Source organism: Pirellulales bacterium (assembly GCA_036499395.1).
Classification (GTDB): Bacteria; Planctomycetota; Planctomycetia; order Pirellulales; family JACPPG01; genus JACPPG01.
Genome location: DASYDW010000077.1, coordinates 1 through 57,671 on the forward strand (window position 1 = coordinate 1; position 57,671 = coordinate 57,671).

General features: G+C 60.5%; 46 protein-coding genes and 1 tRNA gene. 25 read left to right on the forward strand and 22 right to left on the reverse strand.

Annotated elements, in window-relative coordinates; translation table 11 throughout:
• Positions 1-413: hypothetical protein (locus VGN12_14330; GenBank protein HEY4310623.1), on the forward strand; the 413-nt coding region annotated here is incomplete at its 5' end.
• A gap of 105 nt (positions 414-518) precedes the next feature.
• Here VGN12_14330 and VGN12_14335 read toward each other — a convergent pair.
• From VGN12_14335 to VGN12_14345, 3 genes are all read right to left on the reverse strand, one after another.
• Positions 519-2,195: a PQQ-dependent sugar dehydrogenase gene (locus tag VGN12_14335; protein HEY4310624.1), complete on the reverse strand. Its 1,677-nt coding sequence runs from the start codon at positions 2,193-2,195 to the stop codon at positions 519-521.
• Between the two features lie 268 nt (positions 2,196-2,463).
• A complete protein-coding gene (locus tag VGN12_14340; GenBank protein ID HEY4310625.1) occupies positions 2,464-6,240 on the reverse strand; it encodes a family 10 glycosylhydrolase in 3,777 nt (1,258 codons plus the stop codon).
• 534 nt (positions 6,241-6,774) lie between these two features.
• On the reverse strand, positions 6,775-8,019 hold the full coding sequence (locus VGN12_14345) for a sulfatase-like hydrolase/transferase (GenBank protein HEY4310626.1): 1,245 nt from the start codon (positions 8,017-8,019) through the stop codon (positions 6,775-6,777).
• Between the two features lie 503 nt (positions 8,020-8,522).
• Between VGN12_14345 and VGN12_14350 the strand changes: the two genes are divergently transcribed.
• Complete coding sequence (locus VGN12_14350) at positions 8,523-10,550, forward strand: ATP-binding protein (GenBank protein ID HEY4310627.1); 2,028 nt, start codon at positions 8,523-8,525, stop codon at positions 10,548-10,550.
• A gap of 246 nt (positions 10,551-10,796) precedes the next feature.
• Entirely contained in the window at positions 10,797-11,333 is a 537-nt protein-coding gene (locus tag VGN12_14355; GenBank protein HEY4310628.1) for a ferritin-like domain-containing protein, read from the forward strand.
• Positions 11,334-11,733: 400 nt separating this feature from the next.
• On the opposite strand, the gene VGN12_14360 is transcribed toward VGN12_14355, so the two are convergent.
• Entirely contained in the window at positions 11,734-11,991 is a 258-nt protein-coding gene (locus VGN12_14360) for a hypothetical protein (protein ID HEY4310629.1), read from the reverse strand.
• 331 nt (positions 11,992-12,322) lie between these two features.
• On the reverse strand, positions 12,323-12,940 hold the full coding sequence (locus tag VGN12_14365; GenBank protein ID HEY4310630.1) for a sigma-70 family RNA polymerase sigma factor: 618 nt from the start codon (positions 12,938-12,940) through the stop codon (positions 12,323-12,325).
• Positions 12,941-13,341: 401 nt separating this feature from the next.
• Between VGN12_14365 and VGN12_14370 the strand changes: the two genes are divergently transcribed.
• On the forward strand, positions 13,342-16,695 hold the full coding sequence (locus tag VGN12_14370) for a WD40 repeat domain-containing serine/threonine-protein kinase (protein HEY4310631.1): 3,354 nt from the start codon (positions 13,342-13,344) through the stop codon (positions 16,693-16,695).
• Positions 16,696-16,772: 77 nt separating this feature from the next.
• Here VGN12_14370 and VGN12_14375 read toward each other — a convergent pair whose 3' ends face one another.
• Entirely contained in the window at positions 16,773-17,303 is a 531-nt protein-coding gene (locus VGN12_14375) for a DinB family protein (GenBank protein ID HEY4310632.1), read from the reverse strand.
• Between the two features lie 137 nt (positions 17,304-17,440).
• Between VGN12_14375 and VGN12_14380 the strand changes: the two genes are divergently transcribed.
• The 5 genes from VGN12_14380 to VGN12_14400 all read left to right on the forward strand — a co-directional run bounded on the left by VGN12_14380 (position 17,441) and on the right by VGN12_14400 (position 22,982).
• A complete protein-coding gene (locus VGN12_14380; GenBank protein ID HEY4310633.1) occupies positions 17,441-19,276 on the forward strand; it encodes a UbiD family decarboxylase in 1,836 nt (611 codons plus the stop codon).
• 2 nt (positions 19,277-19,278) lie between these two features.
• On the forward strand, positions 19,279-20,253 hold the full coding sequence (locus VGN12_14385; protein HEY4310634.1) for a prepilin peptidase: 975 nt from the start codon (positions 19,279-19,281) through the stop codon (positions 20,251-20,253).
• 73 nt (positions 20,254-20,326) lie between these two features.
• Complete coding sequence (locus tag VGN12_14390; protein HEY4310635.1) at positions 20,327-21,100, forward strand: SDR family oxidoreductase; 774 nt, start codon at positions 20,327-20,329, stop codon at positions 21,098-21,100.
• 159 nt (positions 21,101-21,259) lie between these two features.
• On the forward strand, positions 21,260-21,979 hold the full coding sequence (locus VGN12_14395; protein HEY4310636.1) for a hypothetical protein: 720 nt from the start codon (positions 21,260-21,262) through the stop codon (positions 21,977-21,979).
• Positions 21,980-22,037: 58 nt separating this feature from the next.
• Positions 22,038-22,982 carry a CHAD domain-containing protein gene (locus VGN12_14400; GenBank protein HEY4310637.1) on the forward strand — a complete coding sequence of 315 codons (945 nt, stop codon included), beginning with the start codon at positions 22,038-22,040 and terminating at the stop codon, positions 22,980-22,982.
• 79 nt (positions 22,983-23,061) lie between these two features.
• Here the strand turns inward: VGN12_14400 and VGN12_14405 are convergent, their stop codons facing one another.
• Together VGN12_14405 and VGN12_14410 are read right to left on the reverse strand one after the other, a co-directional pair.
• Positions 23,062-23,502 (reverse strand): hypothetical protein, encoded by a 441-nt coding sequence (locus VGN12_14405; GenBank protein HEY4310638.1) that lies wholly within the window; start codon positions 23,500-23,502, stop codon positions 23,062-23,064.
• Between the two features lie 264 nt (positions 23,503-23,766).
• Positions 23,767-24,984, reverse strand: coding sequence for a bifunctional 3,4-dihydroxy-2-butanone-4-phosphate synthase/GTP cyclohydrolase II (locus VGN12_14410; protein ID HEY4310639.1), 1,218 nt, complete (start codon positions 24,982-24,984; stop codon positions 23,767-23,769).
• 184 nt (positions 24,985-25,168) lie between these two features.
• Here VGN12_14410 and VGN12_14415 point away from each other — a divergent pair, with 184 nt between their 5' ends.
• The 10 genes from VGN12_14415 (at position 25,169) to VGN12_14460 (ending at position 35,553) form a co-directional block, all read left to right on the forward strand.
• Positions 25,169-26,032, forward strand: a complete 864-nt coding sequence (locus VGN12_14415) for a hypothetical protein (protein ID HEY4310640.1) — start codon at positions 25,169-25,171, stop codon at positions 26,030-26,032.
• Positions 26,033-26,469: 437 nt separating this feature from the next.
• On the forward strand, positions 26,470-26,934 hold the full coding sequence (locus VGN12_14420) for a CBS domain-containing protein (protein HEY4310641.1): 465 nt from the start codon (positions 26,470-26,472) through the stop codon (positions 26,932-26,934).
• Between the two features lie 155 nt (positions 26,935-27,089).
• On the forward strand, positions 27,090-28,967 hold the full coding sequence (locus tag VGN12_14425; protein ID HEY4310642.1) for a 2-oxoacid:acceptor oxidoreductase subunit alpha: 1,878 nt from the start codon (positions 27,090-27,092) through the stop codon (positions 28,965-28,967).
• Positions 28,968-28,979: 12 nt separating this feature from the next.
• On the forward strand, positions 28,980-30,008 hold the full coding sequence (locus VGN12_14430) for a 2-oxoacid:ferredoxin oxidoreductase subunit beta (GenBank protein HEY4310643.1): 1,029 nt from the start codon (positions 28,980-28,982) through the stop codon (positions 30,006-30,008).
• Positions 30,009-30,029: 21 nt separating this feature from the next.
• A complete protein-coding gene (locus VGN12_14435; protein ID HEY4310644.1) occupies positions 30,030-30,551 on the forward strand; it encodes a CBS domain-containing protein in 522 nt (173 codons plus the stop codon).
• 89 nt (positions 30,552-30,640) lie between these two features.
• Positions 30,641-30,901 (forward strand): hypothetical protein, encoded by a 261-nt coding sequence (locus tag VGN12_14440; GenBank protein HEY4310645.1) that lies wholly within the window; start codon positions 30,641-30,643, stop codon positions 30,899-30,901.
• A gap of 284 nt (positions 30,902-31,185) precedes the next feature.
• Positions 31,186-32,463 (forward strand): WD40 repeat domain-containing protein, encoded by a 1,278-nt coding sequence (locus tag VGN12_14445; GenBank protein ID HEY4310646.1) that lies wholly within the window; start codon positions 31,186-31,188, stop codon positions 32,461-32,463.
• Positions 32,464-32,778: 315 nt separating this feature from the next.
• Positions 32,779-33,375: a hypothetical protein gene (locus VGN12_14450; GenBank protein HEY4310647.1), complete on the forward strand. Its 597-nt coding sequence runs from the start codon at positions 32,779-32,781 to the stop codon at positions 33,373-33,375.
• Between the two features lie 143 nt (positions 33,376-33,518).
• On the forward strand, positions 33,519-34,511 hold the full coding sequence (locus tag VGN12_14455) for a D-glycerate dehydrogenase (protein HEY4310648.1): 993 nt from the start codon (positions 33,519-33,521) through the stop codon (positions 34,509-34,511).
• Between the two features lie 55 nt (positions 34,512-34,566).
• Positions 34,567-35,553, forward strand: a complete 987-nt coding sequence (locus VGN12_14460; GenBank protein HEY4310649.1) for a DMT family transporter — start codon at positions 34,567-34,569, stop codon at positions 35,551-35,553.
• 43 nt (positions 35,554-35,596) lie between these two features.
• On the opposite strand, the gene VGN12_14465 is transcribed toward VGN12_14460, so the two are convergent.
• Complete coding sequence (locus tag VGN12_14465) at positions 35,597-37,072, reverse strand: serine hydrolase (GenBank protein HEY4310650.1); 1,476 nt, start codon at positions 37,070-37,072, stop codon at positions 35,597-35,599.
• A 307-nt stretch (positions 37,073-37,379) separates the two neighbouring features.
• Between VGN12_14465 and VGN12_14470 the strand changes: the two genes are divergently transcribed.
• The 3 genes from VGN12_14470 (at position 37,380) to VGN12_14480 (ending at position 40,001) form a co-directional block, all read left to right on the forward strand.
• Complete coding sequence (locus VGN12_14470; GenBank protein ID HEY4310651.1) at positions 37,380-38,897, forward strand: putative sulfate exporter family transporter; 1,518 nt, start codon at positions 37,380-37,382, stop codon at positions 38,895-38,897.
• Positions 38,872-39,144, forward strand: a complete 273-nt coding sequence (locus VGN12_14475) for a hypothetical protein (GenBank protein HEY4310652.1) — start codon at positions 38,872-38,874, stop codon at positions 39,142-39,144. Before VGN12_14470 ends, VGN12_14475 begins: the two co-directional genes overlap by 26 nt.
• Before the next feature lie 260 nt (positions 39,145-39,404).
• Positions 39,405-40,001: a hypothetical protein gene (locus VGN12_14480; protein HEY4310653.1), complete on the forward strand. Its 597-nt coding sequence runs from the start codon at positions 39,405-39,407 to the stop codon at positions 39,999-40,001.
• Between the two features lie 586 nt (positions 40,002-40,587).
• Here the strand turns inward: VGN12_14480 and VGN12_14485 are convergent.
• Positions 40,588-41,556: a DUF1559 domain-containing protein gene (locus tag VGN12_14485; GenBank protein ID HEY4310654.1), complete on the reverse strand. Its 969-nt coding sequence runs from the start codon at positions 41,554-41,556 to the stop codon at positions 40,588-40,590.
• Positions 41,553-42,785: a dockerin type I domain-containing protein gene (locus tag VGN12_14490; GenBank protein HEY4310655.1), complete on the reverse strand. Its 1,233-nt coding sequence runs from the start codon at positions 42,783-42,785 to the stop codon at positions 41,553-41,555. The genes VGN12_14485 and VGN12_14490 overlap by 4 nt, the downstream gene beginning before the upstream one ends.
• Positions 42,786-42,979: 194 nt before the next feature.
• On the opposite strand from VGN12_14490, the gene VGN12_14495 reads away from it, so the two are divergent.
• Positions 42,980-44,572 carry a sigma 54-interacting transcriptional regulator gene (locus tag VGN12_14495; protein ID HEY4310656.1) on the forward strand — a complete coding sequence of 531 codons (1,593 nt, stop codon included), beginning with the start codon at positions 42,980-42,982 and terminating at the stop codon, positions 44,570-44,572.
• Between the two features lie 117 nt (positions 44,573-44,689).
• Here the strand turns inward: VGN12_14495 and VGN12_14500 are convergent.
• Together VGN12_14500 and VGN12_14505 are read right to left on the reverse strand one after the other, a co-directional pair.
• Positions 44,690-44,763, reverse strand: a tRNA-His gene (locus tag VGN12_14500).
• A gap of 123 nt (positions 44,764-44,886) precedes the next feature.
• Positions 44,887-45,699, reverse strand: coding sequence for a glycerophosphodiester phosphodiesterase family protein (locus tag VGN12_14505; protein HEY4310657.1), 813 nt, complete (start codon positions 45,697-45,699; stop codon positions 44,887-44,889).
• Positions 45,700-45,839: 140 nt separating this feature from the next.
• On the opposite strand from VGN12_14505, the gene VGN12_14510 reads away from it, so the two are divergent.
• Positions 45,840-46,793, forward strand: a complete 954-nt coding sequence (locus tag VGN12_14510) for a cobalamin-binding protein (GenBank protein ID HEY4310658.1) — start codon at positions 45,840-45,842, stop codon at positions 46,791-46,793.
• A gap of 75 nt (positions 46,794-46,868) precedes the next feature.
• Here VGN12_14510 and VGN12_14515 read toward each other — a convergent pair whose 3' ends face one another.
• Positions 46,869-47,597: a metallophosphoesterase family protein gene (locus tag VGN12_14515; protein HEY4310659.1), complete on the reverse strand. Its 729-nt coding sequence runs from the start codon at positions 47,595-47,597 to the stop codon at positions 46,869-46,871.
• A 325-nt stretch (positions 47,598-47,922) separates the two neighbouring features.
• On the opposite strand from VGN12_14515, the gene VGN12_14520 reads away from it, so the two are divergent.
• A complete protein-coding gene (locus VGN12_14520) occupies positions 47,923-50,169 on the forward strand; it encodes a PAS domain S-box protein (protein HEY4310660.1) in 2,247 nt (748 codons plus the stop codon).
• Between the two features lie 61 nt (positions 50,170-50,230).
• Here VGN12_14520 and VGN12_14525 read toward each other — a convergent pair whose 3' ends face one another.
• From VGN12_14525 to VGN12_14560, 8 genes are read right to left on the reverse strand one after another with little or no spacing between them, the layout of a single operon-like run.
• Positions 50,231-51,304 (reverse strand): DUF1559 domain-containing protein, encoded by a 1,074-nt coding sequence (locus VGN12_14525; GenBank protein HEY4310661.1) that lies wholly within the window; start codon positions 51,302-51,304, stop codon positions 50,231-50,233.
• Positions 51,301-51,753 (reverse strand): hypothetical protein, encoded by a 453-nt coding sequence (locus tag VGN12_14530; protein HEY4310662.1) that lies wholly within the window; start codon positions 51,751-51,753, stop codon positions 51,301-51,303. The genes VGN12_14525 and VGN12_14530 overlap by 4 nt, the downstream gene beginning before the upstream one ends.
• Before the next feature lie 4 nt (positions 51,754-51,757).
• Positions 51,758-52,348: a prepilin-type N-terminal cleavage/methylation domain-containing protein gene (locus VGN12_14535; GenBank protein ID HEY4310663.1), complete on the reverse strand. Its 591-nt coding sequence runs from the start codon at positions 52,346-52,348 to the stop codon at positions 51,758-51,760.
• Positions 52,345-52,758, reverse strand: coding sequence for a hypothetical protein (locus VGN12_14540; GenBank protein HEY4310664.1), 414 nt, complete (start codon positions 52,756-52,758; stop codon positions 52,345-52,347). Before VGN12_14540 ends, VGN12_14535 begins: the two co-directional genes overlap by 4 nt.
• The gene (locus VGN12_14545; protein HEY4310665.1) at positions 52,755-53,996 is read right to left on the reverse strand and encodes a type II secretion system F family protein; all 1,242 of its coding nucleotides are present in this window, start codon (positions 53,994-53,996) and stop codon (positions 52,755-52,757) included. Before VGN12_14545 ends, VGN12_14540 begins: the two co-directional genes overlap by 4 nt.
• Positions 53,997-54,007: 11 nt before the next feature.
• Positions 54,008-55,228: a type II secretion system F family protein gene (locus VGN12_14550; GenBank protein ID HEY4310666.1), complete on the reverse strand. Its 1,221-nt coding sequence runs from the start codon at positions 55,226-55,228 to the stop codon at positions 54,008-54,010.
• A gap of 42 nt (positions 55,229-55,270) precedes the next feature.
• Positions 55,271-56,344 carry a type II secretion system F family protein gene (locus VGN12_14555; protein HEY4310667.1) on the reverse strand — a complete coding sequence of 358 codons (1,074 nt, stop codon included), beginning with the start codon at positions 56,342-56,344 and terminating at the stop codon, positions 55,271-55,273.
• Positions 56,345-56,380: 36 nt separating this feature from the next.
• A complete protein-coding gene (locus VGN12_14560) occupies positions 56,381-57,604 on the reverse strand; it encodes a GspE/PulE family protein (GenBank protein ID HEY4310668.1) in 1,224 nt (407 codons plus the stop codon).
• Between the last annotated feature and the right edge of the window lie 67 nt (positions 57,605-57,671).

The window sequence follows — 57,671 nt, forward strand, 5'->3', positions numbered from 1 at the left end:
GGGGTGACGTGAACCTGGTTACCACGTCGGCGAGCGGCGAGCTCCAAAATCATCCCGAGGCGCAGATCAAGCTGCCGTGGGTCAGGCGACTCCAAAACTTCATTCCTTTAACAAGCCAAAGAACTTTCCGGAAGCTCAACCAGACCCACGGCGGCAGCGCCCAAACTCTTTTTCATATTCCCGTGGCCTTTCCGCGCGCGCTCTTCTTCATCGCGTTTGCATTCAGTGATGAATGCAAAATGATGAATCGAAAACAGCCTTCTCTGAAATGTACCCCCTTTCCAAACGCCGTCAGTTTCCAGAAGTTTCGCATTCCCGCCTATTCATCGCGCATCATTCTGCACTCTGCATTTTCCTTCCGTGCCGAAAGAATCTTGCCACAGAGTTCACCGAGGCCGCAGAGAATTTCATAGACTAAAGCTCCTTCTCTTCGTGCCTTTTCGCGTTTTTCGTGGCCACCTCTCCTAGCCTTTCGGCTCATCACTCATCACTTGGCGATCCGCACTTTCCCCTATTTATCATTCGTCACTCTGCTTTTGCATTTGCTTCACCGCCCTCTGCCCATTTCTTCGCCCCGTGACTCCGCGCCTCCGTAGTGAAAATCTTCCCCGCGCTAAACCGATCGTTCCCACGGCGGCCAAACATGCCATCACGATCGCCTCCGGCTCGGGCACCGTCGCCGCACCGTTTCCTTCGGTCGACCTCGCCAGCCAATTCGAAGAGACGAGCGCCAAGTCTTGGGCATTTACAATGCCGTCGTGATTGACGTCGGGCGGCAGATTGCTGCCCGTGGCCAGCCATGACGAGGAAACGAGCGCCAGATCCTGACCATTTACAATTGTGTCGTGGTTCGCGTCACCGGGTGTGGCCGCCTGCACCAGGCGATAGATCGAGCCGTTGCCGTCGATGACGTACATCTCGCCAAATCCGTCCACACCAAATGAGTGAGGGCCACTCAGCGTGAACCCGGTGCCGGTGAAGAGTTGATCGGTGATGTCCGTAAAGTTCGTGGCCGTTGTGCCGTTGTAGTCGAGCGACAGGATTCGCCCCGTGTTGGGTGATCCGGCGGCCGTTCCCGATAGATCGCCAAAAATGTACTTACCGTCGAGGCTAGGCACGCCCGCCCCGTGATAAATGTAGCCACCGATCACGGCCTGTCCGGAAATCGGCTGTTGCGTCGTGGGCGTATGCGGATAGTCGATGATCGGATCGACCACGCCGGCCGGCTTCGCTCCACCTACGCCTGGCGTGGCGATTGTCCCTTCGCGCAATCGCCAGCCGTAGTTCTCGCCGCCACCCGGGTTCGTGGCCTTCTGCACATCGATCTCTTCGCGGGCGCCTTGTCCGACGTCACCGATCATCAGGTTGCCGGTTTGCGAATCGAAACTATCGCGAAACGGATTGCGCAGACCATAGAGCCACACCTCGGGCGCTCCGCCCGTGCCATTGGCAAATGGGTTATTGGCCGGAATTGAATAATTCGGATGCTGCGCTGGCCCCGGCGTATCGACATTGATGCGCAGCATTTTTCCCAGCAGCGAGTTCGTGTCCTGGGCGTTACCCGTCGGCTCGACGTGCCCCGTTCCCTGGTCGTTGGCGTTGCCGCCGTCACCCATCGCGATGTAGAGATTGCCCGTATCGCCGGGCCGATTGCTGAAGCCGATCCAGCCGCCGTTGTGATTTGTCTGCGGCTGGTCGATCGTCAGCACATCCGTGGCGCTGGCAGCATTAGCCACATTAGGATTCGACGAAACCTGGTACCGCTCAATATGCGTAACGCCATTACCGAACGCCCCGCCGGGCGCGGTGTAATCGACGTAGAATCGTCCATTCGTGGCGTAGTTAGGATCAAACGCCAGCCCGAGTAATCCCTGCTCGCCTCCAGTGGCGATGCCCGAGATCTGCAGAAAGGGTGTTGAATTGATCGTGTTGTCGGCCAGGTTCAGGATCTTGATGTCGGCGGTGCCGTTCTCGCCCTGTTCAACGATGAACTCGCGCGAGGTGTCACCGGGGGCGAACGTCGCAAACAGCGGATTATCCAAACCGCTCGCCACGCGCACGACGGTTTGAGCCTGGGCCGTCGTTGCGACAACCAGCGTGGTCGTCGCGAGAGCGGCGGCAAGCGAAATGCGGATCGAAGTTTGCGCAGCGGCAAAACGCGTTCGCGATGCGAACGAAGCGAGAAGGCCGGACATAATCGTGCTCCAAGAGTCTGACGCGCCCCTGCACGCAATCGAAATTACGGTCCCTTCTCTGCTGGACCGCGGCCGTGAACCGCAAATCTTGCGCCGGCTGCTGGTCCGACCCCTGGCACGCCGATCGTACCGCGCGCTTCCGAAAAGTGCTCGCCATCGGCGCGCGGAATCTCACGTAAAAAGTTACGACCGAGCGCAAAGGGTTGGAAAACGTGAAGCGGGCATTCGCGGTAAAACGCGAGAAATAGGCGCGTGACCAGGCGCCTCGTTACCGCAAGATGGACGGCATCGCCTTGCGCATCCGCTCCATTAGACCAGGCTTCATCTCCGCGTCCGGCGGCGGAGGCTCGACGTGCTTCGGCGCGTGGCGCTGGCGGGCTGCAACAGGATCGGAAGTCACCGGCACATTGGCCACCAGGAACCGCGGCCAATAACCCTCCAACAGTCGCAAACAATCGCCCAGTTGCCGGCTCTCGAGCGTATAGCTGGCCACGGTGATCATCTTCTTCATCTCGCGAAACTCTTGATCGTCGAACTCGCGCAGCTCGACGTCGTCGATCCACACCTCGCCAGGACCAGTCAGATCGAAACGCACGCTCAGGTCTGATAACTGCTCGGTCGGTAGATCGCGAACCTCGAACAGAAACTGCGTCCACTCCGAACCGATGGCCTGCGCCGTGCCTGACCCGACCGGGGCATAACGATAATAGTCCTGCCCCTTCCAGCGCGCACTTACGGCCAGTCGCAACGGCGGTTGCTGATTGGGATCGGCAACGCGCAGCCATGCCAGGACAGACAAGTGGCCGCTCGACAACGGCACAAACGGCGCACTGACCAGCGAGGCGGCCGTTTGCCCGCTGGCGAAGTGCAGGCTTTGCTCGCCCGACTTCTTTTGCTCGGCGTCGAACTCGGCCTTTGCGTCTGCTTGCTCACGCAGAATCCAGCCCGGTAGATGATTCTCAACGGTCGGCGGCTGTTCGAAGCCGGGATTCAAAAGCATCTTGCGAGCCGTCGGCTGTTGCAACGCCGAGACGCGCTCGCCTAGCTCGCGAATGCGCAGATACAACTCGTTCTCGACGTCCTGGGCAAATGAGACCTGCGGATTCAATAGATTCACATCCGCCGCCGAGAATCGTCCGGCCAATAGCTCGTACGGCTCCAGATCCACGACCCAATTCTGATGGGCGCCGGCCGCAGTCGGGGCGGGCAGCTTGCGCGTCTTACCGAAGCGCGTCAGCTCGCAGGACGCCGGCGATTCGACCTCGACCACGACACGCGTCTGCCAAGGAGAATCGTTTGTGAAGTAGATGTACGTTCCCTGCTCGCTCGAGTAATGGCGGATCGTTACTGGCTGCTGCACGCCAGGCACCGTCTCGAAGGCTGCGGCCGGCAACTCGCGATAGGTCGCCACCAGGTCCGCCAGAGACTCTTCGGCCCCCATCGGCAACAGCCATCCGCCGTCCACGAGCGCGTCGGCATCGAGCGTCGCGATCGCGTGAATGAATCGTTGCCGATTTGCGGCGCCGGCCGGCGAGGGCTGCGCCACCAGCAACGTTTGCGCTCCCTTGAACGGACTCTTTGCATCGAACGACGGCAACCGAAGTTGTTGCGGCTCGTGGAAGAAGAGGGCCGCCGTGGCACGCCCTGCCGCTGCGCGGTCGAGCTCGACCGATTGATTCAATTCAACCCCCACCCCCTGCTCGGACAGCATGTTCAGCGGCTCGATCCATTGCGGCCGGGCCAGCACGACGTTGTCGCTTTCCTGATACAGCTTCGGGTCGATGCCCAAGGACATGAGCACCCCTTCGACGCTGGTGTGCGATCGCAAGCTGGGGCGCAACGCCTGTTGGATGTCGGGGCGGTCGAATAGATGTGCCCCGGCGAGGTAAAGCCTGCCCGGTGCCTCTTTCCCGCGCACCAGCTCCGCCTGCATGTGCCGGTGCAATTGGTGCAATGCCTGGCAGCGCCATTCCAGCCACTGCACGCGATAATCACTGGCAATCAGCCGCACCCGCGTGGCATGATCCAAGCGAGCAAGCGGCTCGAGCCCTCGCTCGCGTACGAATCGATCGACCGTCTGTTCGTCATAGCACCAGTCGGCGCCCGGCAACTGCGCATAGCCGTCGGCAGCCAGCTGTATTGCCAGGCCCGAGAAGGCCGGGTGATGCTGATAGCGTTCGCACAGTTCGCGAACCACGGCCACCATTTCGTCCTGCACGCGGACGTGCAGCGGATTGTAATAGGGGGCCAATCCCTTGCGCGCACCATGTACGCTCAACCAGTCGTGCCCCTCGGCATCGACCGGCACAATGCCTTCGCCACCAGCGACGCGCGCGCGGCGGGCCTCTTCCAGCGCCGGCAGCGGAGCGGCAAATTGCAGAGAAGGGATGAGTTGCATCCCTTCGCGATCGAACAGGCGAAACAGCAGTTCCAGAACGTCTTTGCGATACGGGTCCTGTCCCGAGACGAAATACGATCCCGTGTCGTAACGGGGCGTAGGCTCGAGCAATCGGCTGGGATAAATCGTGCTGCCGTCGGCCAGTACCGACATGACCAGTCCGTTGTAGCCGACGTATTGCAGATACTCGACCAGGCGTGTGGCCCCCTCGTAATAGGTCACCCAATCATCGAGTCCGCGATCGCTCCACTCGTCGTAGGCTTCGTTGGCCGAGAAGTTCTCGGGAAACAACGGCCGGTCGTAGTAAGCGGCCAACAGCCGGCTGCCGGCAGGTTGGCTTGCCGGGAACGCACTCGGCAAAAACGCAGGCCGACTCACATCGCGCCCCAGGTTCGAAACGCCAGCCCCGCGCGGACCGATCACGCGCACCTTGCCGAAAGTCGAACGCGCGCCCTCGCGCTGATTCGTGACCAACAGCAGGGGCGTCCGGGTCCGCGGCCAAAAAACGATGCGATGCTTTGCCAGCCGCGGCTCGCTGCCAACGGCGTCGTCCGGCACGTAAACGCCCGTATCAAGTCCGATGGGTGTCATCCGCCCGGCGGCATTCGGCTCGACAATGCTGACGCCCATCGTTTGCGGTACGTCGGTCGGATATTCCACCTCGACGACGTGCGGCTGACCAGGCTTAGCGATCGGCAAGGGATACGCTTCCCAACTGACGTTTGGCTCGCGTCCACCCGGCCCCAGTTGAATCAGCGGTCCCAGCGAGTGCTGCCAAGGCGTGGCATCGCCATTGCCCAACGGGCCACGGCGCAAACCAGGAATCAGGGGGACGTTCGCCAACCGCTCCCACCACGGGGGACTGGCCGGATCGAGTTCGAACAGCGTGTCCGCGACAGCCGGCAGCGGTGCAGCGCCGGCCGGAACCGGACGTTCCTTGGCCAGCACGACGACCTGCACCTTGCGCTCGTCGACCGTTTGCTTCCAACCCAGCCGATTCTGCAGCGCGCGGCGATGCATTACGATTCGCAAATCGTACACGCCCTCGGCCTCGGGCATCTTGACCGACAAAATCGTCGGCTCGCTGGCCGAGCCATCCGGGGTCAACGTAATTTCGCGCTCGTTACTCCACAGCGGTTCGCGCGACGTTCGCGCACCGAACAGTTGCGCTACCATCAGGACGCGGCCACCGGCGGCCGGCCCCAGCATATGCGGTCGCACCTCGATCTCGGCGACTTCACCTCCGGCGAAAATTACCGAGTCGCGCGCCAGCTTCACGTGTACGCGATCGCCGGGCACACGCCGAATCAACAGCCGGCTGCCCAACGCATCGAGCGCGTGCGAAAACGATTCTTGCGCGACTTGCGCAAGTGGGACTTCGATGTCCGTGGCTGCCGCATCCGCGGCTCCCGTAAGATTGACGCGCAGTTTTCCCGTCAGGGGCGCAAACACGTCGACGTCGACGCCGTCGTAAGCGCGGCCGCTGCGCGGTTGAATCTGCAGCGTGTGATCCGTAACCCACATCGAAGCCGGTTCATCGGCCTCGATCCCCAACGGGTGCGGCGCGGCGAGTGTTCCTTCGTCGACCGAAACGGTTCCTCGCCAGGCCTGCTCGCGCCCTCCGCCCCATTCCAGCCGCAAGCGCATCGTAGGCTCGTCCGCCAGCGCAGCCACAGGAAGCAACCAAGCCAGAAGGGCGAATGCCCTGAAGAAATGCCGCGCGAGTGTTTGCGGCCTGCGAACAGGCGCAGCGCGATCACTCGGCGAGGGCGCAGCCGCCGCCGCAAACGCTGCCGTCGGACTTCCTTGTCCGATCATTGTGGATCCGAAACAAACTTCGACGCTGCGCCACGGACAGACCGCAAGCGCAAGTAATCGCCGCTGATGTGTGTCGCTTATGTCCCTGACGAGCCCGCACTCCTGGCCGTGCCACCGACCGACGCAGCGCGTCGTAAGTGGCGAGGTGGCAAAGGGTAATCGCGCTCGGAAGGGGACGGCGATTATAGTGACGCCGGTAAACGTCACCTATCCCATCTTGTCGGCACTTTTGCGCGCCAACACAACTTGAGCAATTGCTCGGCCACGACGGGCCGTCACGGGCATGCTAGCGATTCCCGGATCTCGATCGGGCGAGTCCGTGCAAATCCCGATAGTGCATGACCTTCGCCATGCCAGCACGCGTTATTCCATGCCGAGAACCAGCACGTCTGCTAGCGGTCTTTGCGCGACCGATTGGGACGAATCCGATCCACTATCCAAAACTTCGGTGAGCAGTTCCAGAACCTCGGGGCAGCGATCGGCAACATCGTTCACCTCGATATGGTCGTCCGGCTTTACGTACAACTCAGCCTGCAACTCGCGATGGTTCCCGACTACGGGGGGCGCGTAATTCCCGACGCGCAGGTACCAAGCCGGCGTGCGCAAGGCCCGCTCGCCATCGCGCCCAGCGACAAATGCCCGATCGTGTACCGCGGTCGCCTCGCCGCGCAGGATGGGTAGCAAGCTCGCGCCTTCCGACAGCCGTTCGCCGATCGGCAGCCCCAAAGCATCGAGCAAGGTCGGCCTCAGGTCCGCCGGCTGAACCAGCGCCGGACTACGGTCGTTCGCGCCAAAGCTGGCCGGAAGCCGAATCATCCAGGGCACGTGGACCAGCTCGGCATACAGCGCATCGTCGACCGCCCCCACGCGCCGATGCTCCCCCAGCGGGAAGCCGCGTGCCGACAGAAGCGACAGCAATGTTCGGTCGGCCAGCGACGAAGGCTCCAATTCGTCCAGCAATACCCCCAGGCACAAATCCAACAACGAAATCTGCCCCGAGTAGGCCTGCGTCACGGCTAGCAGTTCGTCCGGATCGTAACCCTCGGGCAACCGTCGTGCGGGAACGTCGGCCGCGAGCGGAACGACCGGTTCATCTTCCTCGGCGAACCGCTGCCGCAACGCCAGCGGCGCATCCCAACTGAAACCCAGGCTGCCACAATGGACCCACAAGCAGAATGGCTCAGGTGCATCTTCGAGCCATGACCCCACAACGGCAAACAACTTTGCCAGGTTCGTGTGCTCGATATCCTCGGCCGGCTGCGAGCTGCGCTGCACATCGACCGGAATGACTTCGTCGAACTCGGCTGCCCACGGCCCCGCGGCCACCACGGAATCGTCCGAGATCAGGGCCGTCGACATCCCGCTGGCACGCAGGGCGCCAATCAAAGATGGCCCGGCCGCTGCCGTCGTTGCTCCGCCCGCGGCCACCCCGAGCGCGGTCAGATGGCGGTACTGCTGCGCGAGGTCAGGCGAATGGATGAGCGCCTGATCGAAGACAAAGCTATCCGCGGACAGCCGATCAAAGCTGGAAGTGCCGATCCACGAGTTTCCGTAACATCCCAGGTAGCCAACGTGCAGCCGATCGATCACGAGGCTGATAATATTCATGCGCGCCGGCGGAAATTGGTTCGGAAACAGACGCCGTGATTCTACTGAGAATCCGGGGCTGAACATACCGCCGCCCGGGGCGGAGTCCGGAGAACTGTAAAGTTGAGAAATTGCGCCTCGGCTTCTGTGGCTAGCCTCTTCGAGGCCGGGACCGCATGGTGGCGGTCCGGGGTCGCAGACCCCCGGCTACAGACTTCGCAGTTCTCCTGGTGGCGGAGTCCATCGGCCGCCAAATTGTTACTCGCACCGTTTGCTTCTCCGGTTCATCGTATGCTGCCTGGTGACCGGCGTTGCTTTCGGCCACCTCCCCTTTAATACTTGCAGTCCCTGGCCCAGGCGGATTGGCACTGGCGGTTGGCACAGTCGGTTAACACTGGGGAGCAGCCGGTCGTCTCTTGGTTGCCCCTTTTGCAACGCGATCATGGTTCGGCGGTACTGCGCAATCAGCATTGTGCGATACTTTGCCCAACCCGTCCTTCGAAGTCGGAATATCGGAAACATCTATGTACGAGTTCTTTTTGAAATTGCTCAGCGACGACGGGTTTCCTCCGCGTTGGCACTGTGGCAGTTGGTCTGAGTTTCACGGCTGGCTGTACATCGCCTCGGACCTGGGAGTCTGGTCGGCGTATACGGCAATTCCCGCGGTGCTGATCTATTTTGTTTGGCGCAACAAGTCGATTCCGTTCAATGGCATCTTCCTGCTCTTCGGCGCCTTCATCCTGGCGTGCGGGCTGACGCACCTTTTGGATGCGGTGATGTTCTGGTGGCCGGCCTACCGGCTGCTGGGTCTCGTCGAACTCCTGACGGCGATCGTATCGTGGGCGACGGTCGTGGCCCTGGTCCCCCTGGTGCCGAAGGCGCTGGCCATGCGCAGCCCGCACGAGTTGCAACGAGAAATCGACGCTCGGACCCGGGCCGAAACCGACCTGCAGCGCGTCAATCACGAACTCGAACGCCGCATCGCCGAGCGCACCGCCGAGCTGGTCGGCGCCAATGCCACGCTCAGCGAGCAGCGCGAGCTGTTTCGCACCACTTTGGCCAGCATCGGCGACGCCGTAATCTCGACAGACACCAGCGGCCGTGTCGCGTTCTTCAACCCTGTGGCCGAAAGCCTGACCGGCTGGAGCGCCAGCGAAGCCTCGGGCAAGCCACTGACCGAAGTATTCCGCATCGTCCATGAAACGACGCGAAAAGTCGCCGATAATCCGGCGCTGCGCGCGCTGAAGGAAGGCAAAGTCGTCGGTCTGGCCAATCACACGGTGCTGATCCAAAAATCGGGTCGCGAGCTGCCGATCGACGACAGCGCCGCCCCGATTCGCGACGAACGAGGACGGTTGACCGGCGTCGTGCTGGTGTTCCGTGACGTAACCCAGCGGCGCAGTACGGAACTGGCTCTCCGAAAAAGCGAGGAACAACTGCGCGCGGCCGATCGCAGCAAAGATGAGTTCCTGGCCATGCTGGCGCACGAGCTGCGTAATCCCCTGGCGGCTATTCGCAACGCGCTCGCCCTCTTCAAGGCGGGAGGAGACACCCAAACGCTCGCCTGGTGCCAGGAGGTCATGCAACGGCAGGTCGAGCACATCGTTCGCATGGTCGACGACTTGTTGGATGTCTCGCGCGTCATGCAGGGCAAGATCCAACTCCGCCAGGAACCGGTCGACGCGGCGGCCATTGTGCAACACGCCCTGGAGGAAATCCGCCCCGACTTTGCGGCGCAAAATCAGCAACTTTCATTCTCTGTTCCACCGCAGCCCGTTTGGGTTAACGCCGATCCGGTGCGGCTGGCACAAATCGTGGCGAATCTACTCAGCAACGCCACAAAATATACCGATGCCGGCGGCAGCGTATCCGTGTCCGTGCGAAACGAAAATGATGACGTGATTATCGACGTCGCAGACTCAGGCGTGGGCATTCCTCCCAACATGCTCAGCGAAATATTCACTCCCTTTACACAGATCGGGCACTCGCTCGATCGAACCCGCGGAGGATTGGGAATTGGCCTGGCGCTGGTGCGCGATCTGGTCGCGCTGCATGGCGGCCAGGTCACGGCCACGAGCGAAGGAATCGGCCGTGGAAGTGAGTTCGCCGTCCGCCTGCCAAGGCTCGAAGCGCCCGCACCGGCGCCCACGCCCGAATGGCAACCATCGGGCGTCCCCGTCAAGCGAGTGCTTGTCGTGGACGACAATCACGACGCGGCGCTATCGTTGAAACTGCTGTTATCGAAGCTCTGGAATCATGAGGTCGAGGTCGCGCATGACGGCCCCACGGCAATCGAAAAAGTGCGCGAGTCAAAACCTGACGTCGTGCTGCTGGATATTGGGCTCCCAGGACTCGACGGCTATCAAACGGCGCGGCGCATCCGAGAATTGCCCGACGGGAATGCACCACTATTGGTAGCGCTGACTGGGTACGGCCAGGAAAGCGATCGGCAAAAGTCCGACGCCGCCGGCTTCGACATGCACCTGGTAAAGCCCGCTTCGGTCGAAATGCTGGAACAAGTGTTTAGTTCGCCGAAACGGCGACCTTCATAAAGCAACGCAGTTGCTCTGGTTCTCGTTGGCTCTGCGCGAATGCCGGCCAGATTGCGCAAGAATGAATCAAGCTCGCCAGTCTTCCGCCGGATACGCATGCGCGCCACGTGACGAAATCCGCGAAGGCGCTTTGTCGCCGCCGCGAATGGGAACATGATTTGCAGTTCGACGATCAGCCAACGGCATCACTTTCGTGCCCCCTTACCGAACACATCTGACACCATCACGCTCTTCAAGGAAGTTCCAATGAGTATTTCATCCTGGTTCTCGAAGATGCTCGGCACCGACATGACGCTCGACAACTTACAGAACGTGCTGCTCTTGCAGTTGCGCGATCTAGCAAGCGCCGAAGAGCAATTGATCGATGCCCTGCCGAAGATGGCGGATGCCGCTGCGAATGCGGAACTCCGCAGTGCCTTCCAGACGCACCTCGTCGAGACTCGTCAGCACAAAGCTCGGCTCGACGAAATGTTCCGTTTACTGCATCAGGAGCCCGGGATCGAAAATTGCGAAGCGATGGAAGGGTTGATCGCCGAAGGAGACGAGGTCATCGCATTGGCCGGTGATCCCGACGTGAAAGACGCGGCGCTGATCGCGGCCGCGCAGCGTGTCGAGCATTACGAGATGGCCGGATATGGTTGCGCTCGCGCTTTCGCGCGCCGCCTTGGATTAGCCGACGTCGCCACGTTGTTGCAAGACACCTTGGAAGAGGAAGCAAACGCCGACAAGGTGCTCTCCCACATTGCCGAGACCGCGGTGAATGTTCATGCAGCCCGCGTTTGACGCGATTACGCCGATTCCCCCCTCGATTGATCCTTACGAGGAGAACATGACATGGCTCGCACGATCAACAGGCGTACATCCTTTTATGCGAATAGCTCAGCCCGCTACGTTCATGAGGATCGGCGGAAGTTCAACGAGGGGGATGAGCAGCGGCGCACGAGGTTCAAGGAACCGCGCCGGAACGCAAAGCCGGCACCTCGCGTGCGGTACAGTGATGAGACGGTTCCGAAGCACTGAGCGCTGCCGCAATATATTGTCAGTCACCGGCAAGCTCTTTGCGTTATCGCCCAATAGCCGACAAAGCCATCGTCCCCTTGGATCTCGAGGCGCTTGAATAGTTGCCACGCTTGATGGTATGACGGCGAGGGTCAGGGGGCGCTACGAACGAGTGGCGTTCTCGTTAGTTGGCGCCGTCGCCGCTATCCTCGCTCGTGCTTTCCTGAGATGCTGAGCGGTCGGGATCTTTCGCCAGCGGTTCATCGGAGGGGGCATTGCCGTTCTTGCGGACCGAGGTCACCCAATCGAGATACTCTTCGATTTCGTGCAACGGCATTCCCAGGTAAAGCGCCTTCTTCACGGCCTCTTTACGTTCCCAGAGGGACTCGGCATGTTCGAGGATCAACTTCGCTATCTCATGCACGACGCCCACCTCGGACACGAACTTTTTCTTGAAATTCGGCCTCGCTCTGTCAGGAAGAGGCGGTCGGCCGGAAACGCAGAGATGCAATCCGTATGGTAGCACGAAATCGGGCAAACCAATTTCCGTTGAGGCACGGATTTCTGCAGAGGGGGATGCCCGGCCTCGGCGGCCGATTTACGCCGAAAGGTCGGCACCGGTCCTATGAACGCGGCCAAGAACGGGCGAGCGCTCGGGACGGGCCGTCAAAAAACCTGTGCAATGGCAGGATCGCCACCTGGGCGATCCGCCGCCAGATACGGCTTTTCACAGCAAAGGAGACAGTCGCAGGCAATACCGTCGAGCGCGACCGCTACGACAGCGAGGAATCAACGGGGCTCAAAAACCGATTGAGCTGTTCCAAAGCTCGCAACCACAACTTGCGCGAGGCGTCCTCAGAACGTCCCATGATCTTCGCGACTTCGGCGAAGGGGCGTCGTTCGAGGCTGCGTAACGTAATGACCTTGCGGTAATCGCGGGGCAATTGGGCAATTGCCAGGTGCAGGCGGCGCGATTCCTCATTGGCATGAGCGAGTTGGCTTGGCGATTCAGACATGCCGGTCGAGTATTCGTCGGCATCGAACCGGTTCAGGGGAACTTCTCGCGATACCTGACGCTTCTGACGCGATTGATACTGCCGAACCGCATCGCGCACATTGTTCAACAGGATCTGGCGCAGCCAGGCGATGAGATCGCGCTCGCTGGTGCCGCCGAAGTGCTTGATATGCCGTTGCGCCTCGATATACGTTTGCTGAAAGATGTCCGAGGGCGCGACCTTGGCGCGCATGTCGTCGGGCAAATTCCTGTCGGCCACCAATAACAGATAGTTCTCGAACGACGCGAACAACTCCCCTAACGTCTCCTTCAAATTCTCCGCTGGTTTATTGGAAGACAAGAATTCTGCTGGCAGTTGAGCTCTGGCCTCGCTCATGACAATTCGCTCCGTAGTTGCAACATCATTCAGGGGTGTAGCCCGTTCCCCAGATGGGATCATGCACCAGCATTCCGGATGGTTCAATCCCCCCGTGTTGATTATATTTATCTGAACGGGGGGTAAGAAAAAGCAATCCAGAATAGAAACGCCATCTATGTGCTTCCAATTCGGGCGCACCGGCAGCGGTATCGCTCCATAAACTGCACCGCAGAGGAGATTTCTGCGGTCACTTAGCGTTGCTGGGCGGCGCGTAATTCTTGATTTGAGTGACTTCCTTAGTGCATAGGCCGCTTCCGGTTGAGTAGACTGTCGGTGACCCTTTCTGTTCGCGCTGGGTCAATTTCTGCGGGGCGCCGTGCGAGATTCCAACTTCCGCGGCCGGGGCAAAAGAGGCAGCCATGGGTGAAAATCCCACGGGCGATGAGTTATCGCGTGCCGAGCAGCAACTCTGCGATCAGCTCTTACGGCTGGACGAATCGCTGGCGCTCGACCCGACGCGCGCCGACGCCGAACCTCCGCCCGATCTTTCGCCCGAACTGTGGGAGCGCTGGCGGCGAAGTTATGCGGCGCTACAAGAGTTGAACCGCGCCTTCAACTCAGGCCCACGCAAAACGGTTGAGGGTCAAGCTACCGCTCTAGGCCGTGATCTTACGTCGGTCGTCGGTCGCGATCCGGGCCCCCCGCAGCGTATTGATCGCTTCCAAATTCTGCGCATCATCGGCCGCGGCAGTGTCGGCGTGGTCTACGAAGCGCTTGACCCGAAGGCCGGCCGTATCGTTGCCCTCAAGGTTCCACGCTTGGGCGTATTGGAATCGCCCAGCATCCGGCGCATGTTCTTGCGCGAGGCGGAAACGGCGGTCCGGCTCGGCCACCCCGGCATCGTTGCCTTGCTCGAGGTGGGCGAATTCGACTCGTCTTGCTTCATCGTCAACGAGTACTGTCCCGGGCCAACGCTGTCCGATTGGCTGGAGCACCGCGCGAAACCTGTCTCACCGAGCGAAGCTGCAAAGCTGGTCGAGGCGCTGGCCGAAGCCGTGCAGCACGCTCACAGCCGCGGCGTGCTGCATCGCCATATCAAGCCCGGCAATGTGCTACTCGAGCCGCGCGAAATCGCGCCGCATTCGCAAACGGACGACACTCAGGCCATTCAGTGGCATCCGAAGCTGACCGGTTTTGGCCTGGCCGGATTGATCGAACGCTCCGCCAGCGAAACTCCCTCGGACGCCATTCTCGGGACGCCGGAATACATGTCGCCCGAACAGGTTCAAGGGCGTCTCGGCGATCTCGATGCGACGACCGACGTCTACGGTCTGGGCGGATTGCTGTATCGCATTCTCGCCATGCACGCTCCTTTCCGAGGTCCTACCGTGGCCGCTACTTTGCACCAGGTGGTGTACGAAGAACCACGCCCCTTAAGACGCATTCGCCCTGACGTTCCGCGCGACCTCGAGGCAATTTGCATGAAGTGCCTGGCGAAATTGCCTGAGGATCGCTACGCCACGGCGCACGAGTTGGCCCAGGACCTGCGCCGCTTCTTGCGCGGGCAAGTGACGATAGCCCGACCGTTGCGTCCCTGGGAGCAACTGGCTAAATGGGGACGGCGCAGACCGGCGCTCGCCGCGCTCATCGGCTCGCTGGCGATTTTCGCGATTGTGTTTTCGACCCTCATGGGGTTGTATCATCGACAGCTCAGCGCCGCCTACGAGCGCGAAGCCGCAGCCAACGCAGCCCTGGCACAGCAGGTCGAAATCAACCGTCGCGAACTGTGGGCGGCGGATTATGCCCACGCTTGGGAAGAACTACAAAAGAACCGCGGCGGTGCGCTGCGCAATTTCTTTGTCAATCATTCGGCCGCCAAAGATCAAGCATCGCCGCCCAGCTTTGCCGCAACGATCCTGCGCCGCTACTTCGACGCGGACCAACACGTGCTCTATAAGCACACGGGCGCCGTTTATGCTGCTGAGTTCTCACCCGATGGCTCGTTAGTCGCCAGCACCGGCACCGACGGCACGATCCGGCTTTGGGACCTGAAGGCTGGACGTCCGGCGGACGTAAAGCCAATGACCTGCGGCAGCGAAACCAATACGCTCGCATTTTCCCCGGAAGGCAATTTCCTCGCTTCGGGCAGTGACGATGGACTCGTGCGAATTTGGAACTGCGCAACCGGCGCTACGGCCAATGAATTTGCCACCAACGGCGACCGGGCGACAAGCATTTTGGACGTTTGCTACTCGCCCGACGGTCGAACGCTGGCTGTGTCCACGCGTGACGGCTTCGTGCATCTCTACTCGACACGCGATTGGCAAGAAGCGACAACCTCGCCCTTGAAGCACGGCAATGCCGTCAACGACGCGGCATTTTCCAGCGACGGCGCTTTGCTGGCGACGACGTCCGACGATCATCGCCTGCGGTTCTGGGACGTTTCCTCAGGCGTCGCGCGTCATGACTGGGATGTTGGTGGAGCGAATTGCCTGGCCCTGGCGTTCGCTCACCATTCGCCGCTGCTAGCGTTGGCCGATTTGCAACCGCCGGTGGTTCGCTTTTGGAGCGTGGCCAACAACCGCCCTGCCCAGCGATTCGAATTTGGCAACCGCTGGATTCACTCGCTCGATTTCTCGCGCGATGATCGACGGCTGTCCGTTTCGAATAAGGACGGCGCGCTCGCGATCTACGACATTGCTCGCAGCGACCTCGACGGCACGCTGTTCGTCGACGCCGAATGCATCTGGTCCGTGCGGTTCTCGCGCACCAGCGACGACTTGCTATTGGGGGTCGGAGACGGCACCGTACGGCTCGTGCCATGGGACGCGTTGAATTCCCGACAGTTCACCGCGACGTTCACGACGCCGGTCGCCAATGTCGCCTTCCTGCCGGAATCGAATCGAATCGTGATTCGCGAGCAAACGGGGCAACTCGCGTCGTGGAATCTGCGCATGACCGAAAAACTGGTCGAGCTGCAGACCCAGCCTAAGCTGGGCCCGCAAGACTTGCTCGCGGTTAGCTCTCGATCGGCCGCGGCCTTTGCGCGCGACCGAGCCCGACAACTCGTGCTCGCTGATTTGAAGAGTGGTCGCGACCTGCTACGAATCGATGGGTTTACCGGAAACCTGATGAGCCTCGCATTCGACGGAATGGGCAGTCGACTGGTTTCAGGGCATGAAGGGGGTGAAATGCAGGTCTGGGACGCCGCGTCCGGCCAGCGTGTTGCATCGGCGGCTACCGGCCAACCCTCGCTGTACGCGGTCGGCTATTCTGCGGACAACCGTTACATCGCGTGCGCCGGCAGTAATCGCCTGTCGCTTTGGGATGCTGCATCCTTGACGCGGATTGCCGGCCCCATCGTTCTCGTGGGCGAGGCGTATCATCTCGCCTTTCAGCCAGGCGGTCCTTATGTCGCGTCGCACGATAGCGATACACTATTGATGTGGAACACCGCCACGCACGAATTGCAACGCTTGCCGGCCCACGACGGCGAAATCACGGCGATTGCGTTCTCGCCCGTTGGCCCGGACCAGGTGCTCGTCACCGGGGGCGCCGACGGCGTTCTCTGGATGTGGGACGTACATACCATGCGCAAATTGGCAATGCTGGTCCGCGGGGCCAAAAGCATTTCGAGCATTGCCTTCTCAGACGATGGCCGGTTCCTGGCTGCGGCGATTCTCTCGGACTCGGGCACAGCCGAGGTCAAAATCTGGAACGGCACCGACCCACGCGTGAACGAAACCCCCGACACGCCAGGCACGCTCGATTGAGCGCCGCCGGTTGGCGTCCGACGGGCAACGTATCGTTTCGCCGCATACGCGTTGCGTAAGCGCGATCGCGCAGAACACTATTTCTGTCCCAAGCGCTGCCGGACGATCGTCAAGTGATGCCGGGCATGCCCGACAATAACGTAGACCCAGGCCCGCACGCTCATCGCGATGCCGCTGGCCGTGACACGCCGCAACCACGCCTCGTCATCCAAATGGCGGAACAGATCGATGCTGGCCTGCCGCACATGGGTCAGCTCGGCCATTAATTCCGCGTGCGGAAAAGTGGCATGATGAGCGTGCCGCGCGTAATCGTTCTCGTCAAACCCGGGTAGCGGAGTCGCATCACCGCGGGCAGCGCGCAGTGCGCGATAGGCGAAAACCCGCTCGCCGTCGGTCAAATGCCCGATGACCTCCTTGATGGTCCAGGTATAGGGCGCATGCACCGTGTTAGCTTGGTCTTCCGACAGCGGTTCTAATAGCGAGCACGCTTCCCGCAATTGTTCAGCCAGTGCCTCGACGATCCGTTCTTCCGGCACCAGCGACACGTACTTGGCAAACGGTCCGCTATACTCGTCCGTCGTCGGACGACCCAGGCTGGGCGAAGCCATAAGCGTGGCTCTCCGAAAACTGAAGGAACATATCGCCCGGCACGCCGCCAGGCTCGAAGTAGGATTTTACACGAAACCACAATCATCGACCGCGACACCGTCGCCGTCGCTGCTCGCAGACCGCCAAGATTCGAATCATGGGCTATCGCACGCTTGCCGAATGTATTGCCGACCTGAAGCGCGGCGGGCATTTGGTGCGCATCGAAAACGAGGTCGATCCCTATCTCGAAGCTGCCGAGATCCAACGCCGCGTCTATGCCGCGGGCGGCCCGGCGATCTATTATGCCCGAGTCCGCGGCTCGACGTTTCCGATGGTCAGCAATCTGTTCGGCACGCTTGATCGATTGCGATTCTTGTTTCGCGATACGCTCGACGCAGTCGCTCGGCTGGTGGAGTTGAAGGTCGATCCGGATCGCGCGCTGCGACGTCCCTGGCGCTATCTGCCCGCCGCGCGCACGGCGCTGCATACGCTACCTCGTCACGTAAGAAGCGGGCCGATTCTGGCCCATCAGACCACGATCGATCGCCTGCCGCAGGTCACCAGTTGGCCTGATGACGGCGGACCGTTCGTCACGCTCCCTCAGGTCTATACCGAGGATCCCGCCAACCCTGGCTGGCGACAATCAAACCTGGGGATGTATCGCGTGCAACTGGCTGGCAACCAGTACCGGAAAAACGAAGAGGTCGGCCTGCACTATCAGATTCATCGTGGCATCGGCGTGCATCACGCAGCGGCACTGCGGCGTGGGGAACCACTGAAAGTGAATGTCGTGATCGGTGGGCCGCCGGCATTGGCTGTCGCGGCCGTGATGCCGCTGCCGGAAGGAATGCCCGAGCTGACCTTTGCTGGCGCACTGGGCGGCCGCCGCGTACATTTGGTGCAAGGCACGACGGGCGGATTGCCTATCGTGGCCGAGGCGGATTTCTGCATTTCCGGCTATATCGAACCCGACCACCTGTTGCCCGAAGGACCTTTCGGGGATCACCTGGGTTACTATTCGCTGGCCCACGACTTTCCGGTCTTGCGCGTCGAGCATGTTTATCATCGGCCCGGCGCGATCTGGCCCTTCACGACCGTTGGGCGTCCGCCGCAAGAGGATACTTCGTTCGGCCAGTTCATTCACGAGTTGACCGGACCGGTCGTGCCTACCTTGATACCCGGCGTCCGCGCGGTTCACGCCGTCGATGCGGCCGGAGTCCATCCGCTGCTGCTGGCGATCGGCAGCGAACGATACGTCCCTTATGCCTCGCAACGTCGGCCGCAAGAGTTGCTGACGCAAGCCAACGCGATCCTAGGGCAGGGGCAAATGTCGCTGGCCAAGTACCTGTTGATCGTGGCGGGCGAGGATCAGCCATCGCTCGAGATTCACGAGATCCCTGCGTTTCTGGCGCACTTGCTCGCGCGTGTCGATTGGCGGCGCGATTTGCACTTTCAAACCCGCACGACGATCGACACGCTCGACTATTCCGGCACCGGATTGAACGAAGGATCGAAGGTCGTAATCGCCGCCGCCGGCCCCATCCTGCGCGAACTGCCCACCAGCGTGCCGAACGATCTGCATTTGCCTCCGAACTTTCAGCAGCCCCGCGTGGCTTTGCCAGGCGTTCTAACGATCTCTGGACCGCGCCATCAGGGCGAATCTGACAACGCCATCGAACAGTTCTGCGAAGGTCAAACGGCCGACGCGCTGCTCAGCCGGTTTCCCCTAGTCGTGATTGTCGATGACAGTGAATTCGCGGCCCGGACGCTCAACAATTTCTTGTGGGTCACATTCACCCGGTCGAACCCCGCGGCAGACATCCACGGCGTCGGCGAGTTTGTCGAGGCGAAGCATTGGGGCTGCACAGGATCGTTGGTGATCGACGCCCGCGTGAAACCGCACCACGCTCCCCCGTTAGTCGAGGATCCGCAAGTTACGCGCCGGGTCGACAGTTTGGCTGCACCGGGCGGCCCGTTGCACGGTATTATTTAGTCATGGCAACCGCACCCTTTTTGATCCTGCTCTGGTGCTTTGCCGTCGGGGCGTGCGTCGGCAGCTTTTTGAATGTCGTCGCCTGGCGCATGCCGCTGGGCATCAGTCTGCTCTGGCCCGGCTCGCACTGCCCACGTTGCAAAAAACCAATTGCATTGCGCGATAATGTCCCGGTGCTGGGTTGGTTGCTTTTGCGTGGCCGCTGCCGGGCTTGCGGCGTTAGCATTTCGCCCCGTTATCCGATCGTCGAGTTTTTGACAGGCGCTGCCTGCGCCACCTTGGCCTGGGTCGAGTTGGTCGAGGCCGGAATCAACCTGCCGGAACTGCCACCAGAGACCTCCACGGGGCTATTAGGCATTTGGCTATTTCACTCGCTGCTCATGGCGCTATTGATCGTGCTCGCGCTGTTCGAGATCGACGCCGCACGCGTGCCGACGAGCTTTATCGTCCTAGGAGTCATGGCCGGAATCATACTGCCCCTGATCCGCCCAGAGCTTTCTCCGCAATCGCCGGAGGCAATTATCGGTAAATCTCAAGTGGCCACACTGGAATCCAGTCTTGTCGGTACGGTCGCAGGCCTGTTCTTCGGCGGCTTGATTTCGTGGGCGTCGACGGGCAATCTATTCGACCGGCAGTCCCTGCTTGGATATACGGCGCTAGCCTTGTCGCTGGTCGGCGCATTCCTGGGTCCAGAGGCGGTGTTGACGATCGCGGCCGTGACCGCGGGCTTGCTCGTCGCCGCACGGCTCGCCGAATTGGCAATGGGCCGTTTGCTCGTCCGCGCGACAACCGTGCTGGCAGCCGTCACGTTGGTATTCCTGCTCTATTGGCGACAATTGACCGAGCTCCGCTGGCCCGGCCATTACGACGGAAATGGGGAGATCGGCTTTACCGCGCTCGGCATCGCGATATTGAGTTTAATCGTGTTCGTTCTGACGAGCCGAGGGGCGCACCGGAAGACGCACACGTCGCGCTAAACGACTTCGTTTTGGTTTGAGTTAAACTATGTGTAAACGAACGCTCCTTATTTCGCGTCGAAGGAAATAGTGCTTGAATAGCAGCCACAACTCCCCCCCCGCCGAGCAACCCGTGGCGTTGGTCACTGGCAGCGGCGCGCCGCGCATCGGCAACGTCGTAGCTCAGGCACTGGCCGGGCGTGGCTATCGGTTGATCATTCACGCGAATTCGTCGATCGCCGACGCGCGGAAGCTAGCCGACGAACTTACGGCCGCAGGGAGTGAGTCCATTGCCGTGACGGCCGACGTGCGCGACGAGCATGCGATCGAGCGCGTCGTTCGCGAGGCACACAGCCATTTTGGCCGGATCGACGCACTGGTGAACTGCGCCGCCATCTGGAATGCGAAGCGCCTGGAGGAAGTCACTGCCGAAGACGTGCGGCAGAATTTCGAGATCAATACGCTCGGCACATTTTTGTTCTGTCAGCACGTGGGGCGAATCATGGTCAGCCAGCCCGAGGGCGGGGCGATCGTCAACTTCGGAGATTGGGCCGTCGTCCGGCCGTACCTCGATTACGCGGCTTATTTTCCATCGAAAGGCGCGATCCCCACCCTGACGCGCACGTTCGCGGCCGAACTGGCAAACCGGAATCCGCGGGTTCGCGTGAATGCCATTCTGCCTGGCCCCGTTATGCTGCCCGAGCATCTTTCATCGGACGAGCGTGCCGCGGCCGTTGCCGGAACGCTTTTAAAGCGCGAAGGGAGCCCGCAAAACGTGGCCCAGGCGGTCGTATTCCTGCTCGCGAACGACTACATTACCGGTGTCTGCTTGCCCGTCGACGGGGGGCGCAGCATTTTCGGTCTGTAGCGCCGTTTTTGTCTGTAATGCCGCAGGGGTGAACGTCCAGGCGGGCATGATGATCCTTTCCGATGCGGCTTGCGCATGCCGGCATCGAAGGTTTATCGCCAGGCATCGTTCAATTCTAAGCGACATTCCGGAGCGAGTTTCGTGCGAGCGTCTCGAAACATGATCCACACGACCGCCTTTCTCGCTGCCTTCGCGTGTATCGCGGCGCTTGGAGTGTACGCGGTACGCGCTGACGAAAGTACGCCGGCGCCGGCCGCATCGGAAACGGTCAACTTATACCTGGCCAAGCAAGGTCTTTCGCCCGAGCAGCTGCTGGAATTCATCGATCGCATGAAGGCCAAGCCCGTGAGCCTGCGCAACCGGCCCGGCTTTTCCCTGGCGATCCTCGACGCGGCCGATCGCATTCTGGCGGCCGATGCGACGCCCGCGTTAAAGACGTCGGCCATCCTCGAAAAACTGGCCGAGTTGCAGCACCAGGCCTCGCACGGCGATAAAACGGCCGACGAGCAAATCCGTGACCTACTGCCGGCGCTGCGCGACGATAAGCGCGAGAAGGTCGCTGCCGAGATTCGCTTCCTCGACCTCGAGCAGCGTGTCCTGGCCGCGGATGCCGTGCCGGCGGCCGATCTGCCGCCACTGCTAGACGAGATTCGTGCGTACTTCAATGGCCGCACGCCGCAAGCGCGCGACCTGCGGTTGGCCTCGGGCACGGTGCGGATCATTAACCGCGTACCGGGCGACGAATTGGCGCAGCGTTCGTACCGAGAATTCGGCGCGATCTTTGCTCGCAGCGAAGACCGTGACCTGTCTCGTTACGGTCGCAAGATCGAAAAGTCGACGAAGCCGCCCGAAGAGAGCAAGGCCCCCCGCGAGCCGTGAATCGCTCGCAAAGGCGAAACCAGGTACAACGAAGTTCGGCCGAGAGAGGAAATCGACGGTGCGCAAGGGAAAGTGGTTTCAAGCAACTTCGCCTGACGAGCCGGTTTCGACCGCCGCCCGCGAAGTCCTGCGCGCACGGCTGCGAACGGTCGCCTATTACCTGCCGCTGGCTTCGTTCAAGAGCGATCGAGACGTCGAGTACGTGCATCAGGTGCGCGTGTCGACGCGTCGTGCCGTGGCACTGTTGCGCATTTTTCGCTCGCAACTACCCAAAAAGCGCGCCGACTGGCTGGACCGACAGTTGAAGAAGATCCGCCGCGCGGCGGGCGAGGCCCGCGATCTGGACGTCCTCGGCCGGCGTATCGCCGAATGGGCCGAAGCACATCCATCCACAGCCCGCACGGCACTCTTGCAACGCGTCGAACGCTGCCGCGATCGCGCCCAGGCGCCGATTGGCCGTGTTCAGAAAAAGATGAAGCGGAAGCGTTTCGACGACCGAATCGAAAAGATCGTCCGTCGCGTCGAGTGGCGTGAGGAAATCGCAGAGCCGAGCTTCGCCGCAGCGGCCGCCGGCTGCCTGCGCACCGTGGCCGAACCGTTCTTCGAGGCGGGGGCCGGCGACACGGCCGATTTGGCCGCGCTCCATCGCTTTCGCATCACGGCCAAACATTTGCGCTATTCGATGGAAGTCTTCGCCGCGGCTTTCGGCCCTGAATTTCGCAGCGACCTTTATCCCTGCTTCGAAGAGGTGCAGACCCGGCTCGGCGAGATTCACGATCATGCCGCAGCGTTGGAACGCTTCAACCAATGGCTGATCCAGTGGAGCGACGGACCTGAAACCACGGCGCTGCGCGAGCTAGCCGACGTCGAGCGTGGCAATCTCGCCCGCACGCGCCAGAACTTCATCCGCTGGTGGACGCCCGAGCGGGCCGCCGATCTACGCCAGCAGTTCGACCAGGCGCTTGCCAGCCAAACGGCTGCGCCCGGCGAAAAGTCTGCCTAGCCCGCTCGACGCGGCGAACGCTGCGGCCGGGCACGGGCGGAATATCCACCCGTGCCACCGACGCGGGGCCCACAGGAATCTACGGCTTCACGTTCAACGGCGAGGCGACGGACTGCAGGAACCGGCCCCCGCTCTCGTACCAGCCGTAGCGGGTAAAGCGGCACCAGTGCAAGTCCATCAGGAAGCCGATCCAATTCCCGGGCCCCTGTTCGAGCGAAGCGATCACGCGGCGAAACGGTAGCGGCGCAGGATGATAGAACCCTAAGCCCGTCTCTGAGATTTGCTTGCCAGCCGCAACGACCGGCGGCCCGATCTGCGTGACGCCGTCAGGCATGACCGGTGTCAGCACGATCAGATGGGGAAACGGATAGCGGTGAGCCCGACGGCGTTCCACCATGCGCTCGCTGGGATAACTGTTAGCCAGCAGGGTTCGCACGCTCGTCGCTACGTCGGCGTCGGGTACCGAGACGCGCCCGATTGCACTGACCGACGCCGAAGGAGCCGTTGATACCGTTGCCATCTCTCTGATTCTCCCCAGGGTCTGTTAGTTCGACTTGATCGACGGTACGAGGAAACAACGCCACGACGTGCGCGCGTAGCAGTACCACAAATCGCCCAAGGGGAGAGGCGCGCAGAAACCGCTATACACGCGAAATGTCCAGCGGCGGCCTGAGGTATGACACACAACCGCCAATGGGTATGTACGTCACGGTTCAAGCGCGGTCAAATCGGAGGCTGACAGAATCCTTTCGAATCCGCAACAGACACCGCCGCGTGCCGGCGGCTACGGCGATTCGGGCAGATGATGGCCCAGTTTTTCCCGCTTCGTGGCGAGGTATCCGGCGTTGTGCTCGTTGATCGGCGGCAGAATCGGAACCTGGTCGACCACCTGCAGATCGAAGCCGCCGTAGATAAAGGCGTCGGTCTTCTTGGGGTTGTTCGTCAGCAGGCGGACCTTCGTCAGCCCAAGATCCTTGAGCAGTTGGATGCCCACGCCATAATCGCGCGTGTCAGCCTTGTAGCCCAGCGCCAGGTTGGCCTCGACCGTGTCGAGCCCCTCGTCCTGCAGGCGGTACGCCTTGAGCTTCTCGATCAGTCCGATCCCGCGTCCCTCCTGCGGCAGGTAAACCAGGACGCCGGCCCCTTCGTTACCGATCATCTGCAGCGCCATTTGCAACTGATCGCCGCAGTCGCAGCGCAGCGAGCTGAGCAAGTCGCCGGTAAAGCAAGAAGAGTGCAGCCGCACCAAGGGAGCGCTAACACTCGACAGGTCACCCATCACCAGCACGATCGGTTCCTGGCTCTCGTATCGCACGCCGTAGGCGATGATCTCGAACTGTCCGTAGCGCGTCGGCAGTTTGGCCGATTCGCTCAAACGATACACTAGCTTCTCGCTGCGGCGCCGATAGCGGATCAATTCCTCGATCGAGATAATCTCTAAATGGTGCTGCTGCGCCAGGGCGAACAGCGCCTCGCGATCAGCACGGTTGCCGTATCCGTCGAGGATTTCGCACAGCACTCCCGCCGGCGATAGCCCCGCCAGGCGCGCCAAATCGACCGCGGCCTCGGTATGGCCGGCGCGGCGTAGCACGCCCCCTTCCTTGGCGATCAACGGAAATAGGTGGCCAGGCCGGACAAAATCTGCTGGCGTGCTGTGCGGATCGACCAGGGCGCGAATCGTCGTCGCGCGCTCTTGCGCGGTAATCCCCGTCTTTGCCGTGCGATGATCCACCGGCACCGTAAAGGCCGTGCCCAGCGGCGCCGTGTTGGTCTCGACCATCGGTCCCAGCTTCAGCCGCTCGCACGCCTCGGGCAACAGTGGCATGCATACCTGCCCACGACCGTGCGTTATCATGAAGTTGACGGTTTCGGGGGTCGCCTTCTCGGCAGCGCAGATAAAGTCCCCTTCGTTTTCGCGATCCTCGGCATCGACCACGATGACAATGCGTCCCGCGGCGATGGCGGCGACAGCTTTCTCGATCGACGAAAAACGGGTGGACATGCAAGACTCCCAAACAGGTCGGGGGCGCGATCGGGCGACGCTGCCACGCTACGATCGGCGTCTGCCCCAACGGACTGTAATATTGCATTATAGGCAGGGCCTAGGGCGTCGCCACGGGCTGGGCGAACAAACCGCCGTCGCTTAATTGCCTCCGACGGCCACATAATCTCGGAATAGGACCGAAATGCTGGATCGTGAGGAATACATTGAGCAGGCCTACTTTTTCCGGGTGCTAGGCGAGCGTGCGGAACAAAGCATTGCCACGCAGGACTTATTGAAGTCGGTGCGGGAGGAAATCCTTGCCACCACCAAGCTGCCGATGGCCATCGACTTTCTCGCCAGCGAACTCGTCCTGACCGGTGTCTTCGGCCCGGCCATGGCGCGGCTCGCCCACTACTTCACGCCGTTTCAAACGTTCGTGGTCTCGGCGGCCGAAAATGATCGCGGCAAGTTCGACTTTGCCGTGGCGCTGGCGGTCCTCGAACGCGAGGCCCTGTATCGCGCCGAAGGGGCTACCCGGCAGGGGATGTTTCTCTACCAGTTCGAGTGCCTGTGCCGGAACCGCCTGGGCTATGATCACGGATTGGAGGCGATCGCCGCCGACCCGATCTTCGACGAACCATGGCGCGAGTGGATTCGGACGATACGACGACAAATCGGAATTGTTGATTTCGCGGACCTGGTCTACGTCCGCAGCGAACATTACGTCGATGTCCAGACGCGTCGCGGCCAGCCGGTCGAAACGGATCGGCCCTGGCTGTTTGGCGTCAAAGAAGGGCGCATCGCGCTGGCGAACCGATTAAAGGATCCGCTGCTGCTGTTCGCAGCGCTCGAGCGCCATTTGCACTACCCGACCGTGCCCAGGCCTAAGCGCGTCGATGAAAGTCGCTTGATCCTGCCGACCTTGATGCGCCGCGTCGAACGGCTTGAGACGCGCTTGAAGCTCCTCGAAGAGGAGCAAAAGGGGGGCATCGATCTGGCGAAATTCTATCGCCGCCCGGTCGATCCTCCGGACGACGAAACGCCGCTGCCGGACGAAGTCCTGTAACGACCAGCAGCAACCTGCTCAGAGGGCTCGCCGCTGGGGTTCCCAGTCGGCCTGGGCATCGGGTACTGTCTGTCGATTCCGTAAGGAGTTTCGGCAAACTAGACCTGCGGAAGACATTGGTGCGTAAGGGAGTTGGGAAAACGGCTTCAATTGCCGTTCAACCGCCCGAGGGATCGTGGTACATTCGGTGAGTCGGCCAAGATTTGCGGATTCCCCCGGGTTTTCCATGCTTGGCCGCTTGTTGCCGATTTCGATGGGTGTTAATGTTGGCGCAGACAGCATCGATTGCCCCGCTGGACCGTAGCCCCCGGCATTCTGCTGTTCCTGCCGCATCGCAGCGAGACCCGATGGATGGCCCGCTAATAGAAGCGGGCGTGCCCGCCTGAATCCTTCGCCACTGCCCGGGCGAACGTGGTCTGCTGTTCGAGGTATGGACCGTGGACATCGAGTTCAATTTGATGACGGAATCGGTCGACCAGGCTAGCCCGGTCGAGCCGATCAGCGTCGAGCCTGGAACGCCGATCAAGGACGTTCTGTCGGTGCTCCGGCAACGAAAGCGTCATAGTGCGCTCGTATGTCGTGATGGCATCCTGGTCGGCATCTTCACCGAACGTGATGCGTTACGCGTGATGGCGAGAAATACTGACCTTACCGTACCGGTCGAACAGGTGATGACCCCGCAGCCCGTCACAGTGCATGCAAGCGACAAATTGGGATCGGCCGTGCAGAAGATGGCCACCGGCGGCTACCGCCGCTTGCCGATTGTCGACTCCGCCGGCCATCCGCTCGGTCTGTTGAATGTGGCCGGCATCATCCACTACCTTGTCCAGCACTTTCCCAAAACGATTTACAACCTGCCTCCTGCGCCACAGGGCATGATGCAGCAGCGCGAAGGACCATAGCTGCTCCCTAACGTCAGACCCTCCAAACCGTAATCCTCAAACAGTCATTCTCAAAACGTGCGCGGTTGCTGCTCCTGCCCCCCATGCCTTCCGACCGTTGATGTGCCCGCAGCGATTCATCCGCGTTTGTCTTTAATTTAAGGAACGAAGAGGCGATGCCTACGAGTACCGAAACGGCTCCCGATCAAGCCCAGCACACGCACAAGCCCGTCAAGGAATTGGTTTCCGCGACCGTTCGCTTTTGCGGCGACTCGGGCGACGGCATGCAGTTGGCCGGCACGCAGTTTACGAATACCTCGGCCCTGGCCGGCAACGACATTGCCACGTTCCCCGATTTTCCGGCCGAAATTCGTGCCCCCCGCGGTACGAAGGCCGGCGTGAGCGGTTTCCAGATTCACTTTGCCAGTAAGGAAATCTTCACCCCCGGTGATCGGGTCGATGCCCTGGTGGCCTTCAACCCGGCTGCGCTAGTGACCAATCTGGTCGATCTTGTCGCGGGTGGAATCCTGGTCATCAATAAGGATGCCTTCGACGAAAAGGGCATAAAGCAGGCTGGCTACGAAGAGAGCCCGCTGGAAGATGGTAGCCTATCCGCGTATCAGGTTTTTCCGGTCGAAGTCACCCGTCTCACCCGGTTGGCCGTTGACGGCCTGGGACTGGGCACGAAGGAATCCGATCGCTGCCGTAACTTCTATGCGATGGGCCTGGTCTTCTGGCTCTACGATCGCTCGCTCGAACCGACGCTGCGTTACATCGAAGCCAAGTTCGGCAAGCGTCCCGAAATTGCCGAAGCCAACCGTCGCGCCCTGAAGGCCGGCTACAACTACGGCGAGACAACCGAAGCCTTCGCCAGCCAGTTCCGCGTCAACAAGGCCGAGCTCAGCTCCGGCCTGTACCGCAATATCATGGGCAACGAGGCCACGGCCTACGGCCTGATCACCGCCGCCAAGCGCAGCAATTGCGAGCTGTTCCTCGGCAGTTACCCGATCACCCCGGCCAGCGATATTTTGCACGAGTTGGCCAAGCACAAGAATTTCGGCGTTCGCACGTTCCAGGCGGAGGACGAAATCGCGGCCGTCACGTCGGCTATTGGCGCCAGCTTTGGCGGGGCGATGGCGATCACAACGTCCAGCGGTCCGGGCATAGCGCTGAAGCAAGAAGCGATCGGTCTGGCCGTGATGACCGAACTGCCGCTGTTGATCATCAACGTCCAACGCGGCGGACCGAGCACCGGCTTGCCGACGAAGACCGAACAGGCGGACCTGTTACAGGCCATCTGTGGCCGTAACGGCGAATGCCCCGTCCCGGTAATCGCGGCCCGCAGCCCGGCGGATTGCTTCGACGCCGTGCAAGAGGCGTGGCGCATCGCTGTGCGATTCATGACGCCCGTTTTCCTGCTGACCGACGGGTACATCGCCAACGGTTCCGAGCCGTGGAAGGTGCCCGACGTGAAGTCGCTGGGCACGATCGAAGTGCGTCACCCCGGCCCGACCGCCAATGGCGATGTCTTCCATCCTTATGCCCGCGACGAGCGGTTGGCACGTCCCTGGGCCTTGCCGGGCACGCCCGGTCTGATGCATCGCATCGGCGGCCTGGAAAAGCAGGACATCACGGGCAACGTGAATTACGAGCCGGCAAACCATCAGCACATGGTCGACCTGCGGGCCAAGAAGGTGGCCAACATCGCGTTGGACATCCCGCCACAGGCCGTCGATGGCCCGGCCAAGGGCAAGCTCCTGGTCCTCTCCTGGGGCGGTACCTACGGTGCCTGCGCCACGGCCGCCCGCGAGGTGCAAGCCAAGGGGGGCTCAGTGGCTCATGCCCACCTCCGATATTTGAACCCGTTCCCTGCCAACCTCGGCGAACTGTTCAAGAATTACGACAAGGTGCTAATCCCCGAATTGAACAAGGGACAACTGCGACTCTTGATTCGCGGTGAGTACCTGGTCGACGCCGTGGGACTGAACAAGGTGCAGGGCAAGCCGTTTAGCGTGTACGAATTGGTCAACAAAATCAACGAACTCCTGGCGTAGGTTTATCTCGTAATGAGTACTGATACTTCGACATCTCTACCTGTCTTGACGGCCAACGATTTTGCCAGCGATCAGGAAGTGCGCTGGTGCCCCGGCTGCGGCGATTACTCGATTCTCGCCCAGATGAAGAAAGTGATGCCTTCGCTCGGCGTGCCGCGCGAGAAGATGGTGTTCGTATCGGGCATCGGCTGCTCAAGCCGTTTCCCGTACTACATGAACACCTACGGCATCCACTCCATTCACGGTCGCGCGCCGGCCGTGGCCACTGGCCTGAAGTCTTCTCGCCCCGACCTGATGGTGTGGGTCATCACCGGCGACGGTGACGGGCTGAGCATCGGTGGCAATCACTTGATGCACGCCATCCGCCGCAACCTCGACATCAACATCGTGCTCTTCAACAACCGCATCTACGGCTTGACCAAGGGACAATATTCCCCGACGTCGCCGCTGGGCAAAGTGACCAAGAGCACGCCGATGGGCGCCATCGACAACCCGCTGCACCCGCTCTCGATCGCGATTGGTTGCGAAGGAACGTTCATCGCCCGCTCGATTGATACGAACATCAAGCACCTGGGCGCGATGCTGAAGCGCGCCGCCGAGCATCGCGGCACCTCGTTCATCGAGGTTTACCAGAACTGCAACGTCTTCAACGACGGCGCCTTCGATTACGCCACCGATCGCGAGACCAAGGCTGAAACCACAATCGAGCTGGAACACGGCAAGCCGCTGATCTTCGGCAAGAACCGCGACAAGGGTATTCGCCTCAACGGCATGAATCCCGAGATCGTCGAACTGGGCAAGGGCATCTCCGAGGATGACCTGCTGTTCCACGACGAACGCGCTCCTGAGCCGAGCCTGGCCTATTTGCTTAGTCGTATGTCGCATCCGGAATTTCCCGAGCCGATCGGCGTTTTCCGCGCCGTCGACAAGCCGGTGTACGACGACTTGCTGAACGCGCAAATCGTCGATGCGAAGAAGGCGAAGGGCGAGGGAGACCTAAACAAGCTGTTCCTATCCGGCGACACCTGGACAGTGACCTAAATCTGCGGGGAAGTGGGCCACATGGTGATCTGCCCGTTTTGCAAAGAAGAGAATATCGACGGCGTTGACGAGTGCGAACAGTGCCAGCAACCCCTCGGTTTCTTGAGCAAACCGCGGACGTCATCGGGCGTCGAACATAGCCTGATCAAGGATCAGGTCTACATGCTAGGTCCGCGCAAGCCGCTTGCGGTCGATCTGGCCACATCGGTCGGCGAAGTGCTGCAACTGATGGTCACGCGCGCCATCGGCTGCGTGGTGATCACGGAATACGACCAGATGGTCGGTATCTTCACCGAGCGAGATGCACTATTGCGGTTGAATGTCGACGCCTCGAGTCTCGCCAGTCGCCCGGTGCGCGAGTTCATGACCAAGGGGCCCGACACGATTACATCCGATGCCCCGATCGCCTTTGCCCTGCACAAAATGGACATCGGCGGCTATCGCCACCTGCCCGTCATGGACGCCGGCAAAGTGGTCGGCGTTATCTCGGTGCGCGACATCCTGCGCTACATCACCGAAGATCTAATGTCGCTCGGCCGCTAAAAGCGCCGCTGCGTGCGAGCCGCCCGGCACTGAGACGCCCTTCGAAGACAACGACGGGTGCCATGCTTTTTCGCCAAAGGCGAATAAGCATGGCCCAAATTCTTCCGCGACGCCACAGCACCGACTATGACCAGCGCCCGAGCTATTTCTTCTTCTTCAGCGCCTTCTTGACCGCTTTCGCCGGCGCCTTGGCCTTGGCCGATTTCGCCGCAGGCTTGGCGGGCTTCGCCGGCGCCTTGGCCCCTTTTTTCTTGCCGCTGAACACGCTGTCCCAGTTCTTCGAAAACTCGGGGCTGGGGCCTGAACGTACGATCGGTCCTGACATGGCTCGCTTTGACTCCTGCGGGTAATTGCCGCGCCACGGGCAAACGCCCGGCGTGGCGGAACGCCCATTCTAAGCCTGCTCCGAAAGTCGACAAGCATTTCGCCAAGACTTCAACGCCGCCGAGATAGATTGCCTCCCGTCTGACCAATGAATCGTCCTGGTTTTTAGCCCGACCCCATCGCATAAACCGTCGTGGCGAATGGCCTCGCTAGGGATTACGATAGTGGGGTCTACCTTGCCGGTTGGCGCACTTAGGATCGGCCGACTGGCTCTCGCCCCTAAACATCGCGCGTTTCGGAGAACTATCCTATGCGTCGCCGTCAGAAGCCAACCGATCAGCACTTGGTGCTGGGCATCGTCACACTGGCCGCGCTACTCACCCTGGTGGCGCGTCCTGCCATCGCAGACGAACCGGCCTCGCTGGCCACCAACCGCAATTGGGTGACCGCGCTTGCCTTTTCGCCAGACGGCAACTCCCTGGCCACCGTCGGCGGGCAAACCCTGCTGTACCGACCCGGCGAGGTTCGCCTGTGGGACGTCGCTTCGGGCAAGGAGAAGTCGAAGCTCGACGGCCACCAGAGCACTGTTTGGGCAGTCGCCTATTCGCCCGACGGCAAGACCCTGGCCACGGGCAGCTACGACGGCGTGCTGAAGCTGTGGGATCTGGAAAGCGGCAAGGAAAAGGCATCGGTCCAGCCTCACAAGCATTGGGTTACGGCACTGGTCTTTTCACCGGACGGCAAACTGCTGGCCAGCGCCGGCGAGGATATGACCGCCAAGCTGCTCGACGCGAATACCGGCGCCGAGGTGAAGGCACTCGCCGGCCATACCGGCGCCGTCACTGGGATCGCCTTCTCGCCCGATGGAGCCACGATCGCCACCAGCAGTGGCGATAAGACGGCCCAGCTGTGGGACGTCGCAGCCGGCACCAGCAAAGCCAAGCTCGAGGGACATGCCGATGGCGTCACGTCTGTCGCCTTCTCGCCGGACGGCAAGACGCTAGCCACGGGCAGCGCCGACCGCACGATCAAGCTGTGGGACGTCGCTACGGCCAAAGAGTCAGCAGCGCTTGCCGGCCATAAGAATTGGGTCACCAGCGTCCGCTTTTCACCCGATGGCAAAGTACTGGCCAGCGGCAGCCACGATCACTCCACCAAGCTCTGGAACGTCGATGCCCGACAAGAGATGGGCACGTTCGGCGGACTGGAAGGCACCGTCTGGAGCGTCGCCTTCGCACCTAACGGTCAGGCGCTAGCCGTTGGTGGACAGGGCGAAGGAGCCCACCTGGTGAAGTTCGTGCAGAAGCTCGAATTCCAGGACGTCTTCCCGCGGACCGCACCGGCCGAGCCGGCCAAGCCTGAGCAGCCCAAGGCAGCCGACGCAGCTCAGGCCCCCGAGGCCAAGCCGGCTGAACCTGCCGCCAAGCCCGAGGAAGCCAAGCCGGCCGAGGCGGCAGCAAAGCCCGAGGAAAAGAAGCCGGCTGAGGAAGCTAAACCGGCGGACGCGGCGAAGCCCGCTGACCCGGCTAAACCTGCCGAGCCCGCGAAGCCGGCCGCCGAAGCCAAGGAAGAGGCGAAGCCTGCCTAGGCCGACGCCGTGGCGCTCGATCGGTGAGTTTCTTTCTTCAGGTTCCCACGGACGGCCCTCCGGTCGCTGGCGACTAACGCTGCGCGCCCGGGTGAGCCATTTGTTGTCCGCACCACGTTATTGTCTGCGCGAGCGAAACGATTGATCGCACCGCGCCGAATGTAGCGACCTGCCGGCGGTCCACGTCGCGACGTGTAGTAGAGTCTCTCGTAGTGCCTTCGGCTGTGGTGCAGGCAGTAACACCGCGAAGCGATTCACGCTCGTCAGGGGTGTGCGGCCCAAGGCACTAATCCCACTACTCTGGAGCAAGAAATCATGCGCGCAAACTTGGCAGTGAAAGCGATGCTTGTGGCAACGTTTCTAGTTACCGGAGCGACGGCCGCCGAGCCTGCCGGCGCCGAGTATTACCCTCTCAAGGCGGGATCCGAGTGGCGCTACCACCTCGTCGCTGATGGAGTCACAAAGACCTTCGAATCACGCATCACCAAGATTGAAGAGATCGACGGCTTGCCACTGGCTCGCTTCGACGCCGAGATCAACGGCGAGGTAGTAGCCACGGAGCACCTGCGGATCACGGACGAAGGCGTGCTTCGCTATCGCTACAACGGGTCCGAAGTCACACCGCCGGTCTGCATTCTGAAATTCCCCATCAAGGATGGCGAAACATGGCAGAGCGAGAATCGCGTCGGCAATCAGGATTTCGTCGTGCGATCGACCGTCAGCCGTGAAGAAGTTGACGTGCCGTACGGCAAATACGAAGCGGTGAAAGTCACGGCCACTACCGAACAGGGGGGGCAGTTGTTCAGTACCACCTATTGGTTTGCCCCTGGTATCGGCAACGTCAAGCAAGTGCTGGACTTGGGCGGCAAGAAGTTCGAGCTCGATCTGTTCGAATTCACGCTCGGGCAATAACACCTACTCGGCACGCCGAGGCGGGGATACGCATTCGATCGCTTGCGCTTGTGATCAGGGCCCGGTTGCCGCGTGGCTGTGGGCCGGTATGCTGGGACTTTTGGTTCCCCCGGCACGCATCCCTGGCCCAGCGACCCGCCCCCATGTCGAAGCCCAAAGTCTTTGTGACCCGGATTATTCCCGACGCCGGCCTGAAGAAGATTCGCGAGTTCTGCGCGGCCGACGTGTGGAGTGAACCGCTGCCGCCTTCGGCAGACGAATTGAAAAACCGGATCGCTGACTGCGACGGTCTGCTGTCGCTGTTGACCGAGCGCATCGACGGGACCGTCCTCGACGCGGCGCCACGGTTAAAAGTAGTAAGCAACTACGCCGTTGGCTTTAATAATATCGACGTCCCGGCCGCTACCGAGCGCGGCATCGCCGTCGGCAACACGCCGGGCGTCCTGACCGACGCCACGGCCGACATGGCATTCTCGCTGTTGATCTCTGCGGCGCGGCGGATTGTCGAGTCGCAAAAATATGCCGAAGCCGGCCACTGGAAGACCTGGGAGCCGCTCGGCCACATCGGCCAAGACCTGGTTGGTCGCACCATCGGCATCATCGGCATGGGACGCATCGGTTTCGCCATGGCCAAACGTTGCCACGGCGGCTGGGGAATGAACGTGCTCTATCACGACCTGCATCCCAACCAAGCGGCCGAACAAGAACTCTCCGCCAAACGGGTTGAACTCGACCGATTGTTAGCCGAATCCGATTTCATCTCGGTTCACACCGATCTGAACGACACGACGCGCGGTATGTTCAACGCCGCGACCTTTGCAAAGATGAAGCCGACCGCCGTCTTCGTAAACACGGCCCGCGGGCCGCTGGTGGTCGAGGCCGATCTGGCAGACGCGCTTCGCAAAGGCGTAATCTTCGCAGCCGGGCTCGACGTTACCGATCCCGAGCCGCCGAAAGTGGATAACCCCCTCTTAAAGCTCCCGAATTGCATTGTCGCGCCCCATATCGCCAGCGCCACGGTTTCCAGCCGCAACGCCATGGCCGAGATTGCAGCCGACAACCTGATCGCCGGCATGTCGGGCAAGCCACTTCGCGCCTGGGTCAATCCCGAGGTCGCCGACCGTCGCCGCAGCTAAAGCAACGGCCGCATTCTCGCCGCGGCCTACAGAACTCTGTCGAACGACTCGTTTCATGCCTGACGACGGACCACCGCCTCCTGCCGATCGAAAAGCGCGTGGCTGGTGGTTTCTGCTGCTGTTAACCGCGGCGAGTTTGATGTGGTCGGCACAAGGGACCGCGGTCAAGTTTCTCGCGCCTGCGGACTCGGCCGGCCATCAGCCGGCAGCGGGGCCCACGCACCTTGGCCCGATCGCGATCACGTTCTTGCCGTTCTACGTGGCCACGTTGCTGTTGCTGCCACTTTTGCTGCGCCTACGGCGGCGCGATAAGAAAACATCCTGGCCGAGCGCAGCCGACTGGGGACGTTTCGCGATCGCCGGCATTGCCGGGCAGGTGCTTGCACAGCTCGGCATGACTTGGGGCGTGATTGCATCATTGGCCTCGAACGCGGCCGTGCTCAATCTTTTGATACCCGTGATCAGTGCCGTGTTGGCCTCGGCCCTGTTGGGCGAACGACTGACGCGCCTGCGTGTGCTCTGCCTGCTAATCGGCCTGGCCGGCGTGATGCTGATGTCGATCAAGGATTTCGAAGAGAGCGCCCTCCTAGAGCGCAGCTTCCTGGTCGGCAACGCCTTGATTCTGGTCGGTTGCTTTGGCTCGTCGTTCTACAATGTCTACTGCAAAGGGCTGATGGCCCGCTTCCACGAAGTCGAGATCCTAATCTACAGCTACATCACCGCCTCGTTCGCCAGCCTGCCGGTGCTGTTGTGGCTCGAGCCCGATGCTTGGTCGGCGTTGCTAAAGCTCGACACCCGAGGCTGGGCGGCCTTCGCTTTTCTCGCGGTGTTCATGTACACCGTATCGATGCTGTTGTTCTTTTACGTGCTCGAACACATACCGGTTACGGTGGCCTCGGCAGCGCTCTACCTGGTGCCGCTGTTCGGCGTCGTAATAGCCAGCGTGCTGTTAGGAGAACGCATGAGCCCACTGGCCTTGGCCGGCGCGGGGGTCGTGCTCACGGCCACGGTGCTGATCATGCGTTACGACAGTTCCGTATGAATTTCACGCCGCGCGCCGTTTGAGCCTGGGCCTTGGTCGCGGTTCACCGCACGCGCTTGGCACTCACTTCGCGATCGCCCAGTTGGAAGACGATCCTCGCGACCTGGCCACTCGCGTCCAGTTCGCACGTGCCCTGTATCTCGGGCAGCTCGCTAAAGAACTCTGTGGCCGACGCCGGATGGAGTTCGATCTCCTCTTGCCGTGGCAGCTTCAGAAACAAACTATCGCCGCGACGCGAAATGGTCGCCAAGCTGGCTACATTCAACGCATAGTCCCCAACTAATCGATCGAGCAATTCTGGATCCAACGCCGACACCTCGCGCTCGGGCGGCAGAAAGCCCGGCCAGTCGTAGGCCGCGGCAATGCTGTTCATCACTTCGTTGACGGTCCGGTTTCCGCTGTCCGAGTTGGTCATCACTACGGCTCCCTGGCCGCGATCGAGAAACGCGATGAAGTTGCAGCGAAACCCTTCGTTGCCTCCACTATGCTCAAAACGGCGCGAGCCCTCCTTCTCGACGATAAAGGGCCCTAATCCGGCCGGACCGCCTCCTTGCGGCGTAAGCATCTCGTTGAGCAGTTCGTGACTGAGCAGCTTGTCGCTCGGATTTCCATGTGCCTGCTGGACGGCCATCATGTAGCGAGTGAGTTCAGACGGTGTCGTCCAAAGCGCCGCCGCCCCTTGCTCGGGATAGACGTGCCATCGCCCCTCGATTCTTGTTCCTTTGTCATTGTGTGCCGAGGCGGCTCTTGTGTGCCGGTCGACAGGCAAAGGCTGCTCGTACGTGCTGGATGTCATGCCGAACGGGGTCAGCACCTTGTCGTGCATAACGTCCGCGAACGGGCGCCCGGTGACGTCCGTTATCAACAACTGCACGATCGTGGTGCCCCCGCCTGAATAACGGAAGCCATGCCCCGGCACCTTATTGACGCGCACCGGCGGTGAGTTCGCTGGTTTCAGCCCATCCAGAATCTGCGGTACCGTCGGCAGTGGATCACCGACCGTGTAGCCGGGAAAGCCGTGAACGGTCGTTCCGGCGGTGTGGCTCAGCAGGCCGCGCAAATCCACAACATGGGCCCGTGTAAATTCGTTCTCCGGCAGATGCCAGGAAACGAGCTTTTTGTTGACGTCTTCGTCCAACGCGAGAAGCCCCTCGTCGACCAGCCGTAGCGCCGCCAGGGCCGTCAGCGGCTTGCTCATCGAGGCGGCCTGAAATAGCGTTTCGGTCGTGGCCGCCGTACCCGTCTCGGCGTCGGCCGAGCCGTATGCTTTGGCCCATTCGAGTTGATTGTTGTTGATGACCGCAATGCTGACGGCCGGCACATGATCGCGTGCCAATCGATCGGCGATCGTAGTCGGCCTGGTCTGTCCCTTGACGCGGACCGCGGGGATCAAGCCTTGTTCGACCTCAGTGATCCGCTGCTGGACGTCGGGGGCGTACTCCGTGGCAGGCGCCGGCGCAGCCGCCACGACGAGCACCCAGCACAGTGACCGAAGGAATTCCGGAACGTGGCGCATCATGACTGCCTCCAACGGTTCGAGCGAGGTCGAGTGACCAACGCCATGCTATTCGCGACCGACGTCAATGTCTTTGGGCAAGCTGGTCGAAAATCCAGATTTCACTCCATTCTGCCCCGGCTGCAAGTCGAGGCCATTTCCCCTAAACTCAAGGTTCAATCCGACAAGCCGAATCTGTTCGGCAATCGAACGTTCATATCAGGGAGCGTGCGACATTGATCGCGATATTCAGTCGGCGGACGCGTCTTAATGCCGAGCGGTTTAGCGCTACCACATGGCGAAACGGACCAGGGCGTTCAGGAGTCGCTTCGTGAACGGTTCCTCCTCGCCCGATTCTCCTGTAACTGTCGTCGAAACTTCTCCATGGCGCAGCGAAGACATTTGGGCAATTTGGCTTGCTGCCACTCTGCTGGCCGTGTCGTTGGCCGCTACTTGGCTGGCCCGTCCAGCCGATCACGTGGCGCGATTGGCTGACTTCGAGGAAGTAACGCGGCAACTCGAAGAAGCGGAATCGCAAAACGCGACCGACGGCGAATCGTTGGCCGCACTGCGCAAGCGAGCAGAGACCACCCGGACGCGACTTGCCGTTAATCCGCTGAAGCCCTACATCGCCAAGCTCAGTTCCTGGGATTCCGATCCACTGAAGGCATTCTTCGACTCACAAGGCCGCAGCCTGCTCCTCGGCCTGCTGGGAACCCTGGTCCTGTTACTTGCTCTGTTCAACGTCGGTCTGATCGGGCTTGGCGGAAAACCACGAAATTTCTCGCAGGCTTTTGTCTTCGTTTTTCTGCTCGCGACGGTCGCCTTCTTGCTATCAGGCCAGAAGGTCGTCAAGCATTACAACCTTGAATACGCGCTCTGGGCCTTGGTGGTTGGGCTGATCGTCAGCAATACGATCGGCACGCCCTCCTTCGCTCGACCGGCCATCCGCACCGAGTTCTATATCAAGACCGGCCTCGTTCTACTGGGCGCCGAGGTGCTCATTAATCGGCTGCTGGTTTTGGGGCTGCCTGGCGTGCTGACATCGTGGCTGGTGACACCGGTCGTGCTGATTGGCACTTACGCGTTCGGGCAGCGGGTTCTGAAAATGGAATCCCGCAGTTTGAACATGGTGATTTGCGCCGACATGTCGGTGTGCGGCGTATCGGCGGCCATCGCCACCGCCGCGGCTTGTCGCGCCAAGAAAGAAGAGCTTTCTCTGGCCATCGGACTGTCACTGGCTTTTACGGTCGGCATGATGGTCGTGATGCCGCCTGTGATTCAATGGCTCGATCTGGGACAGGTCGTCGGCGGCGCTTGGATTGGCGGGACCATCGATTCCACGGGCGCGGTGGCAGCGGCCGGCGGAATGCTGGGTGACACCGCACTCGCCGTGGCGGCCACGGTCAAGATGATTCAAAACGTCCTGATCGGCTTTGTCGCCTTTGGAGTCGCGATCTATTGGGTCACGGTCGTCGAGCGAACCCCCGATGCCGCTTCGCCGAGCTTGTTCGACGTCTGGCGTCGATTTCCGAAGTTCGTGCTGGGCTTCCTGGCGGCGTCAATTGTGTTCTCGACGCTATCGGCCCGCGGTCCCGAGGCTCAAGCCGTCACCAGCGCCGTAATCGGCGGTACGACCGAGACATTGCGCGGTTGGCTGTTTTGCCTGGCGTTCGTTAGCATCGGACTCGAAACCAACTTTCGCGAGCTGCGACCATATCTCGCCAGCGGTAAACCGCTTGTGCTCTACGTTTGCGGGCAAGCGTTCAACCTGGCTCTCAGCCTGTTCATGTGCTGGTTGATCTTCGAAAAGGTATTTCCCGATGTGGCCCGTACGCTCTCTCCTTAATGCGCTGAAACGCGCGAACCGCCGCGGCGTTTTTTTGCTAGCCGTGGCGATCGTCGCGGTGGCGGTTCTGTGGCTGAAAATATTGCCGGCCGTCGGACGCCAACCCGCTGTTCAGGATTACGTCCGCCACAACGAGGAATTAGGTATCGACCCGGCCGCCAAGTTCTACACCGAACTCCCCTGCCTGCCGGCCGCCCTACATCGGGTCGAACGATCCCTCTCGCGACAACAAGCTTCGACGCGGTAGCCGGTTGTTATTCGTGCCGACTGAGGCCGCAGCGTTGATCGCTCCTCGCTTTAGCGGCACGTCGCTGACGCCGAAATACGTCTGGGGACGTTATACTTATCCACAGCAAACTGTAATGACACTTGATGCGTGGATGAACGACATTGGGGGTTGCAGAGATAAAGCGGGACAAGCATCCGGAGCTAGACAATCCTAGGTTTCCAAATGTGGGCCTGGACAACGAAGGCACTACGAAGCCCGAGTATGATTGAGGACAAACGATGATGAAGTTGACTGTAGTAGCACTGACCTGCAGTTTGCTTTGCAGGGTACCAGTCGTTAAAGGTCAGGAACAGAAGCCTGAGTTAAATGGAACGCTACATGTCGTGGCGTGTCGCCGTGCGCCCGACAGTGCCGATGCGATTTATTCCCTTGATAGTGAGATCCTCGGACGGGGACATGAGGGTCTTGAGATACTTCAGAGCAGATTGGAAGCATCTTCACGAGAAGTCGTGCTCATCGTCGTCGATGCTCGATTAGGCAAACTTTTTAAAGAGGGGGCAGGAGGAATCAGCCTACGGAAATTAAAGGGAAGACGTATCCTATTCACGAGTTTGCCCGATCAAGGAGAGATGAATGTCATTTTCGTCCGTGAACCGAGAGGCAAGTACGTGTTTGAAAGTAATGGGACGATAATTAGCCAGGCGAAAGCTGTTGAGGAGCTGGACCGGATTGCACTTTCCGGCGAAACCTTAATCACAGTTAACGAGGTTCCGCGAGATGCCGGGGGGCCAATTCGCGGTAGGTCTTTTTGGGAGGCCAAGCTCACCGAGTTACTGCTGGCTGGCAAAATCAAATACCAGCACGTGGAATACTGATCGGTCAAGCGTCCATCGATTCTGATGTTCGTCCCGATCGTCGCAGTGATCGCCCGACGACTCTGCGCGCGGCGAGGTTTGCCAACGCTGCCATTGGGGGCTGATCAACGCACACCCGCTGGTATCGGGGCAACCGGCAGTGACGACTTAGGGTATTTGCCGCTTGCACCGCTGCTTGCACGAACGTCTGATTTTTCGTGTCATTTGGCCTCAAAACCTGTCCAAATCGAGGCCGATGCCACATCGACCAACGACGCCCCGGATGACGCCGTAAGTGCTGCGCCTGTCAAAGAAAAACACCCGTCGTCAGCGGCTGACAACGGGTGTCTTCGAGGGTGGCTGAGGGGTCTCGAACCCCCGACCTCCAGAACCACAATCAAGCATCCACAAGTTCTAAGTACGGCTGCACAAGGGGTTACGTCGCCCTTGCAACTGGCTTGCACCAGCCTCGATGATCTAGCTCGAATCGTCGCAGCTTGGCCCGCCCTCTCGGAATCGATTCGTCGGGCTATGGTCGCACTTCTTATCGTGAATAGGTAACCAAGTATTACGCATTCAGACGAGGAGGACGGGCCTTACCGGCTCGCTACTCACTGGTCGGCTCGCTTCCGGCGATCGTTGCGAGTCTCGCAAGTGTTTGCATGTCCATTGAGATTGCGACGAAATGAACAGAGCCATCGCACTTGAGGAAGTTGAGGCCACTCAGATGCAAGCTGCCCCAACCCCGCCTACAAGGCATGGAGCCGCCTGCACCGCCGACAGACACGCACGCGTCATAGTCGCCCATCAGAATTCTGGGCTGCGGCGTTATCGCGGATAGGCTGTAATGCGCGTAAGCGTAGGCCCAGAACGTTCGAAAGGCTGGATCTGTCCGCGTGGCGCTTTCGCCGACCATCAATGTGTTTGACAGCCCATCGATAATGTCCTTGTAGTTTTCCGTCGTGTAGTTCAGTACCCCAATCGTATGGATTGGGCCACGATTCGTACGAACATAGGTGCCAAGCTGCGCGGAATCTAAAAAGCTGACTCCGTCACTGACCCCGGTTACTGCCCGATACGAGCCAGGATGGTAAGTAAGGTTTAAGGCGCCAGCACACGCAGGGCCAGAAGCCGGAACTCCCAATAAGTCCGTATCCACATCGGAAGGGCAAACGTAAGTCGGCACCATCGCCTCGCGAACCGCGCGATTCTGCCCCGACTCGTTGAAGGCTTCAAAATCGTAGGCGTCGAACAGCCCGGATTGCTCTACGAAACTCAGTATTGAGAGTGCCCAGTTTGCACCGTCGTCCGATGGCCAGCCTGATCCACCGGATTGCCCATCTCCGTAGCAGATGCCCGCTGTTTTCGTGACATTGCCAGGAGGCAGCGAAGAATAAACGTCGTGGTAGGCCATAATCGCCAAGCCAAGTTGCTTCAGATTATTCTGGCACTGGCTCTTGCGTGCCGCTTCGCGCGCGGCTTGAACCGCCGGCAACAACAGCGCTATTAGAAGTCCGATAATGGCAATCACTACCAGTACTTCAACCAGCGTAAAGCCGCGTTTCTGCGCGGTCATGATTCGCGGACTCGCCTCGCGAAGAATGCTGCCAATCCAATGATCGCCAAAAGTATGGTCGAAGGCTCGGGAACCGCGGCAACTGCTGCACTGGAAGTTTGCAGCCAATTCGAAGATACCAGTGCCAGGTCCTGCCCGTTAACGATGCCATCGTTATTTACGTCGGGCAGCAAGTTCGAACCGGTCTGCAACCAACTTGACGAGACCAGTGCCAGGTCTTGGCCATTTACGATTCCGTCGCCGTTGGCGTCACCGCTCAAATGCATCGACTGCACGTTCGACGCTTGAGTCAGGAACAATTCGTAATTGGCGTTGTAGGGGCCGCTTGCCGGCGATTCCTGGTCAAAAATGCCTGTTGCATTGAACCAACCAGTCGGCGCGCTTGCAGGCGTGAACTGCGTGCTTGTGCCTAACTCAAGCACCATCGTGCGCCCTGCCGCGTCTTGTACGGTCACAAAGCCGTTAGATGTCCAATTCGCGGTTTGATTAGGGGCCAAGTGGACGTCCTGTAACGTCACTAGGTCGCCCTGATATTTCTCTCCGCCCGTCTGGCGAGTTGGGTCGAAAGTTATGTTGTTCGTCGAATTGTCCCAGATGCCGGCCAGGGTGATTTGAGTTGGCGTGGGTAGCCCGTAATTGGCCTGAATTAAGCGCATCTGAAAATCAAGCGTTGGGCTGGTCGAGTGTTCGTCGTTCACGTTCGTCTTGCCACCAAAGAACAGGCCTCCTTGAGCATCGATTTCGACAAGGTCCCCTGCCTGGAACACATGACCCGTTGCTTGGTCAACGTCGACCCGCTGCACTTCGGCCTGCCATTGGGCGTTCGTGAAACTTTGAGTGGGATCAGGTGTCGGGCCTGGAGTGAACGTTAGTGCGGGAGGAATGTTTCCGTAGTTTTGTCCCATGTACAACGCCACTCCTCCCGAATCTCCTGGGAGCGTCGTCTGCACGAAAACCTGCCATTGTCCGCCAAGGTCGAATGGGATCGAGTTAGAGTTTGCGGTCGTGTCGAGCATGTCCTCGGGGTTGTTCAACAAGACCCCAATCATTTTGATTGGGTAGCCGTCAGCGGGATAAGTCCCGAGCCCCGTAGAATCAACCCCCTCGAAAGTGCTCATAGACGTGTAGGGCAATGCGTCCCAGTTCACTGTGTCGACTTGCCCGCTCGCGGAGCTATTGACTAATGCGACGATCGAAAAAAGGCCGCAAACAATTACCGTACGCGTCATCAAAATCATGCTCCGGTCGAAAGGAATGGTCCGAATAAGAAAACTTGAATCGGCTCATTGCAAGTTCGGTTCCTTGCGGACAAATCACTCAAAACTCGGAAATCGCAGCGATTTGCGCTCCTTGTGAACCACGAAATATCGCGATACAACGAGCTTTCGCGGTCTAGCACGAAATTTCGTTGACGTGGGATTCGATGAACGGCGCGTCTTTATCGGCAATTGCAACGTCTGTCGCGGCTGAGCGCGACTTGAAAACGGTTCTAAATCGAATCGTGGCCGAATTGGCAGCGCAAGCCAGCGTAGCGCTGGCAAGAATATGGCTGGTAAACGAACCGACCACGGAAGAGAGGTTCGACGATCCCAAGAATCGATCACTTCGGCTTGCGGCTAGCGCTGGAGGGCCGCTAAGCGGCGGGACTGCCAATTGGTTTCGCCTGGATGGCACGCATCAAACCGTGCAAATCGGTGCCGGGAAGATTGGACGAATCGCAGCCACGGGAATTCCGATTCAGATCGAGCATGCGGACGAAGATGATAGGTGGGTCACGGACCAAAAGTGGATCATTGAAGAGAGCATAAAGAGCTTTGCCGGACACCCGCTTACCTTCCGCGACAATATCTTAGGGGTCCTGGGGCTATTCAGCCGCGAGCGATTGACGAAAGCCGATTTCGATTGGTTGCGTGCTTTCGCCGATCAAACCGCTATAGCAATCGCAAACGCGCGGGCATTTCAAGAAATTGAATCGTTAAGGCGACGATTAGAGCTTGAGAATCGATATCTGCGCGAGGAAATCGACGAGCTACATTCGTTCGGCTCGATTATCGGAGACAGCGCAGCGCTTGCGAAGATACTCGAACAGATCGAACTCGTTGCGCCAACGCGGGCCAGCGTGCTGATTCTTGGCGAATCGGGAACTGGTAAGGAGCTAGTAGCCCGGGCAATTCATCAACGCAGCACACGGCGCGAGCGACCACTCGTCAAGGTAAACTGCGCCGCTGTACCCCGCGAACTGTTTGAAAGCGAATTCTTCGGTCACAGCGTCGGCTCTTTTACTGGGGCAATGCGTGACCGAGTTGGCCGGTTTCAACTCGCCCACGGTGGTACACTTTTTCTTGACGAGGTAGGCGATATCCCCCTAGAGGCCCAAGGCAAGCTCCTGCACGCGCTACAAGACGGTCGTTTCGAGCGGATCGGCGAGGACGAAACACGGAAGGTCGACGTGCGAGTGATCGCCGCGACGAATCGCGATTTGCAAGCAGATATAGTTGCCGGTCGCTTTCGACAAGATTTGTTCTTTCGCTTGAGCGTGTTCCCAATCCATGTGCTCGCGTTGCGGGAGCGCCCGACTGACATACCGCTATTAGCCAAATACTTTCTCGAACGAGCGTGTGGCGAAATGCGACGTCCTGTTCCGCCACTCTCAATCGAGTCAGTCAATCAATTATCTGGTTATCCCTGGCCCGGCAATGTCCGAGAGTTGCAAAATGTCATCGAGCGCGCGGTAATTAATGCCAACGATGGAGCGATAGATTTCGACGGGCTACTCAATCAGGAATCGCGGGTCACACAAAGCTCCGTGACGATGCCAAAAGGATCGGCAAAACAGAAGCGTGTGGTGCTTTCTAGAAGGGAATTGCTCCAAATCGAAAAGGAAAACCTCGAAGGAGCGCTTGTAGCTGCGAACGGCAAGGTTTACGGTCCGCGTGGGGCGGCAGAGCTATTGGGAATGCGACCGACGACTTTGGCGTCGCGCTTGCGAAAACTGGGGATCAACAAGCCGCGGTAATGCGACTTATCAATTGGGAAGTTTGTCTGCGCAGCCAAAGTACGAATGGTGGCGTAAGTACAGTGTCTGTCAAAGAAAAACACCCGTCGTCAGCGGCTGACAACGGGTGTCTTCGAGGGTGGCTGAGGGGTCTCGAACCCCCGACCTCCAGAACCACAATCTGGCGCTCTAACCAACTGAGCTACAGCCACCGTATCGCAAGTCCCCGAATATAATGGCCCCGAAAAAAGGGGTCAACGCCGCTAGGCTCCCTCTTCGGCGGCAGATTCCAAGGCTCGGCGGGCACCGCCGGCCTTCAAGCACGTCAATCGCGCCTATTTTCCGCCCAATCCGGCCGCAGCCGGCTGCTCCTTCATTTCCCGCTCGACCTTCAAGAACACATCGCCGTGGTCAAGGTTCACCAGATCGGCCTGGCGCTCCACGATCTGGCGAAATGCGGCGGGATCCTTTTTAGTCTGCAGGATCATGATTTTCAGATTTCTGGCCCGGCACGCTTCGACCAGTTCGTCGGTCATGGCGCGCAGCGACGTTTCGACGATATTGGCGTGATAGCGATCGGCCGCTTCACGCACGTCGTCTACGCTGCCGACGTTGACTTTCAGGGGCAATTGCTTGTCGAGTTCGCGGAACTCGATCGCCTTTTCCACCCGATCGAACCAGAAGAAACAATCCTTTTCCATGCCGACATCGTAGACCAGCTTGATCAGCTGCTGAAGGTCGGCGTGCTTGACGTCGAAGTAAACCTTGATGCGACCTTTGATCGCCCGCAGGTAGGGTTCGAGTCGGGGCACCTTTTCGCCGGCGAATTTCTTATCGAACCAACTGCCGGCGTCCAGGGCGTCGATTTCGTCGCTTGTCAGTTGGAAAAGAAAGCCCTTCCCGTTCGTGGTACGGTTCACCCACGGGTCGTGCAGGATGTACAGAACACCGTCCTTGCTGGTGCGGACGTCAATTTCGACGTAGGCCACGCCCCACTCGATGCACAACTCGGCCGCCGCCAAAGTGTTCTCCGGCGCGTATTCGTTCGCCCCGCGATGGCAAACGACGTCTACAGCCCGGACTGGACTGGCCGTGGCCAGCAGTAGAAAGCATGAGACGGCGCACCATCGGTAACGTGCAAGGTTCATCGTGATTTGTCTCGGCTCAATCGGCAGGGCTGGCTCACCTAGGACGTTCCTGCCATCATTGTGCGCAGATCGCAGTCGAGACGAAAGTCCCGGCCTCAAAGAGGCCAGCTACAGAAGTGCAGCAGCCACAGAGGTAGAACGTGGACAATGCTTCCACCCCGCGCCGCATTGCTTCGCTACTGGCCAGCGGCACCGAGATTCTCTACGGCCTGGGCCTCGGAGAGCGGGTCGTGGCCGTTAGTCACGAATGTGATTTCCCATCGACCGTAGCCGGCAAGCCCCGCGTCACGACCAGCCATGTCGCGGCACCAACCAGCGGCGAAATCGACAACCAGGTTCGTCAGCGGCTGGCTGCCGGCCAACCCCTATATGGCATCGACGTGGAAACGCTCGTCCGGCTGGCCCCTGACCTGATCGTCACGCAAGCCCAGTGCGATGTTTGCGCCGTGAAGTACGAAGACGTCTTGGCAATGGTGCGCGACGAGCCCGCACTGCATGCAACGCGCGTCGTTGCCCTCAACCCGATGACACTGGCCGATATCTTTGCGGACGTCGATCGCATCGGCGAAGCGACACGCACCGTCGATACCGCGAAAGGCTTTATTTCCGCTCTTCAAAAACGGGTGGACGCCGTTCGGGAAAAATCGGCGACCGTCTCGCGCGACCGACGTCCGCGTGTGGCAGCCATCGAATGGATCGAACCCTTGATGCTGGCCGGTAACTGGATGCCCGAGCTGTTGGAATTGGCCGGAGGTGTGCAACCACTTGCACACAAAGGCCAACACAGCACCTACAGTGAATATCAGGACCTCGTAGCGTTCGATCCGGAAGTCATCCTGGTCCTGCCGTGCGGCTTCGATCTGGCAAGGGCAGTGGCCGAGGCCGATTCATTCTTCAAACTACCAGGCTGGCACGACCTGGCGGCCGTGCGCGACGGACGCGTGTATGCCCTGGACGGGAACGCTTATTTCAATCGCTCGGGACCGCGCATCGTCGACAGTTTGGAAATCGTGGCCGGGCTGCTACATCCCAAACTGTTCGGCATGCCATCGGATATGAGAGATGGCATTTCCGTCTGGCAACAGTTGGGATAGCGATCCGCGTCCCTAGTCCTCAACACTGTCGCCAGGCACCTTCTGCTGACGATGCCCCAGACACACGACTTGCGCTCACAGCGCATGTGCGGACTGAGCGAGGCGGGCCAGCATACCGCGATGCGTGGGCTCGTCCGGGTCGCGCAGCAATCCCCACCGGCTGGCTTGCCAGAAGTCCCTGCTGCGCACTTCCAGCGCCGTCAGCCAGCCGTGCCGCCAGCAGGCGGTGTCAATGCAAACGGCGAAACCCAGATCGCAGATTTCCGAATTCTCTTGTTCGGTATGCCCAACGATCACAGTCTTGCCCGAGACATGCGGCCGCAGTTCGGCCGGATCGAACAATCCCCAGCGCAACTGATGCTCAGGCTGTTCCTGCATGGGCAATTCGGAAACGTAATGGGCGTGCGTAAATATGAATTCGTCCGTCTCATAATAGTCCACGGCTTCGCTCAACAACTGCCAATGCCGCTCGGGTATGACATCGAGCGAGCCGCCAAAGCGATAGGAATTAAGCGTCGACACCCCGCCGCAATTCTCCCAGTACCGCAATGCCTGTTCATTATTTCGTGCTGCCAGCAGCATCTCTTCGTGATTTCCCTTGATGGCAATCACAGAGCAGCGATGCTTCAAAGAAAGAACGTAGTCGAGTACCTGACAACTGTCGCGCCCCTGGTCGATCAGGTCCCCCAGCAGAACGAGTTGATCCCCGGGCGCGGGACGAATCGTCTCGATCAAGGCTTCCAGCGCGTGTACGCAGCCGTGGATATCGCCGATCGCGATCAATCGGCCGGAGAGTTCAGACATGCAGTATTACAACCGGCGAAACCTGGTGAGTCACAAGGAACGTATTAGGCTAGGTGCCCGCGACGAACTAAACAAGCCGACGGGCGGTCGCGATAAGACCCGGCGGTTGGCCCACCCCCTGTTTGCGAGGTTTATGACGTCGAGCAGCGAACAGTGTTTAAGTTGTGAAATCAGGCAGACAAATCATCGTAACGGCCTATACCCCGCCGACGCCGGTTATGCGAAAATGGCGAAGTTGCACGTGCTTCGCTGCCGGTTCTCGGCCATTTATTCCTTCTCATCGTCTTGCATGAATCGTTTCCGGGCTTTCATTCAGGCGTTGCTCGTGGCTTTCGTCGCAACATTATTGACGATGCCTGTGCGGTTCTACGTCTTCGTGAAATGCTTGGACGTACACGCACCGTTTTTTCCCTACCTCATCGCGGTCGTCGCAGCCACCCGGATTGGCGGCATGTCGGCCGGAGTGATCGCAACGGGCCTCAGCTCGGCAATGGTCACCACGATGATTCTCATGCGGGCCGGACTGCAAGGTATGCCTCGAACCTTGCAGATCCGCATGCTGATCTTTGTCGCGATTGGTGTTCTGACCGCATGGCTGATCGATTCCTTCCGCACGGCGTCGCGGCGTGCGGTCCATCGTCAAGAGCAATTGGAATATGAGATCGCCGAACGCCGCAGAGCCGAGACCGCGGAGCGCGAGCACCGGCAACGCCTGGCTGCCGAGATCGATCGCCGCGCGGCGGCGGAATTGGCCGTCACCGAGCGTGAAGAACGCATGCGCATGGCCGTGGAATCGGCGCAGATCGGCACCTGGGATTTCAATCCCATCACCGGCGAACGCAACTGGTCCGACCGTGCCAAAGTCATGTTCGGTTTGCCGGCGGATAGGGACGTCACCAACGTTTCCTACCTCGATCGGATCCATCCCGACGACCGGGAGAGAGCCGAAGAGGCCGTGCAAAAAGCGCTCAATCCAACCGGCACCGGCCGCTACGAAATCGAGTGCCGGCTGCTGCGCCCGGACGGCAACGTGGGGTGGTTCGTCGTAAAAGGTCAGGTATTTTTCACAGGCGAGGGGGCAGCCCGCCGGCCCGCACGGTTCATCGGCACGGTGATGGAAATCACCGAACGCAAGAAGACCGAGCAAGCTTTACGCCGGGCCGAGGAACGGTTTCGCAAGCTGGCCACGTTCGCCCCGGTGGGGATTTTTCATACCGATGAGATCGGCCGCTGTTTGTTTGTTAACGACGCCTGGCGCGCGATCGCTGGAGCGAGCGCCGAAGAAGCTCTGGGAGACGGCTGGGCTCGGTTTCTACATCCCGACGATCAGGAGCGCGTCGTTCGCGAATGGCACGAGGCAGCCCGCAATCGAATCAACCAATCCAATGAGTTTCGCTTCGTTAACCCGCGCACGGGAATTCGCTGGGTGGCAGCGGCGGTGATGGCTTTGACGGACGACGGTGGCGAAGTGAACGGTTATGTCGGCACGATTGTCGACCTGACGGACCGCAAGGCCGTGGAAGACGTTATCCGCGCCGACGAGGCGCGACTGCGTTCGATTCTCGATAACTCACCGGCGGTGATCTCGCTCAAGGACTTGGAGGGCCGTTACGTTCTTGTGAATCGCGCCTGGGAGCAAGTTTACGACGTTACCAACGAACAGATCGTGGGGCGCACCAACTATGACCTGCTGCCAATGACCAGGTCCAGCCACATGTCGCGGGCGATCGCCGATCAGTTCGCCAGAGTCGACCGCCAGGTGATCGAAACGGGAATGCCGACCGAATTCGAAGATCCTCTGCCGGACGGGGAAGACGAAAAAGTGTTCGTCACGGTGAAGTTTCCCATTACGGATGAACATGGCAGAATTACCGGCGTGGGCGGCATAACGACCGATATCACCGAGCGGCGCAAGGCCGTCGACTCGTTGCTGGCTGAGCAGGATTTGTTGCGCAGGACGCTTGAGAGCGTGGACAACGAGCGGCAACTCGTGGTGTACGAAATCCACGACGGACTGATTCAATACATCGCCGGTGCGCTCATGCAGGTGGAGTCCCTGCCGAAGCCGTCCGATCCTCTGGCCGCCGAGTCGCTGTGCGGCGTGACCGACGCCCTACGAAAGGCCGTGGCCGAAGGGCGTCGTCTGATCAATGGCATCCGCACTCCCGTTCTGGACGACCTGGGCGTGGTGGCAGCGCTCGAAACCCTGATTCATGAGGAGGACCGAGCCCACGTACACGTCGAGTTCGTCAGAGACGAAGAACTCGACCGTATGGATCCCAAAATCGAGGAAGCGATTTACCGCATCACGCAAGAGGCGCTGACGAATGTCGGCAAGCACAGCCGCAGCAAAAACGTGCGCGTCGAAATCGGCCGCCGCGGTGACCGGGTGCATCTAGAGATTCGCGATTGGGGCGTCGGCTTCATGCCGACCCATCGCCTCAAGGGAACACACGGCCTGGGGGGCATGACCGAGCGAGCCCGCATCGTCGGCGGTCAATGCGCCATTAAGAGCGCGCTCGGGCAGGGAACGCAGGTCGTAGTCGATTTGCCGTACGTCACCCGCATGTAGCGCCGCTGACTGGCCCCCTGGTGCGAGTCAGTCGAGCGGTACGGAGTTCACCGGCGTCAGATCACCTATCCAGCGCGTTCAGCAATTTGCCGTCGTCACGATGGGCGAGTTGCTGGAGAACGAGCGGGTCGATCGATGTCGACAGCAGGCGCACGTTGCCATCGCCGAACGCGATGTTGGCTTGCAACGGATGAGCACTGCTGAAACCGCCCACGTAGAGAGGATCGACCGTCACGACGACCGGCGTCTGAATGGGCTGTATCACGGCGGGCTGTCCCACCTGGCCGTCGACTGCTTCCGTGGCGTCGGTTTCGGCATCATTGTCCGGCGTGACCTGTTGTGCGGACGCGTTTGGGGCCGCGGGCGCGATTGCAGCTTCGTCAGCCGGCGTCGGTGCGGTCGGATTCGGTGTCGGGGCTTGCGCCGTGACCCTCGCTCCGTTGATCGGCGTGCCGGCATTGCGCAGCGTTGCGCGGGTGCCGCTCATCCAGCCCAGGTCGTCCGCGTCGACGCGCTTCTCAGCCAGAAATATGGTGTGTGCCAGGCCGTCGCGCACGTCCTCGTCGCGCAGGCGGCTATTGAGGAAAAAGATGCCATGATTGTCGACGTCGATCGGCGCTTCCACGTCGTGATGCGATCCGGCGTAGGAGCTGATGCCGAAATTGTTGGCCGCATCAGTGCCTTCCGAGGGACAGCGCAGAACCGCCAGGCTAATCTGCCGCACGGCGGCATTCGCCGGGGCATAGACGCTCTGCTTGTGATCGATGTGCCGGTATATGTTCATCTCGTCCAGATACGGGAGCGATTGCGCAATCCAGTTTTGATGAAATCCTTGCGGTTCGCTGCGAATTGGTCCCTGCGCGTCGAGCGTGCCGGACGGAAGAAAGGCATGAGCGGACTGGTAACTGTGTACCGCCATCAACAGACGGGCCAGGTTGCTCGTGCATTCGGTGCGTCGAGCTGACTCGCGCGAGGCCTGCACCGCCGGCAATCCCATTCCGACCATGACGCCAATAATGGCGATCACCACCAGCAACTCGACCAGCGTAAAGCCTCTCGGGCAACGGCTGCGCCGCGAAGCAGTCGTCCGCGTCACCGATAGCCGTTGCAGAGTATTATCGTGAAAGTGATTCATCGTTGCTCTTCCTTTTGATCGAGGACGAGGGTCGTCTCGAGCGTTTTACGAATTCGGCGGACGGGATCGTTGGGATAGTCGGCCTGCACGTGAATGCTGCGCTGATCAGGATGATCGGCGACAGGCTTGACCGTGATCGTGACCGCGGCCGCATCGATCGAGCTCAATTCATTGGCCGGCACGTCCCAAGTTTCACCCTGGTAGTCGGCCGCACGACTGAGCTGCGCATGGGCGCGATCGACACCTGCCTCGGCCAAGCGAACCACTTGCAGATTCTGCCGCTGGGTGCGCAGCTGCTGCTGTTCGACGATCGCGCTGCGCAACATGCCCAGCACGGCAGCCAGGGCCACGGCCAGGCAGACCATCACCATGATCAGCGTTGCGCCGCCTCGGTTCGTATGTTGCCGATGACTCGTTGCGACGTTCGTGTTTCTGCACGGCGACGACATTGGCTTACTCTTTTCCACGGGGCGATGGCTTGGTCCACTTCCCGACCAGAGCGTCGGTGCGCGTCGTGCGGATCTCGGCCAGTTCCAATTGCTCAAAACCAAGCGGCGCACAAACGAGCATCGAAATCATCGGAGCGTCCTCGGCGCGCGCTTGCCAACGTACGGTGGAACTGGGCTTCAACAAAAATGTGTCGCGACCCGCGATTTCGTCACCGCGCTTTACGACGCGTTCGACTTGGGCCGGGCCGGCCGAATACTCGATCGTGCGACCGTCCTCGAGCGCAAGCACAATCTTGTCCGCGCTTTCGACCTGGGCAAGTTGCTGTAGCGCGTCAACTTGTGCCTGGTGGGCATCGCTGCGAAATGCCTCGGCCAGCCGATAATCGGCAGCCAGGTTCTGGGCGTGATGACGTGTCGACCGCTCGACACGCCAGACGCCTTGCAACAACACCGCGGCTCCACCCATGACAGCCGAAGCCATGCTGACTGCGACCACCACTTCCACGAGCGTAAAGCCAGCGGCGCGCTGGCTTGCAAGGCGCCGGCGACTCGCCCGCGATTTCGACGGCTCAACGATGGTGATTCGATGCGTCATGGCTGCTTATGCATGGAGTCTGGATACTTCCAGGTCGTTAGCCGGGTGTCACGTTCCACGCCCGTGGGATTCATCCACGAGACCGTGATCGCGATACGCTTGTGCGAAACGGCCGAGGCTGCTTTCTCAGAACTGTCGATGCTCAATTTGCCCTCCGGTAACAGAGCCTGGGCTTGTGGCGACAGCGAGAGCTTTTCCAGATTTTCGTTGTCCACTTCTTCGTACGGCATCGCCGCGACGCGCTCGGCGACGTTCGCTGCCTCGCCCTGAGCAACGAATTGCCGATCGATTGCCACACGCTGCCGCGCACAGACGGTGAGCAGTTGCGCAGTGCCAACGAACGCTCCGGCCAGCATGCATAGGGCCGTGCAAACCTCGATCAATGTTGTTCCGCGTCGCGCAGCTCTCATTGCATTCTTTCGATCAGTGTCGTCATCGGAGCGAACACCACCAGTGCCGCCATTAATACCACCGCGGAGATGATCAGCAGCACCAGCGGAAAGCCCAGCCCGAACAGGGTGTTCAATCGCGTCGTGAAGCGTCGCACCTGCCGATCGGCCATCTCCTGCAACGCCCAGGGAAGATTGTCGACGCGCTCGGCCGATTTTAGCACCGAGGTCTCGACCGGCCGCAGCATCCCCGCGGCTTGCAAACTATCGCACCAATCGGTCCCTTGGGCGATCATCGCCTGAGCCGCTTGTAGCCGCTTGCGCACGTGACGCTTCGGATAGATGCGGGCCAGCGAATCCAGGGCCGAGGGCAACGAATGTTCGTGTTCGACAACCGTAGACAAAGACCGCAGCACGATCGCTTCGTCCAGTCGTCGTGTCATTTTGCGCATCAACGGCAGATCCCAGCGAACAAAGCCGATGTATCGCCCCACAGCGTACAACAGCGCCAAAATCAAGAGCGGCAGTACAACGATCGTAAATGGCGTGGTGAACATGTAGCACAGATTCACTGCCAAAATCGTCACGCCGGGCAACGGCATCCCGAAGCCGTCGCAAATCTTAATCAACTCGGGCACGATCTTGACCATGAGAAACGTGACCACGCCGGCGGCAATCAGGACGAAGAATGCCAGGTAAATGACCTGTGACGCAGCGCCGCGGGTGGTCGTCTCGATGAATGCCGAGGCACGGGAAGCGCCGGCCAACGCGGTCGCCAGCGAGCCCGTCTCGGAACCAGTCTGTACGGCCACGTCCGCCGCCGGAGGAAGCCGCAGCCGGGCGGTCTTGATCGCCACATCGAGCGACATGCCTTGTTCGAGCGCCGTGGCCAGTCGCGCTGCGCGGCGACCGATGCTTCCACCTCGTTCATCCGCAAAAGCGCGCGCCGCGGCCGGCAGTGGAATTCCCTTTTCCGCGGCCAGCCCCAGCGACCAAAGCAACATCTGCCGCTCACCATCACGATACCGGCTGACAACCATCAACGCGATTACGACCGTTGCCAGCCAGAGTAAAACCCCAAAGGGCCCGCCGATGAGGATCATCATGCCGAAGAGCGCCGCGAAGAAAAACACCCAGCTAAACAGGCGCGCCCCGATCGCCAACAGCCCAAGTAGGCTGCCGCGCGCCAGATACAGCAGGCACGCCAGCAACAGGATGGCGTTCGTAACGATGATGGCTATTGCAGTCGTTTCGGACACGTGCGTCATCCTTACCACGAGCTGAAGCTATTGATCACGGCAATCATCGGCGCCAGCAACGCGTTCATCATGGCCAGTGTGCCCATCCCGATCAGGACAAACACCATCGGGGGCAACGCGCTTTGCAGGAACAACGCACGGATGCGCACCCGGCTTTCGAGCATTTCGCCCGCTACGCGCAAGGCCTCGGGCAGCGAGTCGGCCTGTTCTCCCCAACGGGCAATCGGTACCAGCGATGGCGGCAGATGGCTGGTCGCGGCCAGCGCATCCGTAAAGTTGCGCCCGACGATCGTCAGGCGAGCCATCTGATGGCTTTCGCGTGCGACATTGGCATCCCTGATTCCGCGAGCGGCCAGCCGTAGGGCCTCGGGCGCGGCGACGCCGTTACGCAATAGCAAACTCAAGAGCCGCGTCCAGGTGGCCACGCTGCTCCAGTAGAACATCGGTCCCAGAAACGGAATCTTGGCCAGCAAGCGATAGCGAAGCACCGGCGAACCGGCCCGCAGGATCAACCACACGAGCGGAACGGCGGCCAGGGCCGCAGCCAACACCAGAAACAATCGCTGGCCGGTAAACCAGATCACCGCGTGGCTCGTCCAGGGCAAGCCCGGCATTTGGTCGAACAGGTCGGCCAGCCCTGGCAGGACGAATATCGCCAGTCCGGCAAGCACAACGATGTACGCAGCCAACACCAACAGAGGATAAGAAACGGCGCGGCGAACCGTGCGCCACATTTCGCGCGAGTCCTGCTCGATCTCGAGTGATTCGGTCAGCACCTCGGCCAGTTTGCCAGAACGCAAGCCCGCCTCGATCAAACGGCTGACATGCTGCGGCACAACCTGCGGTTGCGCGGCCAACACGTCGTCGAGGCTACGTCCCAGTTCCACCTGGCTCGCCAGGTCACGCAAAACCTGCGCCAGGTTGGCGTGCGTCGATTCTTCGGCGGCCACGCGCAGCCCTTGCGGTAACGGCAGGCCAGACTTCGCCAGCATCTCCAGATGTTCGGCCAACTGCTCAAGCGCCGCGGCCGAGAGTTGCGTCGTAGTTGCTGTCGGCCGAAGCGCCGTTGCGCCGACCGGTGTGGCAGCCGCGCGCAACACAACTTGCGCGGAGCGCAGTCCCTGAGCCGTCAGTGCAGCCAGGGCTTGATCGATATCCGACGCCTCGATCAGGCCTGCGACCGGCTGCCCCTCGGCGCTGACGGCTTTGTATTGGAATTGTTGCTGATTCATAGGAACTGCCGAAAGAACTTCTTACGCAAGCTAAAGATTCGTTCAGGGCGAACCGGCGATTTCAAACAACAGGTCATACCAGGGCAAGAACAGAGTTAACGCGTAGGCCACGACCGCCGTTCCTCCGACGCAAAGTACGAGGATCAGCGGTAGATAAAGCCGTAGTCGATCATCGAGTGCCGCGGCTCGACGATGATAGCTCGCGGCGATGCGCTTCAAGGCCTCGACCAGTGCCGACTGCGAAGTCCCTTGCACGAGCAGCCAGGCCAGCATCGGCGGAATACCGCCAGCCACGGCCTGCTCGGCATCGACGCTGCGACCACGCTGAATTTCAAAGGCCATCGTGCGGGCTGTCCGGCCCAATGCCGCATCGCCACTGGCGTCGGCGGCCAGAACCATCGATTCACCCAAGGGGACGTCATGGTCGACGAGCATCGCCAACATCTCGGCAAAAGCCGACATCTGTCCATACTTCGCCAACCGCGTCGAAGTGAGCAACTGACGCGCGAGGCCATCGTCCTGCCGCAGCGCACGTCCCGTCCAGTACCAAAGACCCAGCGCTGGCAGTGCAACCAATAGCGGCAACAGTGGTCCCCAAACTAGCGCCGTGCGCCCCCAGCGGACCAGCGTATCGTTCAACGAGTTGGCAGGAACGCGAAAGGCTTCGTAAGCCTGATGAATCGATGGCTGCAAATACCACAGCGAGAGCAGAAACATTACATAAGCAAACGCGGCAACCAGCAAAGGGTAAACGACCGCACTGCGAGCGAAGCGACGCAAGTCGGCCAGGCGCCGCGCCGAGGCGGCAACTCCTTCGAGCGCTGCAGACAAACGACCGCTGCGGATTCCCGCTTCGAGCACGGCGCGATACGCGGCAGGAAATGAGCGAGACGACGTCGACAGAATGTGCAACAATCCTTCGCCGGATTGCATGCGACGCGCAACATTCTCGATCAGAGCATTCGATCCAGAACCGGAAGAGAAATCCTTCGCAGCCTCGATCAGGCCTTGTTCGAGCGGAACGCCGGCGCGCGCGAGCGCCGCCATTTCATCGGCCAGCGCGACTAGCTCGTCGAGCGACACATCGGGCGCAGATAGTACGGAAGCTGTCGACAAGGCGTGCCTCTCCTTCCGGATCTTCCGGCGTTGATTCTATCCGGCTGCCGAATCAATTCCATCAGAAAGTCCGAGAACTCGCCGGATTTCTGCAGGGCTGGTCACCCCGCCCTCGACGGCCTGCGCAGCCCAATGCCAGCGGCTGACCATGCCGGCGCGTGTGGCGATCTGCTCGAGCGCGACCGTGTCGGTCCGGGCCAGGACCGCGGCCGGTACCCCGTCGAGCCCCATCGTCAGCATTTCAGCCAGCAAAGCCCGCCCCTGGTAGCCGGTGCCATGGCATTGGCCGCAACCATTAGGGAGCCAAGCTTTCGACACCGGTAAACCGAGTCGGGCCACCGGGTCTGGGTTCTGCACGGCACAGGTACACAGGCGGCGCACCAGGCGTTGGCAAACGACCGCCAAAATGCCGGATCGCAGGATATAAGGCTCGACTCCCATATCTAACAGGCGGCCTATCGCGCCGGCGGCGCTACCGGCGTGAATTGTTGTAAGCACGAGCTGCCCGGTTAATGAAGCCTGGAGCGCGATCGCGGCCGTCACCGGATCGCGCATCTCGCCCACCATGATGACCTGCGGATCCTGACGCAGCAGCGATTTCAATCCAGTCACCAGGTCCAGGCCGGCCTTGATATTCACTTGCGATTGGGCAACGCCGTCGAGCGCGACCTCGATCGGATCCTCCATCGTGGCAACACTTCGACCACCGGCCGTGCTGCGCACCAGCTCGCGCAGGCAAGCATAGGCGGTCGTGGTCTTGCCGCTGCCGGCCGGCCCGGCGATCAAGAGTGCGCCGGAAGTTTCGTGCAGCAGATTATTGAGCTGTTCGGCAATCGGGCCGGGAAGCCCCAGATCCGCCAGGAATGGGTAATGCGCCGCGGCGGCGAACAGCCGTACCACGGCCTTTTCCCCATGCAACGTCGGGAATGTGCTGACCCGCATTTCGACTTCCGAAACCGGGCCGCGAATGCGCCCTTCCTGCGGAATATCGGTGCGATAGGTCAATAGTTCGGCCAGCACCTTGAGCCTTGTAATGACGTGGGTCGATTTGCCCGGCGGATAGGTCCCCATCCCTTGCAGCACACCGTCGATCCGCAGGCGCACGTCGAGGCCATCGCTGACCGGCGTCAAATGCAGATCGCTCGCCCCCAGATTGCGGCTGGCCGAAAGAAGCGCGTCGACAAACTGCGTGGCATAGGTGTCCGACGCCACGTCGAAGCTTGCCAATGTTCGGCTAACAGCCGTGAACGAGGGATTCACCGTCATGTCCTTGCAGGGGGAACGAACTTATCAAGTGATGCAGTTCATCTACATCAAACGCTGCTAA

What these genes read in the sequence shown, in the direction of transcription:
- VGN12_14335 (HEY4310624.1), bottom strand. Translation starts at nt 2,195, where the DNA reads ATGTCCGGCCTTCTCGCTTCGTTCGCATCGCGAACGCGTTTTGCCGCT.
- VGN12_14340 (HEY4310625.1), bottom strand. Translation starts at nt 6,240, where the DNA reads ATGCGCTTGCGGCTGGAATGGGGCGGAGGGCGCGAGCAGGCCTGGCGA.
- VGN12_14345 (HEY4310626.1), bottom strand. Translation starts at nt 8,019, where the DNA reads ATGAATATTATCAGCCTCGTGATCGATCGGCTGCACGTTGGCTACCTG.
- VGN12_14350 (HEY4310627.1), top strand. Translation starts at nt 8,523, where the DNA reads ATGTACGAGTTCTTTTTGAAATTGCTCAGCGACGACGGGTTTCCTCCG.
- VGN12_14355 (HEY4310628.1), top strand. Translation starts at nt 10,797, where the DNA reads ATGAGTATTTCATCCTGGTTCTCGAAGATGCTCGGCACCGACATGACG.
- VGN12_14365 (HEY4310630.1), bottom strand. Translation starts at nt 12,940, where the DNA reads ATGAGCGAGGCCAGAGCTCAACTGCCAGCAGAATTCTTGTCTTCCAAT.
- VGN12_14370 (HEY4310631.1), top strand. Translation starts at nt 13,342, where the DNA reads ATGGGTGAAAATCCCACGGGCGATGAGTTATCGCGTGCCGAGCAGCAA.
- VGN12_14375 (HEY4310632.1), bottom strand. Translation starts at nt 17,303, where the DNA reads ATGGCTTCGCCCAGCCTGGGTCGTCCGACGACGGACGAGTATAGCGGA.
- VGN12_14380 (HEY4310633.1), top strand. Translation starts at nt 17,441, where the DNA reads ATGGGCTATCGCACGCTTGCCGAATGTATTGCCGACCTGAAGCGCGGC.
- VGN12_14385 (HEY4310634.1), top strand. Translation starts at nt 19,279, where the DNA reads ATGGCAACCGCACCCTTTTTGATCCTGCTCTGGTGCTTTGCCGTCGGG.
- VGN12_14395 (HEY4310636.1), top strand. Translation starts at nt 21,260, where the DNA reads ATGATCCACACGACCGCCTTTCTCGCTGCCTTCGCGTGTATCGCGGCG.
- VGN12_14405 (HEY4310638.1), bottom strand. Translation starts at nt 23,502, where the DNA reads ATGGCAACGGTATCAACGGCTCCTTCGGCGTCGGTCAGTGCAATCGGG.
- VGN12_14410 (HEY4310639.1), bottom strand. Translation starts at nt 24,984, where the DNA reads ATGTCCACCCGTTTTTCGTCGATCGAGAAAGCTGTCGCCGCCATCGCC.
- VGN12_14415 (HEY4310640.1), top strand. Translation starts at nt 25,169, where the DNA reads ATGCTGGATCGTGAGGAATACATTGAGCAGGCCTACTTTTTCCGGGTG.
- VGN12_14425 (HEY4310642.1), top strand. Translation starts at nt 27,090, where the DNA reads ATGCCTACGAGTACCGAAACGGCTCCCGATCAAGCCCAGCACACGCAC.
- VGN12_14430 (HEY4310643.1), top strand. Translation starts at nt 28,980, where the DNA reads ATGAGTACTGATACTTCGACATCTCTACCTGTCTTGACGGCCAACGAT.
- VGN12_14435 (HEY4310644.1), top strand. Translation starts at nt 30,030, where the DNA reads ATGGTGATCTGCCCGTTTTGCAAAGAAGAGAATATCGACGGCGTTGAC.
- VGN12_14440 (HEY4310645.1), top strand. Translation starts at nt 30,641, where the DNA reads ATGGCCCAAATTCTTCCGCGACGCCACAGCACCGACTATGACCAGCGC.
- VGN12_14445 (HEY4310646.1), top strand. Translation starts at nt 31,186, where the DNA reads ATGCGTCGCCGTCAGAAGCCAACCGATCAGCACTTGGTGCTGGGCATC.
- VGN12_14450 (HEY4310647.1), top strand. Translation starts at nt 32,779, where the DNA reads ATGCGCGCAAACTTGGCAGTGAAAGCGATGCTTGTGGCAACGTTTCTA.
- VGN12_14455 (HEY4310648.1), top strand. Translation starts at nt 33,519, where the DNA reads ATGTCGAAGCCCAAAGTCTTTGTGACCCGGATTATTCCCGACGCCGGC.
- VGN12_14460 (HEY4310649.1), top strand. Translation starts at nt 34,567, where the DNA reads ATGCCTGACGACGGACCACCGCCTCCTGCCGATCGAAAAGCGCGTGGC.
- VGN12_14465 (HEY4310650.1), bottom strand. Translation starts at nt 37,072, where the DNA reads ATGATGCGCCACGTTCCGGAATTCCTTCGGTCACTGTGCTGGGTGCTC.
- VGN12_14475 (HEY4310652.1), top strand. Translation starts at nt 38,872, where the DNA reads ATGTGGCCCGTACGCTCTCTCCTTAATGCGCTGAAACGCGCGAACCGC.
- VGN12_14480 (HEY4310653.1), top strand. Translation starts at nt 39,405, where the DNA reads ATGATGAAGTTGACTGTAGTAGCACTGACCTGCAGTTTGCTTTGCAGG.
- VGN12_14485 (HEY4310654.1), bottom strand. Translation starts at nt 41,556, where the DNA reads ATGACCGCGCAGAAACGCGGCTTTACGCTGGTTGAAGTACTGGTAGTG.
- VGN12_14490 (HEY4310655.1), bottom strand. Translation starts at nt 42,785, where the DNA reads ATGACGCGTACGGTAATTGTTTGCGGCCTTTTTTCGATCGTCGCATTA.
- VGN12_14495 (HEY4310656.1), top strand. Translation starts at nt 42,980, where the DNA reads ATGAACGGCGCGTCTTTATCGGCAATTGCAACGTCTGTCGCGGCTGAG.
- VGN12_14505 (HEY4310657.1), bottom strand. Translation starts at nt 45,699, where the DNA reads ATGAACCTTGCACGTTACCGATGGTGCGCCGTCTCATGCTTTCTACTG.
- VGN12_14515 (HEY4310659.1), bottom strand. Translation starts at nt 47,597, where the DNA reads ATGTCTGAACTCTCCGGCCGATTGATCGCGATCGGCGATATCCACGGC.
- VGN12_14525 (HEY4310661.1), bottom strand. Translation starts at nt 51,304, where the DNA reads ATGAATCACTTTCACGATAATACTCTGCAACGGCTATCGGTGACGCGG.
- VGN12_14530 (HEY4310662.1), bottom strand. Translation starts at nt 51,753, where the DNA reads ATGTCGTCGCCGTGCAGAAACACGAACGTCGCAACGAGTCATCGGCAA.
- VGN12_14535 (HEY4310663.1), bottom strand. Translation starts at nt 52,348, where the DNA reads ATGACGCATCGAATCACCATCGTTGAGCCGTCGAAATCGCGGGCGAGT.
- VGN12_14540 (HEY4310664.1), bottom strand. Translation starts at nt 52,758, where the DNA reads ATGAGAGCTGCGCGACGCGGAACAACATTGATCGAGGTTTGCACGGCC.
- VGN12_14550 (HEY4310666.1), bottom strand. Translation starts at nt 55,228, where the DNA reads ATGAATCAGCAACAATTCCAATACAAAGCCGTCAGCGCCGAGGGGCAG.